This window comes from Mycolicibacterium neworleansense (assembly GCF_001245615.1).
Taxonomy (GTDB): Bacteria; Actinomycetota; Actinomycetes; order Mycobacteriales; family Mycobacteriaceae; genus Mycobacterium; species Mycobacterium neworleansense.
Window position 1 is genome coordinate 1771163 of record NZ_CWKH01000002.1, and the last position, 54750, is coordinate 1825912.

Annotated in this window: 53 protein-coding genes, 1 tRNA gene and 4 pseudogenes (1 of these 58 running past the window's edge); 40 read left to right on the plus strand and 18 right to left on the minus strand. The window is 65.5% G+C overall.

The genetic code is table 11. From position 1 onward, the window contains the following. The 3 genes from BN2156_RS24160 to BN2156_RS24170 form a co-directional block, all read left to right on the plus strand. Positions 1-1208, plus strand: the 3' portion of a protein-coding gene (locus BN2156_RS24160) for a sensor histidine kinase (protein WP_090517355.1). 313 nt of this gene lie to the left of the window's left edge; the window shows 1208 of its 1521 coding nt (coding positions 314-1521); its start codon lies beyond the left edge, outside the window; it ends in the stop codon at positions 1206-1208. A 119-nt stretch (positions 1209-1327) separates the two neighbouring features. Beyond that, on the plus strand, positions 1328-1639 hold the full coding sequence (locus BN2156_RS24165; protein WP_090517356.1) for a hypothetical protein: 312 nt from the start codon (positions 1328-1330) through the stop codon (positions 1637-1639). A 52-nt stretch (positions 1640-1691) separates the two neighbouring features. Next, entirely contained in the window at positions 1692-2207 is a 516-nt protein-coding gene (locus BN2156_RS24170; protein ID WP_090517357.1) for a hypothetical protein, read from the plus strand. A gap of 2 nt (positions 2208-2209) precedes the next feature. Here BN2156_RS24170 and BN2156_RS24175 read toward each other — a convergent pair whose 3' ends face one another. Then, complete coding sequence (locus BN2156_RS24175) at positions 2210-3649, minus strand: APC family permease (RefSeq protein ID WP_090517358.1); 1440 nt, start codon at positions 3647-3649, stop codon at positions 2210-2212. 31 nt (positions 3650-3680) lie between these two features. Continuing rightward, on the minus strand, positions 3681-4838 hold the full coding sequence (locus tag BN2156_RS24180) for a zinc-binding dehydrogenase (RefSeq protein WP_210436699.1): 1158 nt from the start codon (positions 4836-4838) through the stop codon (positions 3681-3683). Positions 4839-4922: 84 nt separating this feature from the next. On the opposite strand from BN2156_RS24180, the gene BN2156_RS24185 reads away from it, so the two are divergent. Continuing rightward, positions 4923-5558 carry a helix-turn-helix domain-containing protein gene (locus BN2156_RS24185; RefSeq protein WP_235625461.1) on the plus strand — a complete coding sequence of 212 codons (636 nt, stop codon included), beginning with the start codon at positions 4923-4925 and terminating at the stop codon, positions 5556-5558. Positions 5559-5638: 80 nt separating this feature from the next. On the opposite strand, the gene BN2156_RS24190 is transcribed toward BN2156_RS24185, so the two are convergent. After that, positions 5639-6664, minus strand: a complete 1026-nt coding sequence (locus tag BN2156_RS24190; RefSeq protein ID WP_090517359.1) for an NAD(P)H-dependent glycerol-3-phosphate dehydrogenase — start codon at positions 6662-6664, stop codon at positions 5639-5641. A 54-nt stretch (positions 6665-6718) separates the two neighbouring features. Next, entirely contained in the window at positions 6719-7930 is a 1212-nt protein-coding gene (locus BN2156_RS24195) for an MFS transporter (RefSeq protein ID WP_090517360.1), read from the minus strand. A gap of 101 nt (positions 7931-8031) precedes the next feature. Here BN2156_RS24195 and BN2156_RS24200 point away from each other — a divergent pair, with 101 nt between their 5' ends. The 15 genes and pseudogenes from BN2156_RS24200 to BN2156_RS24270 all read left to right on the plus strand — a co-directional run bounded on the left by BN2156_RS24200 (position 8032) and on the right by BN2156_RS24270 (position 23617). Continuing rightward, complete coding sequence (locus tag BN2156_RS24200) at positions 8032-8358, plus strand: ArsR/SmtB family transcription factor (RefSeq protein WP_090517361.1); 327 nt, start codon at positions 8032-8034, stop codon at positions 8356-8358. Between the two features lie 559 nt (positions 8359-8917). Then, complete coding sequence (locus BN2156_RS24205; protein WP_090517362.1) at positions 8918-9787, plus strand: MlaE family ABC transporter permease; 870 nt, start codon at positions 8918-8920, stop codon at positions 9785-9787. Position 9788: 1 nt separating this feature from the next. Further along, positions 9789-10646: an MlaE family ABC transporter permease gene (locus BN2156_RS24210; RefSeq protein ID WP_090517363.1), complete on the plus strand. Its 858-nt coding sequence runs from the start codon at positions 9789-9791 to the stop codon at positions 10644-10646. Next, positions 10647-12175 (plus strand): annotated as a pseudogene (locus BN2156_RS31405) (MlaD family protein). Further along, positions 12172-13227, plus strand: a complete 1056-nt coding sequence (locus BN2156_RS24220) for an MlaD family protein (RefSeq protein ID WP_090517364.1) — start codon at positions 12172-12174, stop codon at positions 13225-13227. Before BN2156_RS31405 ends, BN2156_RS24220 begins: the two are co-directional and overlap by 4 nt. Further along, positions 13220-14293, plus strand: a complete 1074-nt coding sequence (locus tag BN2156_RS24225) for an MlaD family protein (protein ID WP_090517365.1) — start codon at positions 13220-13222, stop codon at positions 14291-14293. Before BN2156_RS24220 ends, BN2156_RS24225 begins: the two co-directional genes overlap by 8 nt. Continuing rightward, a complete protein-coding gene (locus tag BN2156_RS24230; protein ID WP_090517366.1) occupies positions 14290-15408 on the plus strand; it encodes an MCE family protein in 1119 nt (372 codons plus the stop codon). Before BN2156_RS24225 ends, BN2156_RS24230 begins: the two co-directional genes overlap by 4 nt. Further along, positions 15405-16676, plus strand: coding sequence for an MlaD family protein (locus BN2156_RS24235; RefSeq protein WP_090517367.1), 1272 nt, complete (start codon positions 15405-15407; stop codon positions 16674-16676). The genes BN2156_RS24230 and BN2156_RS24235 overlap by 4 nt, the downstream gene beginning before the upstream one ends. After that, entirely contained in the window at positions 16673-17923 is a 1251-nt protein-coding gene (locus BN2156_RS24240; RefSeq protein WP_090517368.1) for an MlaD family protein, read from the plus strand. Before BN2156_RS24235 ends, BN2156_RS24240 begins: the two co-directional genes overlap by 4 nt. Before the next feature lie 24 nt (positions 17924-17947). After that, the gene (locus BN2156_RS24245) at positions 17948-18631 is read left to right on the plus strand and encodes an Rv1363c family protein (protein ID WP_090517369.1); all 684 of its coding nucleotides are present in this window, start codon (positions 17948-17950) and stop codon (positions 18629-18631) included. A 9-nt stretch (positions 18632-18640) separates the two neighbouring features. Continuing rightward, complete coding sequence (locus BN2156_RS24250; protein WP_090517370.1) at positions 18641-19447, plus strand: RsiV family protein; 807 nt, start codon at positions 18641-18643, stop codon at positions 19445-19447. Positions 19448-19585: 138 nt separating this feature from the next. Then, a complete protein-coding gene (locus tag BN2156_RS24255; protein WP_407661747.1) occupies positions 19586-20617 on the plus strand; it encodes an ABC transporter substrate-binding protein in 1032 nt (343 codons plus the stop codon). Beyond that, positions 20614-21417 (plus strand): ABC transporter ATP-binding protein, encoded by an 804-nt coding sequence (locus tag BN2156_RS24260; protein ID WP_090517371.1) that lies wholly within the window; start codon positions 20614-20616, stop codon positions 21415-21417. Before BN2156_RS24255 ends, BN2156_RS24260 begins: the two co-directional genes overlap by 4 nt. Next, on the plus strand, positions 21410-22267 hold the full coding sequence (locus tag BN2156_RS24265) for an ABC transporter permease (protein ID WP_162490921.1): 858 nt from the start codon (positions 21410-21412) through the stop codon (positions 22265-22267). The genes BN2156_RS24260 and BN2156_RS24265 overlap by 8 nt, the downstream gene beginning before the upstream one ends. A gap of 12 nt (positions 22268-22279) precedes the next feature. Further along, complete coding sequence (locus BN2156_RS24270; protein WP_264035480.1) at positions 22280-23617, plus strand: LLM class flavin-dependent oxidoreductase; 1338 nt, start codon at positions 22280-22282, stop codon at positions 23615-23617. Positions 23618-23711: 94 nt separating this feature from the next. Here the strand turns inward: BN2156_RS24270 and BN2156_RS24275 are convergent, their stop codons facing one another. Beyond that, positions 23712-24203, minus strand: coding sequence for a YajQ family cyclic di-GMP-binding protein (locus tag BN2156_RS24275; RefSeq protein ID WP_090517373.1), 492 nt, complete (start codon positions 24201-24203; stop codon positions 23712-23714). Between the two features lie 100 nt (positions 24204-24303). Beyond that, positions 24304-25260 carry a hypothetical protein gene (locus tag BN2156_RS24280; protein WP_131725200.1) on the minus strand — a complete coding sequence of 319 codons (957 nt, stop codon included), beginning with the start codon at positions 25258-25260 and terminating at the stop codon, positions 24304-24306. 225 nt (positions 25261-25485) lie between these two features. On the opposite strand from BN2156_RS24280, the gene BN2156_RS24285 reads away from it, so the two are divergent. Continuing rightward, a tRNA-Tyr gene (locus tag BN2156_RS24285) sits at positions 25486-25568 on the plus strand. Positions 25569-25587: 19 nt separating this feature from the next. Here the strand turns inward: BN2156_RS24285 and BN2156_RS24290 are convergent. Then, the gene (locus tag BN2156_RS24290; RefSeq protein ID WP_090517375.1) at positions 25588-26886 is read right to left on the minus strand and encodes a tyrosine-type recombinase/integrase; all 1299 of its coding nucleotides are present in this window, start codon (positions 26884-26886) and stop codon (positions 25588-25590) included. Between the two features lie 132 nt (positions 26887-27018). On the opposite strand from BN2156_RS24290, the gene BN2156_RS24295 reads away from it, so the two are divergent. Beyond that, positions 27019-27219: a helix-turn-helix transcriptional regulator gene (locus BN2156_RS24295; RefSeq protein ID WP_090517376.1), complete on the plus strand. Its 201-nt coding sequence runs from the start codon at positions 27019-27021 to the stop codon at positions 27217-27219. 444 nt (positions 27220-27663) lie between these two features. On the opposite strand, the gene BN2156_RS30610 is transcribed toward BN2156_RS24295, so the two are convergent. Continuing rightward, complete coding sequence (locus BN2156_RS30610; RefSeq protein WP_131725201.1) at positions 27664-27942, minus strand: hypothetical protein; 279 nt, start codon at positions 27940-27942, stop codon at positions 27664-27666. On the opposite strand from BN2156_RS30610, the gene BN2156_RS24300 reads away from it, so the two are divergent. From BN2156_RS24300 to BN2156_RS30615, 12 genes are all read left to right on the plus strand, one after another. Then, positions 27941-28198 (plus strand): hypothetical protein, encoded by a 258-nt coding sequence (locus BN2156_RS24300; protein WP_090517377.1) that lies wholly within the window; start codon positions 27941-27943, stop codon positions 28196-28198. The genes BN2156_RS30610 and BN2156_RS24300 overlap by 2 nt on opposite strands. 100 nt (positions 28199-28298) lie before the next feature. Continuing rightward, positions 28299-28532 carry a hypothetical protein gene (locus tag BN2156_RS24305; protein WP_090517378.1) on the plus strand — a complete coding sequence of 78 codons (234 nt, stop codon included), beginning with the start codon at positions 28299-28301 and terminating at the stop codon, positions 28530-28532. 40 nt (positions 28533-28572) lie between these two features. After that, positions 28573-29031 (plus strand): hypothetical protein, encoded by a 459-nt coding sequence (locus tag BN2156_RS24310; RefSeq protein ID WP_090517379.1) that lies wholly within the window; start codon positions 28573-28575, stop codon positions 29029-29031. A gap of 33 nt (positions 29032-29064) precedes the next feature. Next, positions 29065-29370, plus strand: a complete 306-nt coding sequence (locus BN2156_RS24315) for a hypothetical protein (RefSeq protein ID WP_090517380.1) — start codon at positions 29065-29067, stop codon at positions 29368-29370. Between the two features lie 708 nt (positions 29371-30078). Next, on the plus strand, positions 30079-31461 hold the full coding sequence (locus BN2156_RS24320; protein WP_131725202.1) for a terminase large subunit domain-containing protein: 1383 nt from the start codon (positions 30079-30081) through the stop codon (positions 31459-31461). Continuing rightward, positions 31458-32771: a phage portal protein gene (locus tag BN2156_RS24325; RefSeq protein WP_090517382.1), complete on the plus strand. Its 1314-nt coding sequence runs from the start codon at positions 31458-31460 to the stop codon at positions 32769-32771. The genes BN2156_RS24320 and BN2156_RS24325 overlap by 4 nt, the downstream gene beginning before the upstream one ends. After that, on the plus strand, positions 32764-33342 hold the full coding sequence (locus tag BN2156_RS24330; RefSeq protein ID WP_090517383.1) for a hypothetical protein: 579 nt from the start codon (positions 32764-32766) through the stop codon (positions 33340-33342). The genes BN2156_RS24325 and BN2156_RS24330 overlap by 8 nt, the downstream gene beginning before the upstream one ends. Further along, positions 33339-33737, plus strand: a complete 399-nt coding sequence (locus BN2156_RS24335) for a hypothetical protein (RefSeq protein WP_090517384.1) — start codon at positions 33339-33341, stop codon at positions 33735-33737. Before BN2156_RS24330 ends, BN2156_RS24335 begins: the two co-directional genes overlap by 4 nt. 109 nt (positions 33738-33846) lie before the next feature. Beyond that, positions 33847-34677, plus strand: a complete 831-nt coding sequence (locus BN2156_RS24340; protein WP_090517385.1) for a phage major capsid protein — start codon at positions 33847-33849, stop codon at positions 34675-34677. Continuing rightward, entirely contained in the window at positions 34677-34988 is a 312-nt protein-coding gene (locus BN2156_RS24345) for a hypothetical protein (RefSeq protein ID WP_090517386.1), read from the plus strand. The genes BN2156_RS24340 and BN2156_RS24345 overlap by 1 nt, the downstream gene beginning before the upstream one ends. Positions 34989-35210: 222 nt before the next feature. After that, positions 35211-35378, plus strand: a complete 168-nt coding sequence (locus BN2156_RS30760) for a hypothetical protein (RefSeq protein ID WP_159402867.1) — start codon at positions 35211-35213, stop codon at positions 35376-35378. 232 nt (positions 35379-35610) lie between these two features. Further along, a complete protein-coding gene (locus BN2156_RS30615) occupies positions 35611-36600 on the plus strand; it encodes a hypothetical protein (protein ID WP_131725203.1) in 990 nt (329 codons plus the stop codon). Between the two features lie 352 nt (positions 36601-36952). On the opposite strand, the gene BN2156_RS24350 is transcribed toward BN2156_RS30615, so the two are convergent. Both BN2156_RS24350 and BN2156_RS31280 read right to left on the minus strand, forming a co-directional pair. Continuing rightward, on the minus strand, positions 36953-37177 hold the full coding sequence (locus BN2156_RS24350) for a hypothetical protein (protein WP_090517387.1): 225 nt from the start codon (positions 37175-37177) through the stop codon (positions 36953-36955). Between the two features lie 185 nt (positions 37178-37362). Further along, entirely contained in the window at positions 37363-37605 is a 243-nt protein-coding gene (locus tag BN2156_RS31280; protein WP_235625492.1) for a hypothetical protein, read from the minus strand. Here BN2156_RS31280 and BN2156_RS24355 point away from each other — a divergent pair. From BN2156_RS24355 to BN2156_RS24360, 3 pseudogenes are all read left to right on the plus strand, one after another. Next, positions 37501-38283, plus strand: a pseudogene (locus BN2156_RS24355) (RtcB family protein); the annotation flags it as partial. The gene BN2156_RS31280 and the pseudogene BN2156_RS24355 overlap by 105 nt on opposite strands. A 411-nt stretch (positions 38284-38694) precedes the next feature. Next, positions 38695-38940, plus strand: a pseudogene (locus BN2156_RS31545) (LAGLIDADG family homing endonuclease); the annotation flags it as partial. A 204-nt stretch (positions 38941-39144) separates the two neighbouring features. Then, a pseudogene (locus BN2156_RS24360) lies at positions 39145-39621 on the plus strand (RtcB family protein); the annotation flags it as partial. A 1-nt stretch (position 39622) separates the two neighbouring features. Here BN2156_RS24360 and BN2156_RS24365 read toward each other — a convergent pair. Continuing rightward, complete coding sequence (locus BN2156_RS24365; protein WP_090517388.1) at positions 39623-39847, minus strand: hypothetical protein; 225 nt, start codon at positions 39845-39847, stop codon at positions 39623-39625. A gap of 124 nt (positions 39848-39971) precedes the next feature. Between BN2156_RS24365 and BN2156_RS24370 the strand changes: the two genes are divergently transcribed. Next, a complete protein-coding gene (locus tag BN2156_RS24370; RefSeq protein WP_090517389.1) occupies positions 39972-42692 on the plus strand; it encodes a cation-translocating P-type ATPase in 2721 nt (906 codons plus the stop codon). A gap of 31 nt (positions 42693-42723) precedes the next feature. On the opposite strand, the gene BN2156_RS24375 is transcribed toward BN2156_RS24370, so the two are convergent. Next, positions 42724-44556 (minus strand): DUF7159 family protein, encoded by a 1833-nt coding sequence (locus BN2156_RS24375; protein ID WP_162490922.1) that lies wholly within the window; start codon positions 44554-44556, stop codon positions 42724-42726. Between the two features lie 183 nt (positions 44557-44739). Between BN2156_RS24375 and BN2156_RS24380 the strand changes: the two genes are divergently transcribed. Continuing rightward, on the plus strand, positions 44740-46398 hold the full coding sequence (locus BN2156_RS24380; RefSeq protein WP_090517391.1) for a DUF7937 domain-containing protein: 1659 nt from the start codon (positions 44740-44742) through the stop codon (positions 46396-46398). On the opposite strand, the gene BN2156_RS24385 is transcribed toward BN2156_RS24380, so the two are convergent. From BN2156_RS24385 to BN2156_RS24395, 3 genes are all read right to left on the minus strand, one after another. Continuing rightward, positions 46395-48026 carry a PE-PPE domain-containing protein gene (locus BN2156_RS24385; protein ID WP_235625463.1) on the minus strand — a complete coding sequence of 544 codons (1632 nt, stop codon included), beginning with the start codon at positions 48024-48026 and terminating at the stop codon, positions 46395-46397. The genes BN2156_RS24380 and BN2156_RS24385 overlap by 4 nt on opposite strands. 199 nt (positions 48027-48225) lie before the next feature. Beyond that, positions 48226-48939, minus strand: coding sequence for a TetR/AcrR family transcriptional regulator (locus BN2156_RS24390; protein ID WP_090517393.1), 714 nt, complete (start codon positions 48937-48939; stop codon positions 48226-48228). A 59-nt stretch (positions 48940-48998) separates the two neighbouring features. Continuing rightward, the gene (locus tag BN2156_RS24395) at positions 48999-50429 is read right to left on the minus strand and encodes a PE-PPE domain-containing protein (protein WP_090517394.1); all 1431 of its coding nucleotides are present in this window, start codon (positions 50427-50429) and stop codon (positions 48999-49001) included. A gap of 464 nt (positions 50430-50893) precedes the next feature. Between BN2156_RS24395 and BN2156_RS24400 the strand changes: the two genes are divergently transcribed. Beyond that, complete coding sequence (locus BN2156_RS24400; protein WP_090517395.1) at positions 50894-51751, plus strand: cutinase family protein; 858 nt, start codon at positions 50894-50896, stop codon at positions 51749-51751. A gap of 14 nt (positions 51752-51765) precedes the next feature. On the opposite strand, the gene BN2156_RS24405 is transcribed toward BN2156_RS24400, so the two are convergent. The 3 genes from BN2156_RS24405 to BN2156_RS24415 form a co-directional block, all read right to left on the minus strand. Beyond that, positions 51766-52050 (minus strand): hypothetical protein, encoded by a 285-nt coding sequence (locus BN2156_RS24405; protein ID WP_090517396.1) that lies wholly within the window; start codon positions 52048-52050, stop codon positions 51766-51768. 15 nt (positions 52051-52065) lie between these two features. Further along, complete coding sequence (locus tag BN2156_RS24410) at positions 52066-53205, minus strand: inorganic phosphate transporter (protein WP_090517397.1); 1140 nt, start codon at positions 53203-53205, stop codon at positions 52066-52068. A 66-nt stretch (positions 53206-53271) separates the two neighbouring features. Next, positions 53272-53724 carry a hypothetical protein gene (locus BN2156_RS24415; RefSeq protein ID WP_090517398.1) on the minus strand — a complete coding sequence of 151 codons (453 nt, stop codon included), beginning with the start codon at positions 53722-53724 and terminating at the stop codon, positions 53272-53274. A 145-nt stretch (positions 53725-53869) separates the two neighbouring features. On the opposite strand from BN2156_RS24415, the gene BN2156_RS24420 reads away from it, so the two are divergent. Further along, positions 53870-54750 (plus strand): DUF7159 family protein (locus tag BN2156_RS24420; RefSeq protein WP_090517399.1); only part of this gene is annotated, 881 nt, incomplete at its 3' end.

Genomic DNA, 54750 nt, shown 5'->3' on the forward strand with positions numbered 1-54750 from the left:
CGGCGGTGTTCTCCGACGGCGAGCCGCGCACGGCGCCGGTCGCGGTGACCCGCGCGCTCGACCAGTACAGCTGGACCGAGGACCATCCGCGCACGGTGAAGCTGCCGGTGCTGGGCTCGTACCGGCTGGCCAGCCAGCCCGCGGGCAACGGCGATGTGCTGGTGTCCGGGGTGTCGCTGGACAGCGCGAACCTGGTGATCGCCCGCAAGACGGTGACCGTGGCGGTGATGATCGTCGTCGCATTGATCGCCACCGCGTTGAGCACGGTCGCCGTGGTGGGCATTGCCCTGCGTCCGTTGCGCCGGGTGGCGGCGACGGCCGCCAAGGTCGCGACGTTGCGGTTGGACGGTGACGATCATCGGATCACCGCGCGGGTGCGGGACAAGGACACCGATCCGGACAACGAGGTCGGCATCGTGGGGGAGACGCTCAACCAGCTGCTGGCCAACGTCGACAGTGCGCTGGCCGAACTGGCCGCGTCGGATCGGCGCACCCGGCAGTTCCTCACCGACGCCAGTCATGAGCTGCGTACCCCGCTGGCCGCGATCCAGGGTTACGCCGAGCTGACCCGGCAGGACAGTGCGAATCTGCCGCCGACCACCGAATACGCACTGGCCCGCATCGAGGCCGAGGCGCGGCGGATGACCGGGCTGGTCAGTGACCTGCTGTTGCTGTCCCGGTTGAGTGAGGGCCAGGACCTGGAGACCGACGACATCGACCTGAGCGATCTGGTGGTCGACGCGGTCAACGATGTGGCGGTGGGTGCTCCGGAACATCACTGGGTGGCCGAGCTTCCCGATGATCCACTGTGGGTCCGGGGGGATCTGGCCCGGCTGCACCAGGTTGTCAGCAATTTGTTGACGAATGCCCGGGTGCATACACCGCCCGGTGTGACGGTCACCATTGCATTGACCCAAGGTGATGAATTCGCGGAATTGACGGTGACCGATGACGGCCCGGGAATCGATGCGGAATTGTTGCCGAATCTTTTTGGCAGATTTGTCAGGGCCGATAAATCGCGGTCGCGGGAATTGGGCAGCACCGGGTTGGGCCTGGCTATCGTGGCGTCGATCATCGAGGCCCACAAGGGCACGGTGGCGGTCGCCTCGAAGCCTGGTGAAACGGTGTTTACCGTGCGTATCCCGCTGGCAGGCGAGTCCGCGCAGGACGCTACCGCCGGGCACCCCAAAAATATGAGTTCCGCCTGAATATTCAAGGCCCGGTAGTTCATATTCGCCGATTCGTATGCGTTCAATATGAGTTGTTGGACCTGGCCGAATTCCCTGCATAGGCTGAAACTAATTCAGCAAGAAAGGCAGGTAGTTCAATGAGGAACACCGCGAAAAATGTAATTGCCGCCACCATCGGGACCGGCCTGGCTGTGGGAGCGCTGGCGCTGGCCGGCCCGGCCGCCGCGGCACCGAGCGGCACGGGATCGGCTCAGCAGACCATCAAGCAGTTGCAGGACGAGGGTTACCGCGTCATCCAGACTCGCGTCGGCACCGGCTCGATCGACAACTGCAGCGTCAAGGCGGTGCGCCCCGGCCGCGACATCACCGAACTCAAGGCCGCGCCGCGCGGCAACACCGAGGAGCGGGTCCGCTACACCACGGTGTACGTCGACCTCGCCTGCGGTTAGCCCGATCCCCGGAGCGGTGGACCCCACTACCGCCCCGGGTTAGGGTGACGGCGTGCTGAGCAGAGTGGTGATTGGCCTGGTGAGCGCCGCGGGGGCGGCAGTGATGATCGTGCCGCCGGTGGCGTCCGCGGAGCCCGAGCCGGCGCCGGCCCTGCCCAACGTCAACGCGTATCCGCCGGTCAAGACCTCGGAATACGCCGTGATGGACAACAACTGGTACGCCTTCGCCATCCCCGAGGGCATCACCTGTGTCCTGCAGCGCAGCGGCAGCTACGGCTGCAGCGGGCCGATCCCGGCCGCTCCCAATGGGGCCAATCTGGTCAGCGGCGGACCCGGGGTTCCCGGGTTCGCCAGTTCGCCTGCCCCGGTGTTCGGTGTCGTCGAGAATCCCAAGCCGTTGCCGGCGAACTCGCGGATCAGCTATCAGACGATCAGCTGCGGCACCGACGGTGTTTCGACGTCCTGCATCGACGGGCGCAACCAGGCCGGGTTCGTGATCAGCCCGGCGGGCAGCTTCGTCATCGGTGAGCAGGAGTCGGACTTCAAGCCGACCTTCAAGATCGGCTGACGTCAGCCGATCCCTTCGAGCGTCTCCACCTCGCTGGTGCCGATGCCCGCGATCACCGCTGGTGCGCGACGGCTCAGGACCCAGTACCAGACCAGCGCGGCGGCAACCGTCAGCAGGAACAGCCACGGGATCACGTTGAGCGGGTAGGCGGGGACCGGATACACGTTGGCGTAGAACACATATGCCATCGAGGCCACCGCGATCACGGCTGCCGGCCAGACCAGCGGAACCCGGGCGTTGATACCGCGCAGGAACACCACGGAGGCGATCGCTGCGGCTGCGTAGGCAACCATGTATCCGTACGTGCCGTAGGTATCCACCCATGTGACGACGTCCATCGCGTCGACGCCGAGCAGGTACAGCACCACGGGCACCGCGATCACCAGCGGGCTGACCGAGATCAGTGCGCGGTGCGGGGTCAGGTGTGTCGGGTGGGTCCGCCCGATCGCCGACGGGACCACACCCTCTTTGCCCATGACGTAGAGGATGCGCCCGATCACGTTCATCGGGGCGACGACAACGGCGAAGAACGAGGCCGCGATCCCGAAGTTCAGGATGGGGTTGAACCACGTCGGCATGCCGACCATGGTGGCGATGTCGTCGAGCGGCTGCGCGGATTCACCGAGTTGCGGTCCGAGAGCGGCGACTTGGGTGTAGGCGGCGAAGATGTAGAGCACGCCGACGCCTGCCGCGCTCCACATGATCGCGCGGGGCACCGCCCGGTAGGGATTCTTGGCCTCGCGGGCCAACGCGTCGGCACTGGAGAACCCGACGAACCCCAGGATGGCCAGCACCATGCCGACCACGATCCCCGACGGGGTGGCCGCACTGAGTTCGAACTGATCGGCATCGAACGCGTCGGACCCCAGATGTACGAGCGTGATGACCAGCAGCAGGATGATGATGGACACCGAAATCAGTTCCAGCACAAGAGAAACCCGTGCCGAAAGCCGGATCCCGCGAATGGTGAACAGGGTGGCCAGACTGCCGAGCGCGATGGCCAGCACGATCTGGGCGCCGACACCGTGCACCGGTATGCCGAGTTGGTTGAGCAGGGTGGCGGAGTAGGCCACGGACCCGCTCAGCGATCCGGCGGCGATACCGAAGCAGCCGATCAGCAGGCTGATGCCGGTCAGGTAGGCGCCGAACGGCCCGAGTGCCGTTGCGGCGTAGCTGTACAGCGATCCGGCCGACGAGCGCCGTTTGGCGAACTGCGAGATGCAGTAACCCACGGACAGGATCACGACCGTGGCCAGGGCGAAGGACACCCAGGTGCCGCTGGCCGCCGTGGTGTAGATGGCCGCCGCGGTGAACGCGATGACCGCGCTCGGTGCGATGTTGGCGATCGCCTGGGCGGCGAGTTCGCCACCTCCCATCACGCCGCGCCGCAACCCGGCGTCACCGGTCGCGAGGTCGCGGCCAGTCTGAATGTCTTCGGACACTGGGGTTCTCGTTTCTTGTCAGGGTGTCGAGTCAGGCGGAGGGGATGAGTAGCTGCCGCAGGGCGTGCCCGGCGGCGAGATCGTCGAGTGCGGCCGCGGCTTCCGCGAGTGGCCTGCGGCCGGAGATCATCGAGGCCAGATCGAGATTGCCGGCCATGACCTCGTCCACGAGGGTGGGGATGTCGCGCTCGGGCACGGCGGATCCGTAGTTGGATCCCAGGATTCGCTGATCGGCCTCGGCCAGAGCCAGCGGCTCGAAGGTCGCGCGCTCGCCCTGTGGCGGCAGGCCCACGATCACCGCGGCGCCGCCGAGTCCGAGGGCGGCGACGGCCTGTTCGGTGGTGGCGATCTTGCCGATGGCGTCGAACACGTAGTCATATCCGGTGTCGTCCCCGTCGGCGAGGATCTCACGCAAAGCCGCGACGACGTCGTCGGTCTTCGACGCGTCGACCACATCGGTGGCCCCCAGTTGCCGTGCCAGGTAGAGCTTTTCGGCCACGACATCCACCGCCACGATGCGGGATGCACCGGCCAGCCGCGCGCCCTGCACGCAGGCCAGGCCCACCCCGCCACAGCCGATCACCGCGACGGTCGAATCGGGTTGCACATCTGCGGTATTGCGCACCGCGCCCACTCCGGTGGCAATCGCGCAGCCCACGATCGCGATGTCCTCCAGTGGAGCGTCCTTGCGGACCTTGATCGCGCCGCTGCGCGGTACCACGACCTCTTCGGCATACGACGAGACACCGAGATAGTGGTGAATGGTTCCGCGCTCGTTGGACAGCCGGGTGGTCCCGTCGTACAGCGTTCCGCCCGGTGCGACGACGGAGGCGACGACCGAGCACTGCGCCGGGCGGCCGGCGCGGCACGCGCGGCACTCCCCGCAGCCCGGCACCCAGCTCAGCACGACGTGGTCGCCGGGTTCGAGGTCGTCGACGCCCGGGCCCACCGCGCTCACCACTCCGGAGCCCTCGTGGCCGAGCACCACCGGGGCAGGTACATCCCATGCTCCGGTGGTGACGTGCAGATCCGAGTGGCACACGCCCGCGGCGGCGATCTTCACCCGGACCTCGCCCGGCCCAGGGGCGGCGAGGTCGACCTGCTCGATGCTGATGGTGCCGGTGCCGTCGAAGACGGCGGCCCGAATGCGCGTGGGCTTGGTGTCGGGCTCGGTTGCAGGTGCGGACACTGCGTGCCTTTCTGTCTTCGGGGGCATCGCCACCTGTAGTGTTCAATGCCATAAAACGATGGACGTGTTTTACACCACTAAACGATGAGGCGTCAACAGATGGGGGAGGCTCCGGTGGCGGATGGCCGGCAGACCGGCACGGAAACCGGCATGGTGCGGGCGGGAGCACGGCTGCGTGAGTTCCGCGGTCAGCGCGGATTGAGCCTGACGGAGGTGGCCGCGCGGGCCGAGGTGACCAAGGGGTTCCTCAGCCTGGCCGAGCGGGGGATGACCAATGTCTCCGTTCCGGTGCTGATCCGAATCTGCGACGCGCTGGGGATCGGTGTCGGTGACCTGTTCGAGTACCCGTCGGCACCGGTGGTCCGCAGCGGGGCAGGTGCGCCGCTGGAGATGGGCGGACACGGGGTCCGAGAGGAACTGCTGACCCCGAAGTCCGAACATCATGTGCAGGTGATGCACACCGTCATGCGGCCCGGCGGTGGCTCCGGCGGGGCCTACCGGCTAGACGCCACAACGATTTTCGTCTATGTGCTCAAGGGTGGGCTCAGCATCACCGTCGAGGGGCAGACCACGCTGCTGGACACCGGCGACAGCATGACCTTCGGTGCGACCCAATTGCACGACTGGCACAACCCCACCGAAGGTGAGGCCGAGGTGCTCTGGACCATCGCCCCGCCGGTCGGGGCCGAGGATTTCCGCGCCGCGGTGCGCGGCGCCTGACACGGGGTTCCTCGAAAGTGACGTAAAGGTCGTCGTCAGCGAGGCGTCACGACCACAGCGTCAGTCTCGGCGCAGAAAATTCAGAACCCTGAGCCGTGCACCTCGTGGCCGGGCTTCTCGATCATCAACCCGTAGTAGGCGTCTTCCACCTTCGCGCCATGGTTGATCACACTGTCCACCTCGCGGGCGATGGGCATGTTCAGCCCGTAGTTGTCGGCGAACTCCATGATCACGCTGGCGGCTTTCACACCCTCGGCGACCTGGTTCATCGACGCGATGATCTCGTCGACTGTCTTGCCGGCGCCCAGCTGCTCACCGACGTGACGGTTGCGGCTGCGCTGGCTGGTGCAGGTGACGATGAGGTCGCCCATGCCGGCCAGGCCGGCGAAGGTGTCGCGCTGGCCGCCCATGGCCTCGCCCAGTTTGGCCATCTCCCGCACCGCGCGGGCCATCACCATCGCGCGGGTGTTCTCGCCGATGCCCAGTGAATAGCCCATGCCGACAGCGATGGCGTAGACGTTCTTGAGTGCCCCGGCCATCTCCACGCCCACCACGTCGTCGGTGGTGTAGGTGCGAAAACGCTTGGTGCGGAACAGCTCCGCGAGCTTGGCGGCCAGATGCTGGTCGGGCATGGCCAGCACGGCAGCGGCGGCGTAGCCCTCGGCCACCTCGCGGGCGATGTTCGGCCCGGCCAGGATGCCGGCCGGATGCCCGGGCAGCACCTCGTCGACGATCTCACTCATCCGCCGGTTGGTGCCTTGCTCCAGGCCCTTCACCAACGAGACCACCGGGACCCATGGCCGCAGTTCGCGGGCCAGCTCGGTCAGTACCCCACGGAAGCCGTGTGACGGCACGCCCATCACGATCACATCGGCGCAGTTGGCCGCTTCGCTGAAATCGTTTGTGGCTTTGAGGCTTTCGGGTAGTGCGACCTCGTCGCCCAGGTAGCGCGAGTTGCGGTGGTTGTCGTTGATGTCCTTGGCGGTCTCCTCCGAGCGCACCCACTGCAAGGTCGGCCCGCGCCGAGCGCAGATGGAGGCGACGGTGGTGCCCCAGGATCCGCCGCCGAGGACGACGACGTTGGGTTCGCGTTGCGCTGGTGCCATGGCGATCAGAGTATTGCCGCGACGCCGTTGCTGAGCCCAAGTTGCCGAACTGGATCAGGCGGTGACGGTGGCCCGCCGGCTCAGCGCGCCGATGCCCGCGGCCGCGAGGCAGGCCGTCGCCACCGCGGCGGCGAACCAGGGGAACACCGTGGCCAGGTCCCAGCGGGTGGCGGCCCAGCCGGCGAGCAGCGTCGGGACGGCCATCGCGGTGTAGGCCAGCAGGTAGAACGCGGACATGGTCTCGCCGCGCTGATCGGCCGGGACGACGTGCGACAGGTGCCGCAGCGACCCGCCGAAGCCGAGTCCGAACGTCGCGCCCAGCATCGCCGCCGCGACGAACACCAGCGGCCAGGAGTGGGTGAGCAACACCGGGACGGTCAGGCCCAGGGCGATTGCCATGCCCACGTCGCCGATGATCGCCGAGCGGTGCGCCGGGATGCGGGTGGCGGCCAGCTGCGCCATCGCCGCGGAGAACGCGGTGATGGCCACGACCCCGCCGCCGAACACCAGGTTCTCGATGTGGGTCTGGTGGGCGGCCAGCGACGGATACAGCGACAGCAGCACGCCCAGCACTGACCAGGACGCCATCGCACCGAGCGCGGCGAACCAGAAGTCGGAACGGATCTCCTTGGCCACAGCAGGTTTCGAGATCCGGATGGGCCCGGGGGAGCGGGTGGTGTGAGTTTCGCGCAGCGCGAGGACGCCGACGCCGACGAGCACGCAGATCACCGCCACCACGGCGTAGGGGGTGCGCAGCGGATGTGGTGCGTACTGCGCGAGGACAGCGGAGCCGATGATCGCTACGGTCATGCCGATGTTGAACGCGACGCCGCTGAGTTGTCCCGAGCGCACGCCCCGATGCGGTCGCAGGTCCAGCAGCGCGGCGGCGGCCACGACCACGATCGAGCCGACGGAGGCACCGTGGATGGTGCGGGCCAGCAGGAGCAGGGCCATGTTGTCGGCCACGAGGAAGACGCCGAGCCCGACGATCATCGCGATCAGGGCCCCCACGAGCACGGGCTTGCGGCCGATCACATCGGAGATGCGCCCGGACACGAGCACGGCGGCCAGTGCGGCCAGGGCGTAGACGGCGAAGACGATGGTGGTGGCCAGCGGGGTGAGGTGCCAGGCGGTTTCGTAGATCCCGTACAGCGGTGCCGGCAGGCCCGAGACTCCCAGTGCCACCCCGCTCAGGATCAGGAGCAGTGGATACGCCCAACGCTGGTTTTCCAGGCTCAGGGCGCCGTCCGCCGAAATCCGCGTCATCGTCACGCCCCGTCCGGTAGGTTTGACGTTTGTCGAACCCGACCGAGCTTACGCCGGGTTTGACGTTCATCAAACTTATTTACCGGTGGTGGAGGACGCGCATGGCAGAGGCTCCGGCGGTCGAGGTGCAGTGCCCCGTAGGGACGCTGCCTCAGCTGCTGGCTGCGCTGCACGACCCGATCCGGCTCGAGATGGTGCGCCGTCTGCACGAGGTGGGTGAGCCGGTGAAATGTGCGGCGCTCTACGACGGCATCAACAAATCGACCGCCAGCCACCACTTCAACATCCTGCGCGACGCCGGACTCATCGAGCGGGTGGTCAGCGAGGGCCACATCTATCAGCGGTTGCGTGCGCGTGACGTGGACGCCGCGATGCCGGGTCTGCTGGACGCCATCGTCGAACAGGCGAACCGGGAATCCGGTCGCTGACGATCGGCGCGCGACAGCGCACGCCGTGTCGCGTCCGCACGATGTTGGCGGAAACCCGACTGACATCGCCCGTAGTCACCTAGACTTCGGCGCAACGGCGCCCCAGGTTCCGCAGCGCGACCGGTCGGCAAAATCTGGCAATCGTTTCCGGCGGCCCGGCGCGATCGGCAAAGTTAACGCCGATACCGGCCACTGATTTCGTGGCGACTAGGCCCGCAACGCGCGAATCCCTGATCGATCCGCTACGAACTTACGGCAACGTCAAAAGCGAATGGCTGTCACAGTGGCCTGAATGCACTGCATTTACACGTGATACGAGAAGTGACACGTGGTCGGCCGCGCGACAGAGCGGACGCTGCGGTGGGCCGCAGGCGGCGACGGATTTGCCGGGAATTGGTGAGCCAAGCTCGTTAAGTGAATGATAATTCGGCAAAACGTTGACGAGCGATGAGCTCCGACGTTACGGTGCCAACCACTGCGAGTTATCCGGCCGGTGGTGGCCGGACCTCGGCTTCGGGAGGGATTCAACGTTGCTTGTTCTGCTGCTTAATGAGAGAGGATGACGGCGCCGCCCGAGAGCGTGGCCGATGGTGTCGAGTCGGAACGGGGAATCGACGCCATCGAGAACTGGGCCACCGGCTATGCCAGGCGTCATCCGATGGCGTCCCTCACCACGGTCGGGGACCAGTTCGTGCTCGGAGTTCGGACCATCCAGATCCTCTTCCTGGACCTGGTGACCGGTCGCTTCCAATGGCAGGAGTTCGTCCGCCAGGGCGCCTTCATGGCCGGTACGGCCGTGCTCCCGACCGTGCTGGTCGCCCTGCCGATCGGCGTCACCCTGTCGATCCAGTTCGCGTTGTTGGCCGGGCAGGTCGGCGCGACGTCGCTGGCCGGTGCCGCCAGCGGCCTGGCCGTGATCCGGCAGGCCGCGTCGCTCGTCGCGGCCGTCCTCATGGCCGCCGCCGTCGGGTCGGCGATCACCGCCGATCTGGGTTCGCGGACCATGCGTGAGGAAACCGACGCCATGGAGGTCATGGGCGTCTCGGTGATTCAGCGGTTGGTCGTGCCGCGCTTCGTTGCTGCGATCATGATCGGCGTCGCGCTCACCGGGGTGGTGTGCTTCGTCGGCTTCCTGGCCAGCTTCCTGTTCAACGTCTACTTCCAGAACGGCGCCCCCGGCAGCTTCGTGGCAACGTTCGCGTCGTTCGCCACGACCGGCGACATGATCGTGGCGCTGGTGAAGGCGGTGATCTTCGGCGCGATCGTTGCCGTGGTGTCGTGTCAGAAGGGACTGTCCACGAAAGGCGGCCCGACCGGCGTCGCGAATTCCGTGAACGCGGCGGTGGTCGAATCGATCCTGTTGCTGATGGTGGTCAACGTGGCGATCAGCCAGCTCTACATCATGTTGTTCCCACGGGTCGGGCTGTGACGTGACGGCCTCGACTTTCGTCCCACCCCTACTGGCGCCGTGGGTCCGGCTGTATCACCGGATCTCCAAGCCGGTGATGCGCCTGGGGCACATGATGGTGTTCTTCGTCCGGGCACTCACCGCCGTGCCCATCGCATTGCGCCATTACCGCAGTGAATTCGTCCGGCTGCTCTCCGATATCGCCTGGGGTAACGGCTCACTCGTGGTCGGCGGCGGAACCGTCGGTGTGGCGGTGGTGCTGGGCATCACCGTCGGCGCGCTCGTCGGTATCGAGGGATACAACTTCCTCGATCTGCTCGGGCTCGGCCCGGCTACCGGCATCATCTCGTCCCTGGTGAACACCCGTGAGCTGGCGCCGATCGCCGCCTCGCTGGCCTTCGCGACGCAGGCCGGCTGCCGGTTCACCGCACAGCTGGGGTCGATGCGGATCGCCGAGGAGATCGACGCGCTCGATTCCATTGCCATCCGCCCGATCCCGTACCTGGTCACCACCCGGCTGATGGCCGCGGTGGTCGCGGTGATCCCGCTCTACGCCCTCTGCCTGGCGGTGAGTTACCTGACCACCCAGGTGGTCGTGTACCTGATCAGCGGCGGCTCCAGTGGGTCGTACCTGCACTACTTCAGCCTCATGTTGTCCGGCCAGGACATCCTGTACTCGGTACTGAAGGCGGTCATCTTCGTGTGGATCGCCTCCACCGTTCAGTGCTACTACGGGTTCTACGCCTCGGGCGGGCCGGTGGGTGTCGGCGTGGCCGCCGGCCATGCCATGCGGGCCAGCATCACCGTGGTGATCATCGTGAACATGCTGCTCACCATGGCCTTGTGGACGGTCGATTCAGGAGCGAGGTTCGGCGGCTAGATGGGTAACTCGCTGGAAACCGACGGACGGGGCCCGTCCGATCGTCAGCTACTCGCCTGTGGTGCCGCCGTACTCGTTGTGGCAGCACTGGTTTCGACGTTCCTGCTGGTGAAGGCGACCGGGCGGCTCGACGCCAGGGTGCCCGTGGTGGCCGCGCTGGTCAACGTCGGCGACGGGCTGCCGCAACGGTCCGACGTGAAGTACCACGGGGTGCTCGTCGGGATGGTCGACGACGTCGTGCCGGCCGCCAACGGCAATCCCAACTTCGTGCACATCGACCTGAAACCCGAATACGCGGCCTCCATCCCGAACACGGTGACCGCACGTGTGGTGCCCAGCAACGTGTTCGCGGTGTCGTCGGTGCAACTCGTCGACCGTGCCGGCGGGAATGGTGCGAGCCCGGGCCAGGCCATCGCGGCGGGCGCCCAGATTCCCGAGGACACCGAACTGCCGACCGTGTTGTTCCAGACCACGATCAGCAAGCTGCGCGACGTGCTGGCCGCGACGGGGCGCGGTCGTGAGGACAAGACGGTGGGCATCCTGGCCGCGGTGAACGCCGCGACGGAGAACCGCCGCAACGAATTGCTCACCAGCGGAGCACAATTGAACCGGCTGATCGATCAGCTCGATGCCGTGGTGGCCACCGAGCCCGGCCCGACCACGGTGTCCGCACTGGTCGATGCGACCCGCGGGCTGCAGCAGACCGCGCCCGATCTGCTCGATGCCCTGCACAAGGCCGTCGAGCCGATGCGTACCCTGGCCGAGCAGCGGTCACAGCTGAACACGATGATCAACGGCGGGATCAACACCGTCGGTACGACGCACACCGCGCTCAACAACCACACCGACCAGCTGGTGAAGACCACGTCGAACCTCACCCCGGTGCTGGGCCAGCTCGCCGATACCTCCAACAACTGGGTGCCTGCCTTCGTCAAGCTGAATCAGCTGTCGGGCAAGTTCTTCGAGCACGTCTGGATACCTGAGCATGACTTCGGCAACATGCGCGTGAACCTGTCGTTGACGCCGAGCTACGCCTACACCCGTGCCGACTGCCCGCAGTACGCCGGGCTCAAGGGGCCGAGCTGCTTCACCGCCCCCCTGGTGCCGACCCGGCCGTCGCTGCCGGATGTGTTGTTGCCGGAGAACTTCCAGCCACCGCCAGATCTGGCGCCGCCTCCGGGAACGGTCTTGGGCGCCAACGGGAATCTGGTGGCGGTCGGCCCGCCGTTGGTCAATACGAACCCCAACCTGGCCGATCCGAACCCGCCACTGCCGGCGTGGATGCCGCCGTCCGGACCGGTGCCGGGCACGGCGAATCCCGCCTGGCGCCGACGCCCCCTCCGCCGGTGCCGCTGTCGCCGGTCGCGCCGGTGGCACCACGGCCGCAAGGCGCGCCTCCGGCGGCGTCGGTCCCGGGGTCGGCTCCGCCCCCGGGTGGCGCACCCGCGCCGGTCCCGGCGGGTCCGTTGTTGCCCGCTGAGGCCGCGCCCGCTGCCGCACAATCTGTTTCGGGAGAGCGAGGCCAATGAAATACCGCGGTGCGGCGATCGGCCTTTCCTTGTTCATGGTGGTCGCGATGGTGCTGACCTGGCTGGTCTATGTCACGCTGCGTCGTGATGTGGCCGGCAAGACGGTGCCGTATGCGGCGCTGTTCTCCGATGTGTTCGGCCTGCGCGAGGGCGACGACGTCCGGATGGCCGGGGTTCGGGTCGGCCGGGTGGAGAAGATCGAACTCGAGGGCGCACTGGCCAAGGTGTCGTTCGTGGTGCAGGACAACCAGCCGATGTACGGCCGGACCGTCGCCTCGGTCACCTACCAGAACATCGTCGGCCAGCGCTATCTGGGACTGTCGCTGGGGAATATCGGCGATCCGGGCCCGCTCCCGGCCGGCAGCGTCATCCCGGTAGAGCAGACCGACCCCTCGTTCGACGTCGGGACGCTGCTCAACGGATATGAGCCGCTGTTCAGCGTGCTCAACCCGCGCGACGCCGACAACCTCACCAAAGGGGTGATCGCCTCGCTGCAAGGCGACAACGCGTCCATCGTCGCACTCGTCGATCAGACCGCGCAGCTGACCGATTCCTTCGCCGGCCGGGATCAGGAACTCGGCGAGGTGATCAACAATCTGAACGCGGTGGCCAAGAACCTGGCCCAGCACAACGACAGCCTCGACGAGGTGATCACCCAAACCCGTGGCATGGTCTCCACATTCGACGCCCGTCGGCCCGAGATGGTGGAGTCACTGGGGTCGATCTCCAAGGTGGTGCAGCAGCTGTCGACCATCAGCGACCAGGTGTACCCGTCGCTGAACGAGCTCGTGACACGGCAGCCCGGCTTCGTCTCGCACATGGTGGGCATCGAACCGCAGCTCGCCTTCACCGGCGCGAACCTGCCGTTGCTGCTCAAGGGATTCGCCCGTATGACCAACGAGGGCGCCTACGCCACCACCTATGCGTGCGACCTGAACGCGACGGGCTTCTTCCCGGGTCTCAACGATGTCGCACCGATCATTGTCGACGCGGCCACCCCGGGGAACAAGGCACAGTACACCCCCAAGTGCAGGAACATGGCCAATGGTTGAGCAACTGACAAAACCCGAGACACCGCCGGTGCCGAAGGCACCCAGGAAACTGCGCCGTCCGCTGGAGAGCTACAACCGGACGTGGCTGGGGATCATCGCGATCGCCGTGGTGACCGTGCTGATCGGGGCGATGCTGATCGTCAAGGTCGCCGACGTCGGCTACCGGCAGTACACCGCGCGGTTCCAGCAGGCTGCCGCGCTCAAGGCGGGTAACCCGATCACCGTCGCGGGCATGCCGGTGGGCGAGGTCAAGAGCATGAAGCTGGCCGGCGACCACGTCGAGGCCAAACTCAAGGTGCGCGACGATGTTCCGCTCGGAAAGGACTCCCGCGCCGTCATCAAGATCACCACCATCCTCGGCTCGCGCTATCTGGCGCTGCAGCCTGCGGGCTCGGGTTCCCTGCCCGACAACACGTTTGACATCACCCACACCGAGGTGCCGTATGACCTGCAGGAGGCGCTCGCCGACGTCACCACCACCTTCGAGCAGGTCGACTCCGACAAGTTCGCCGAGACACTGAGCATCCTCGGCAAGCAGATGGAAGGTCTGCCGGCGGTGGTGCCCCGGGCACTGCAGAACACCCATACCCTGGCGACCATCATCGCCGACCGGCGCGACCAGCTGGGATCGCTGCTGGAGACCACCGACGTGATCGGCAACACCTTGCGCCGCCAGCAGTCCACCATCGGCAGCCTGGTCAACCAGGGCAACGACCTGCTCGGCGAATTCGTGATGCGCCGCGCGTCATTTCAGGCCATGCTGGCGGGCCTGACCAATCTGGTGCAGACCCTGACCGGCATCGTGATCGACGACCGGCCGCAGCTGGAGAAGTTGCTGACGGATCTTCGCGACCTGTCCAACATGCTGGGCCAGCACGACGACCTGCTGCGCAGCGTCCTGCAGTCGGGCCCGGTGGCCCTGCGCGGGCTCGCCAATGCCACCGGCAACGGCAACGCGGGGGAGATGCACGTCGGCAACGGGCTGCTGATCGACTCCTGGATGTGTGCGATCAGCGGTCGTGCCAAGCAGTTCAGCATGATCCAGTACTACAAGGACTGCCAATGAGTGGGTTCCGTAACAAGCTGCTGGCCCTGTGCGTCGCCGGCGCGGTGCTGATCGCCGCGGTGCTCGGTGCCGGGTGGTGGTTCTTCAAGGACCGGACCAACACCATCACGGTGACCGCCCAGTTCGACAGTGCCGCAGGTCTTTACGAGGGCAATACGGTGGCCGTGCTGGGGATGCAGGTGGGGCGGGTCACCAAGATCACGCCCAAGGGAGCGTACGTCGAGGTCGAGTTCACGGTGGACAAGGACGTGTCGGTGCCGGCTGACGTGCAGGCCGTCACCATCTCCAATTCGATTCTCACCGACCGCCAGATCGAGCTGACCCCGGCCTACCGGGACGGGCCGACCCTGCAGAACCACGACACGATCGGGCTGAACCGGACCAAGACACCGGTCGAGTTCGCCCGGGTGCTGGATGTGCTGGACAAGTTGTCGTCCTCGTTGAAGGGCGACGGCAAGGGCAACGGGCCCATCGCCGATGTCGTCAACGCCAGCGCGGCGATCGCCGACGGCAACGGTCAGCAGATGAAGGACGCGCTCGGCGAGCTGTCGGATGCGTTGCGGCTCAGTTCGGATCGTGGCGCGGTGACCCGTGACCAGCTGACCACGATCGTGCGCAACCTGAGTTCACTGTTCGAGGCCGCTTCCCGCAATGACGCCACGTTGCGGGAATTCGGTTCGGCGGTCCGCCAGCTCAGCCAGATCCTGGCCGACGAGAACTTCGGCAGCGGCACCACCGGCAACAAGATCAACCAGGTGATCACCCAGGTGGGTGAGGTGCTGGAGACTCACCGCGACGAGGTGAAACAGATTGTCCTCAACGGCAACACCGCGCTGACCACATCGGTGGACCAGCGGCGCGATCTGGCCGAGTTTCTCGACCTGGCCCCGTTGACGCTGGACAACATCTACAACATCGTCGATCAGAAGAACGGTTCGGCGCGGGCGCACGTCCTGGTGGACAAGGTGCTGTTCGATTCGCAAACCGTCAAAGAGGTCTGCAACATGATGGGTCTGCGGCAGTTGGGATGCAGCACCGGCACGGTGCAGGACTTCGGTCCGGACTTCGGGCTGTCCTACATGCTCGACGGCATGGCGGCGATGGGACAGCGATGATCAGACCGGTGCGCAAATATGTCCTGCCCGTGGTGATGACGGCCTGCCTGACCGTTTCGGCATGTGCCTCCGAAGGCCTGGCCAGCCTGCCGCTGCCGGCTCCCGGGGTCGGCTCGGGCGGCTACAAGCTGACCGCGATCTTCGCCAACGCCCTGAACCTGCCGGCCAACGCCAAGGTGAAGTTGGCCGGTGCCGATGTAGGCGAACTCGAGTCGATGGTGGCCAGCAACTACACCGCGGTGACCACGCTGCGCATCATGGACGGTGTCCGGTTGCCCCGTGGCACCACCGCCGAATTGCGTTCGGCGACACCGCTGGGCGACGTGTTCGTCTCGGTCAGGCCGCCGAGCCCGCTGGACCCGAACGCCCCCTTGCTCAAGGACGGCGACACCATCGGGCTGGATTCGACCCGGGCCGCCGCCACCGTGGAATCGCTGCTGGGCTCGGCGGCGATCCTGGTCAACGGCGGTGCGGTGCGCAACTTCACCAACATCATCAACGGCCTGGGCAAGGCCACCGGCGACCAGGGACAGGCCTTCGGCACTCTGATCAGCAAGACCAACCACACCCTGGGCACCCTCAACGCACGCTCCGACGAGCTGTCCACCGCGATGACGGAGACCTCGCGGCTGCTGGAGCAGATCGAGGCGAAGAACCAGACGGTCAGCGAGTTGATGGACGCGGCCGGCCCGGCCACCGACACCCTGGCCGAGCACACCACGCAGATCGCGGATCTGATCGCCCAGATCGGTGACACCTCGGACCAATTGCGCAAGTTCCCGTCGATCGCCGGCACCGACTCCAGCGGCCGCAGCGTGATCGCCGATGCCAACAAGGTGGCGGGCGCGTGGAACGATGTGGCGCTGGCCCCGGATGCCTCCCTGTATGCGCTCAACCGGCTGATGCCGCCACTGGTGAAAGCGACCTCCGGCAGCGGTCTTTCGGTGCGCGCCAGCATCGACCGGCTGATTCTCGGGTCCATTCCCGACATCGGCTTCGCCGGCGACCCGGGATTACACGGCCCCAAGCGCTACAACTGGCATCAACTGGTGGGCTCGCTGCAGTACACGTTGTTGCGGCTGCAGGAGCGCGTCGTCGGCCGGGGCCCCGCGGTGCCGCAGATGCCGGTGATCCCCAGCCCCACCGAGCCCGGCGAGATCATTCCGGCGCCCCAAGCTCCGCCGGAGGCGCCCGGTGCGGCACCGCCTCCTGAGGCACCGCCGGCCGAGGCTCCTGTCGGGGTGCCTGCCGCTGAGGTGCCGCGATGATCAACGCGTTCGCGGATTTCGTCGTCGGGGTGATCCGGGCCGGATACCGGCGCCGTTCCTGGCTTTCGGCCGGCGCGCTGGTGATGACGCTCGTGGTGGCCGGTGCCTATCTGATGGTCGGGGCCCTGCGGGTCAAGCCGTTCGACTCCAGTTACCGCATCACGATCGAGTTGCCCGAATCGGCCGGCCTGCTGCCCAACCAGGACGTCACACTGCGCGGTGTGCCGGTCGGGCGGGTGGAGCGGCTCGACATCACACCCGCCGGGGTCAAGGCCGTGGTGAACGTCAGCTCGGCCGTTCCGATCCCGAAATCCAGTGACGTGCGGGTGTCCGGGCTGTCCCCGGCAGGTGAGCAGTACATCGACTTCGCCGCCGATACGACCGACGGGCCGTTCCTCACCGACGGCAGTGTGATCGGACTGGGCAAGGCCACGGTGCCGGTCAGCCTGGCCCAGTTGCTCGCCGACGCCGATGGTGCGCTGGCCCAGGTCGACGTCGACAAACTCGAGGTGATCCGCAAGGAACTGAGCATGTCGCAGGCCGGCCCCGGCAAGCTGCGCGACGTCATCGACGGCGGCACGTTCCTGCTGTCGACCCTGGATTCGGTGCTGCCCGAGACGGTCAGCGTGCTGCGCAACAGCCGCGTGGTGTTCAACCTGATGTCGGAGAAGAATGCCGGCATCGCGGTGGCGTCGGACAATCTCGACTCGACGTTCGACGGGGTGAACAAGATGCGTGACGGCTTCCGCCGGCTGACAGAGCAGACCCCCGGGGCGCTGAACTCCGTCGACAACCTGTTCACCGACAACTCCGACACCATGGTGCAACTGCTCGGAAGTCTCGCCAGCACTTCACAACTGCTGTATCTGCGGGTGCCGGCGCTGAACGCGCTGTTCCCGACCTACCGCACCTCGGTGCTCGACGCGCTGGGTAGCGTCATGCACGACAACGGGTTGTGGGCCACCGCGGACATCTACCCGCGCTATACCTGTGACTACGGAACACCGCGCCGGCCGCCGGCGTCGGCGGACTACCCCGAGCCCTACATGTACACCTACTGCCGCGACGACCATCCCGGCGTACTGGTTCGAGGCGCCAAGAATGCGCCCCGGCCGGCAGATGACGACACTGCGGGTCCGCCGCCCGGCGCCGATCTCGGGCGCACCACGGATCCGACACCGAGGGGGCGCTACACCATTCCCACGCCCTACGGTGGTCCGACCCTGCCGATCGAACCGCCCCGCTAATCCACCCAACCTCACCCAAAGGAGATGACGGTGACCGTGACAGCTGACAAGCAGACCGAGGACGAGCAGGCCGAAACCGTCGACGACGCAATCGGTATCGAAGAGACGGCCGATGATGTGGTCGAGCCTGCGGCCGACGACGAGACCGAGGTGGAAGCTGAGGTCCAGACGAAGTCCGACGACGAGACCGAGGTAGAAGCTGAGCCCGAGGCGCAGGGCGCGACGCGCAACTGGCGCCGCCGGGTGCTCGTCGGCGCATTGGCAACGGTGTTCGTTGCCTCGTTGGCACTTTCGGGTTTTCTGGGCTGGAAGGTATGGCAGAACCAGCAGGTGGCGAAGGCCGGTCAGCAGGCCCAGGAAGCCGCGGTGGCCTACGCCCAGGTGTTGACGAGCATAGATTCCAACAAGGTCGACGAGAACTTCAACCAGGTGCTGGCCGGTGCGACCGGTGAGTTCAAGGACATGTATTCGCAGTCCAGCATGCAGCTGCGCCAGTTGCTCATCGACAACAAGGCCTCGGCGCATGGTGTGGTGGTGCAGTCGGCGGTGCAGTCGGCCGACAAGAACAAGGTCGTGGTGCTGCTGTTCGTCGACCAGTCGGTGACCAACAGCACGGTGCCCGATCCGCGGATCGACCGCAGCCGCATCAAGATGACGATGGAGAAGGTCGACGGACAATGGCGGGCAAGCAAAGTGGAACTCGCCTGAGGTTCTGACATGTTGCGCAACCTGATCGGTGCGGCGGCCCTGGTGGCCGGCTCTCTGGTGGCCGTCACGACCGCCCCGCCGGCCGCGGCCTCGGCGGCGACGTTCTGCGACGAACTGGCCGGGCAGTGGGATGGGCAGTCCTGCAACACGTCGGTGGTCTCGGACCGGAAGGCGGTGCGCAACATCAAGATGGCACTGCCCGGCGATCTGGTGGAGAACCCCGTCATCCGCGAGTATCTGACCAACCTGATGAACAACTGGCGCAACGCCGCCCAGAAGATGGCCGCCGACAGCTTCGGCGAGGAGCAGTTCGAGATCTTTCAGCATGGCGGCGCCATGACGGCCGTCTTCCACGAGATGTATTCGGGCACGGTCGGTACCGACGCCCTCTCACACCCGAACGCCCCCATCGTCAGCGACGCCTACCGCACCTTCACGTTCGCCGGCGGGCGGCAGTTGCAGCTGGCCGACCTGTTCAAACCGGGCGTCGATCACCGGGCCGAGATCCCGCGCCTGGGTGATCCGTTCATCGTGGCCGCACTCGATGCCGCGCCGCCGCCACACCAGCCCGGTACCTATCCCTTCACCCCGGACCGCTGGACCCCGGACAAGGTGTACTCGGGTGGGTACAAGGCGTGGGCGCTGACGCCCGACGAGCTGATCCTCTACATGCCGGACTACCCGGTCGGACGCGACAGCCCGATCGATTTCGCCCCGGGCAGGATGCAGTGGTCGATGGATGGCGGCACCGTGCAGGCGCACATTCCGCTCTCGGCGCTGGCCCCGGTGCTGCAGCCGCAGTTCGGCGGGGCCTGACCGCCGGGCCTGGCCCTTTCGATTCTTCGCGAGGCTAAAGGGTTACCGGGCCGCAGTTTGTTGCCACCATGAGCCGCATCAATCAGTGCGACTCCATGGGGGATGACGGCCATGCGCCTATTCAGTTCGGTACTCGCGATGCTCAGTGCACTCGTGGTGGTACTGACCGCGTGTGGCTCGTCCGCCGACTCGGCGCGCACCGAAGACGGCAAGACCGTGCTGCGCTACCAGGGGTGGACGGGCGAGGTCGAATTCCACGAGCTGGCCGAGGAACTCGGCTACTTCAAGAACGTCAAACTCGATTGGGTGGGCGACACCACCAGTGGTCCGCAGGATATCCAGTCGGTGGCCACCGGTGACATCGATTTCGGTTCGGCGTTCAACGGTGCCGTGGTCAAGCTCAACGCCGCGGGCGCGCCGATCACCTCGGTGCTCAGTTCCTATGGCGCCGACGAGGAGGAGTACACCGGCTACTACGTGCTGGAGAACAGCCCGATCCGCTCGGCGCGGGATCTGATCGGCAAGAAGGTCGGGATGAACACCCTCGGCGCCCACCATGAGTTCCTGACCCGCGAGTGGCTGGCCAAGGAGGGGTTGACCCAGGACGAGATCAAGACCGTGACGCTCACGGTGGTGCCGCCGGTCAACACCGAGCAGGCATTGCGGGAGGGGCAGATCGACGTCGCGGCGCTCAACGAGATCTACCGGGAGTCCGCGCTGGAGCGTGGCGGCATCCGGCCGCTGTTCACCGACAAGTCGTTGTTCGGTGCGTTCAGCTACGGCACCTATGTGGTTCGTGACGATTTCCTGGCCAAGAATCGGGATGCGGTGGCCGATTTCGTCCAGGGCACCGCGCGGGCCGTCCGCTGGACGCAGGTGACGCCGCGGGACGAGGTGGTGGCGAAGTTCCGCGAGATCATCAACAAGCGCCATCGCAATGAGGACACCAAGGCCATCGAATACTGGCGCAGCTCAGGGGTTCCGGTGCCCGGTGCGGTGATCGCCGACCGTGAACTGCAGACCTGGATCGACTGGCTCGTGCGCAACGGTGAACTCAAAGAAGGGCAGTTGAAGGCCAAGGACCTCTACACCAACGATCTCAATCCGTATGCCAACGGAACCTATCCCGACGGCAGCGGCCCTGACGGGAAAGCGCTGGCGCAGAAATGAGCGCGCAACCGAAGCTGCGCTTGCGCAATGTGACCAAGCAGTTCGCGATCCGCGGTGAGAAGACCAGTTTCACGGCACTTCAGGACATCAGCATCGACCTGGCGGCAGGGGAGTTCCTGGTACTGGTCGGCCCGAGTGGCTGCGGCAAGTCGACGCTGCTGGACCTGCTCGGCGGGCTGACCCAGCCGACATCGGGGGAGATCCTGCTCGACCGCAAGCCGGTCACCGGGCCCGGGCTGGATCGAGGAATCGTCTTTCAGCAGTACGCGTTGCTGCCCTGGCGCACCGCCCGCAAGAACATCGAATTCGGTCTGGAGGCAAAAGGTCTGCCCTCGGCCGAGCGGCGCCGGCTGGCCGGGGAGTACCTGGAACTGGTGGGGCTGCAGGGCTTCGCCGATCGCTATCCGCACGAATTGTCCGGTGGGATGAAGCAGCGCGTCGCGATCGCCCGCAGCCTCGCGTTCGATCCCGAGGTGTTGCTCATGGACGAGCCGTTCGCCGCGCTGGATGCCCAGACGCGCGAATCCCTGCAGGACGAGCTGCTGAGGATCTGGCAGGCCACCGGCAAGACCATCCTGTTCATCACCCACGGCATCGACGAAGCGCTGTATCTCGGTCAGCGGGTCGCGGTGCTGACGTCGCGGCCGGGCCGGATCAAGAAGATCGTCGACGTCGACATCGACCGCAGCACCGACGACATCCGCTCCAGTGAGGGATTCCGGGAGCAACGCCACCACATCTGGTCGCTGTTGCACGACGAGGTGGAACGCGCCCGGTCCGAGGAGGTCCAACATGTCTAGCGCCACCGTGGTCGCCCGCGTCGAGTCTCCCGTGGAAATTCCGGCCGAGGCTGCGGCCGCGTCCCAGCCCGAACACCGCGGCCGACGGCTGCACACCATCGCGTGGCGTCTGCTGCGTCCGACGGTGGTCGTCGCCGCGTTCCTGGCGCTGTGGGAGGTGGCACCGCGGGTCGGGCTGGTGGACAAGGTCTTCCTGCCCCCGTTCTCCGAGGTCGTCGACGCCTGGTTCACGCTGCTGGGCAACGGTCAACTGGCCGAGCATGTTTCGGCCAGCCTGTCACGGGCCCTGACCGGTTTGGCCGTGGCGATCGTGGTCAGCATCCCGCTGGGCGTGGCGATCGCCTGGTACCGGCCGGTCGCGGAGTTCCTCAACCCCATCCTGGAGCTGTTCCGCAACACCGCGGCGCTCGCGTTGCTGCCGGTGTTCATCCTGGTCCTGGGGATCGGGGAGACCTCCAAGGTGGCGCTGGTGATCTATGCCGCGTCGTTCCCGATCCTGCTCAACACGATCTCGGGCGTCCGGACGGTGGACGCTCTGCTGATCAAATCGGCGCGCTCTCTGGGTCTTTCGCCGGTGCGGTTGTTCCAGAAGGTGATCTTGCCCGCGGCGGTGCCCACCATCTTCACGGGCCTGCGGATGGCGGCGGCCTCCTCCATCCTCGTGTTGATCGCCGCCGAGATGGTCGGTGCCAAAGCCGGTCTGGGTTACCTGATCACCGCATCCCAACTCAACTTCCAGATCCCCAACATGTACGCCGGCATCGTCACCATCGCCCTGGTGGGCGTCATCTTCAACGGCATCGTGGTGGCCATCGAGGGGCGCTTGTCGGGCTGGCGCGCCACCACCTAGGAAAGGGAACCATTGCCACGCCAACTGCATCTCAACGCATTCTTGATGGGTGTCGGCCACCACGAAGCAGCGTGGCGGCATGAGCGCACCGATGTGCGAAACCTGACCGATGTCAAGCACTTCCAGCGTCTGGCCCAGCTTGCCGAGCGCGGCAGGCTCGATTCGGTATTCTTCGCCGACGGGCTGGCGGTGGGGCCGCGGGTGAAGCACAATACGCAGGCGATCTTCGAACCGATCACCCTGTTGACCGCGATGGCCGTGGTCACCGAACACGTCGGCCTGATCGCCACCGCCACCACCGGCTACATCGAGCCCTACACCCTGGCCCGCAGCTTCGCCTCACTGGATCACATCAGCGGTGGCCGGGCCGGGTGGAACATCGTCACCTCGGCGGGCGAGGACGAGGCAGCCAACTTCGGCGTCGACGGGATTCCCGACCACGCCGGGCGGTACCGGCGCGCCGCCGAATTCGTCAACGTGGCAATGGCCTTGTGGGACAGCTGGGAAGACGATGCCCTGGTGCTGGATGAGTCCACCGGCATCTTCGCCGACCCGGACCGCGTGCATCGCGTCGACCACGCCGGCGAGCACTTCACGGTCCGCGGCCCGCTGAACACCCCGCGCTCGGTGCAGGGCCGTCCGCTGCTCGTGCAGGCCGGGTCCTCGGAGTCCGGCAAGGATTTCGCCGCGCGCTACGCCGAGGCCATCTTCACCGCCCAGCGCTCGGTGGCCGACGGCAAGGCCTTCTACCGCGACGTGAAATCCCGGGCGGTCAAGTTCGGCCGCAGCGCCGACGAGGTGAAGATCCTGCCCGGCATCGTGCCGTTCATCGGCCCCACCGAGGAAGCGGCGCTCGAGCTGGAAAAGCAGTTCACCGACCTGATCTCACCCGAGTACTCGCTGCGTCAGCTGTCGCAGATGCTCGGGGTGGATCTGACCGCGCACGCGCTCGACGCACCGTTGCCTGCCTTGCCGCCCATCGAGCAGATCCAGGGCAACAAGAGCCGCTACCAACTCGTGAAGGATCTGGCCAGCAGCGAGTCGCTGAGCGTGCGCCAGCTCATCGCCAAACTCGGTGGCGGTCGCGGGCACCGGACCTTCGCCGGTACCGCCGAGCAGGTCGCCGACAACCTTGAGCTGTGGTTCACCGAGGGCGCGGCCGACGGCTTCAACATCATGCCGCCCTATCTGCCCGGCGGCCTGGAAGACTTCGTCGAGCAGGTGGTGCCGATCCTGCAGCGGCGCGGACTGTTCCGGACTGACTACACCGCGACGACGCTGCGCGGGCACTACGGGCTGGCTCACCGGCCCAGCCGTTACACGGTGACGGCGGCCGAAACCAGCGCGTGAGCGAGGGCGTCCCGCTCCCTGTGCACCGCGAGCGTGCGTGTTTGTTGCCCGGCACGCCGCTCACGGCCGACATTTCACGCACGCTCGGCACGGCTCAGCGGTAGTTGACGAACTGCAACGCCACGTCCAGGTCGGAGCCCTTCAGCAAGGAGATGACGGCCTGCAGGTCGTCACGCTTCTTGGAGCTCACCCGGATCTCGTCGCCCTGGATCTGCGCCTTGACACCCTTGGGGCCCTCGTCGCGGATGATCTTGGTGATCTTCTTCGCCTGCTCGCTGGTGATGCCCTGTTTGATGTCGCCGGTCACCCGATAGGTCTTGCCGCTGGGCTGCGGGTCTCCGGCGTCGAAGGCCTTCATCGAGATGTCGCGGCGGACCAATTTCTCCTTGAACACGTCGACCGCGGCCTTGACCCGCTCCTCGGTGGAGCTGACCAGCTCGATGGACTCCTCGCCCTTCCAGGCGATCGTGGTGTCGGTGCCGCGGAAGTCGAAGCGGGTGGACAGTTCCTTGGCGGCCTGGTTGAGCGCGTTGTCGACCTCCTGACGGTCGACCTTGCTGACGACGTCGAAGCTGGAATCCGCCATTGGACGCCCCTCCTCTTCCCTCGGTGAATGCTGCCGGCTTGTAGCTTAGGTACATCCTCGTCGTACCCGGCTGACCACACCACACCCCGGGTTGTCGCGGCTAGGCGGAATCCTCTGCCGACTTCAGTCCCTTCATGCGGTGCGCCGCCCGAACACGGGCCGGGCCTGACGTGCCGTCCAACCGCTTCGACAGCTGTTTCTTGACCAGGGACCGCAGTGTGGACGAGGTCCGCTGCGGCCTGGAAGCCAGGTTCGACGCTCGGGCGGGCTTCGTTGACTTCGGCTCCACCGGCCTCGGATCGTCGGTGACGGCCTGCCTCAGCAAAGCGGTGGCACCCTTGACGATGTTGATCCCCGGGCCGGTCTGGCTCACCGTGACACCGTCCTGATCGACAGTACCGGCGATCGCGAACGGACCGCCTTGAGTCTTGATGGTATTGGTGCCCGAGGTGTTGAACGCCACGGAGGCGAAGCTGTCGACGTCGAAGCCGGCGACGACGCGTCCGTCACCGCCGAGGTTGACCGCGAGGTTGCCGACTCCGAAGGCCTGGGCCCAGTTGTAGTCGGCATGGTCGCCGCGATTGATGGCGACGTTGGCGACTCCACTGGTCACGGAATGCCCCTGGGCGCCGTCGGTCACCGCCAGCGACGTCAGCCCGGCGGAACGGGCGTACGCCTGGTAGCCGTTCGCGTAGGCGAACGTGAGGATGCCGCGCGCCGTCGAGGTCGCACCTTCACCGACGGCCAGCGCCCCGCTGAGGGAGTTGAGGCTCAGTAACTCGGCGGGGACCAGGGCCGAGGCACCATCGCCGATCGCGAACGCCCCGGTGAACCACCCGTACGCCGACGCGGTGGCACCGTCACCGATGGCGATCGCGACGTCGGTCAGCCCGCTGGAGCAGTCCGCGCTGCTGCTGAGCCCGAACGCGGATATGCAGGAGGCATTCGCCGACGGGCCCGAATACGCCAGGCCGGCGAGCAGTGCACCTGAGGTCAACGCCGCAGCGAGCGGCATACTCGTGCGCCTGCCGTCGAATCGGGCGGTGGTCTGTCGCATGTCGGGCCTCGTTCCCTGAAGATGACTCTGGCCGGCACAAAATAACGCCTGCGCAACATCCGGATATAGGTATTTCCCTACTGCATTTGCGCCCGCGCAACCGCCCGCCCGCGACACCGGCAGGGTGTGGCCCTCATCGCAGATGTCCTGCCGGTTTGTAACTTGGGTATGTCCTCGTTGTACCCTGCTAGTCGCACCAAACCGGAAACGGGGCGGGGCGAACCAGGCAGATTGCCCGAGCGGCCAATGGGAGCGGACTGTAAATCCGTCGGCTTACGCCTACGCAGGTTCGAATCCTGCATCTGCCACCCTAGTCAGGGCCAGTTTCTAACTGGCCCTGACTTTTTTCATGCCCCCGATGTACCGCAGTGGTACCGCAGTAGTGGCCTGTATGGCCTCCCCAAGGGCGTTCGCCGCGCTGGTCAGATCAGCGTCATACAGGTGCCCGTAGCGCTCCAGGGTCATCGCCGCTGTGGCGTGGCCGAGCTGCCGTTGAATCACCTTGACGTTGGCCCCGGTGGAGATCAGCAGGGACGCGCACGTATGCCTGAGATCGTGTGGTGTGCACGTTGGGAACTCTGGGGTGGTCGCGGTGCCCGTCTCCGCAATCTCTCGCGCACGGGCCGCTGTGGCCTCCGCCTGCATTGCCTGCACGGCCTTGTCGAAATAGTGCCGGTACCCGTGGTTGGTCAGGTACCCGTCGTGTTCTTTTGACGCCCGCCCCTCACTGGGGAACACCAGCGCCCACGGTTGGGCGGGTAGGGCAGGCTCCAGCTCTTTCCACACCGGGGGAGGTACGACCACCTCGCGGGTCTTGCCGGTCTTGGTTTTGGTAACCACGACACCCTGGCCGGTCACCCGGGTACCCGACTCCGCCACGATCAGCTTTCCGCCTTTGACGTTCTCTCGGCGGAGTGCGACCGCCTCCCCGAACCGGATGCCGGTGTACCCGAGCACCAGGGTTAGGAGTGCGTACTTTTCCATGTGGGAGACCAGCCCGAGGAGCTGGGAATGGGTAAGGGCGTGCTGTTGCCGTTCCCCCTCGGTCGGCATGTCGTACTTTCGTTCAATCTCTGCCGCAACGTTTTTCGCCACCATGCCCGACCGCTGGGCGTACTTGAGTACGGCGTGCATGAGCTGGTGGGCCTGCCGTATCCGGCTGGCTGATAGTGGCTTGTCATCCTGGGATCCGTCCACCGACAGGCTGCCAATCCACTTCAATAACGATTGGGGGTCAATGTTTTTCAGCGGCACCTGTCCCCACCGGGGGAGTATCAGGGTGTCCAATAGACCCCGGTAGCCCGCGAGAGTCTTCGGCTTCCGGTGTGCTTTCGTGGTGAACCAATCCTCTGCCACAGACCCGAATGTTTCCCCCGCCTTCTTGGGGTCCACATACTCACCCCGCACTACCTGTGCGGTCAGGGTGTTCAGGAACGCCTGGGCGTCGGGCTTGCGTTCGTAGACCTTGGTGTGTTCCTGGCCGGTGGAGTCCACCCACCTGACCCGCCAGCGCTTGCCGCGACCATGTAGGGCTGACTTCTCGGTGCGCATGACTCCGTCGTCACCCTTGACGCGCTTGGTCCAGCGGTCGTCAATCCCAGCTCGGGCGTTCCGTTTGACACTCATACCGCAGTACTGTACCGCCAAAAAACCGTTGGGCACGGACTGGCCACGTCAGAGTGTCCCAACGTTCACACGCTGCACCCAACGGAATCCGCCAAAACAGGGGGGACGCTTAAAGAAAAGGAGGATTCCACGTTGGAAAAACCACTGACCACTGAAGAGGTCTCAGCCCTGTTGGGCATCCCTGCCGCAACGCTGCGGTACTGGCGGCACCTGTCTCCGCCCGAGGGCCCCCGGTGCTATCGGCTGGGCCGCAAGCGCATTGTGTATGACCCTGCCGATGTTCAGAGCTGGCGCGAGTCTCGCAAGGCGGAGACGGCCAGGGGCGGACAGTGACCGTCCCACACCGGAATCCGGTCTATTGGATCGGTGACAAGCCCATCGACTATTACACGCCGGTACCTCACGGGCTGGCCCGCGACGGGGACCTGAGTTCGGGTGCCCGGTCGGTAGCCCTATACGTGTGGTCCCACGTGGGCGGGTGGGAACTGTCTGCGGTATCTATCGCGGAGGCCCTGGGGATGGACCGAAAGTCAGTCGGGCGTGCACTGGCGGAGCTAGACCGAAAGCGATGGATTGCGATTCGGTCCACGGGTAAGACAACCCGCGAGTACTACGCACACCCGGCGCGGAAACTCACCGAAGATGAGCACTCCGACCTTGTCCCAATAGTGGACAAGTCATGCCCCGAAAGCGGACAAGGGGTTGTACTAAAAACGGACATGGGGTTGTACCAAAATGGGGCAGCTGATATGTCCCAAAATGGGGCAACAAAGAAAACTATCCAAGAAGAACAACAAGAAAAACAACAAGAATGGGACGCGAGAAGAGAAACAGATGAGTTCTGTCATCTTCACGCGGGACCACCACAACCAAAAGTGTTCTGCCAGTGCCATGAACGGAAACGGGTGGAGGCTGCACCCTTGGACCTCGAAGAGGCTGAGTATCCATTTTGATGCCGCCGAGGAAAAACGCAATCAGCGCATATAATGGTGTGTAGAAGAGTTTCAAGACCATCTCTCTTCTTCGCGTCAAAATCTTTATTGCGAGGAATTTCATGCAGATTCAATACGATGTGGACGCCACCGAGGTCCTGGCGACCAGGCTGGTACTCGCCCATCTCGCGGAGACGGAAGACGAGACAGCGTTCCTGTCCTGGATGATCCAGGCGGACGCCCGAGTCGGTGCCGAGGCATTCCTACTCGCGTCCCACAGCGCCCGTATCGCGGCTCAGTGGTGGAAACGGGCAGGGCTGGCGGATCAGGCACGAGACATGCTCGTGCGCAGGCTCACCGGGCTCACGACGGCAGCATGAACACCCGTCTGATGTCCTGCCCGTTGTCGCTGGCGTGCACCGAGTGTGGCCGGTATGCCGGTGGGCAACCGTTGTGCGATGCCTGCCGGGAGGCTGACGAATGACCAGGCTTGAGAATTACGCGAACGGTGAACCGCTCGGTGTCGGCTACCGCTTTGAGAACGTGGTGGACAGCGCCACCGAGTCAGCACCGGGTGAGCCGGTGTTTTTTGCCATTGAGGACGACCGTTTCGGCATCCTCCGCTTTCGGCTGACACCGGACCAGGCTCGGGCCGCTGCGCTCGGGCTACTGGTAGGTGCAGACACTTCCGGCAGCAGGACACAGAGGGACTGAAACCGCCTTGCCTAGGCAATCACCCACGGACGCCGAAAAAGTGGCTGAGATTCAGCCGGTTCCAGGCGGAATCGGCTATCGGTACTGGGAGCTGCACGACGACGGCACGCTTTCCTCCCCGATTGCCGGTGACATCCTGGCCCCTGATGGCCAGCTGGTGGCGACATGCGACCGGGACCACCAGCCACCGTCACCCCCGTGCCTGTGCGGCATCGCGTACTACCGCAGCGCCGACGATCTGCACCGAGCACTGGTCGCACTGGACCGGGACCCGTTCGACTACGTGACTACCACCGGCACCCTGACAGGACCCGTGACGCCCGACCACAAAGCACAGCACTATTACGTCGGAGGCTGGCCGGTGATCTGTCCTGATGCAATGCGGTGCCGTGCCTACCAGGTGGACACCATCATCACAGCGGACTACTTCGCGGCCAACCGTATCCGGCTGGCATACCCAAGCATCCGTGTGAACCACCTGCCCCTGACGAAAGCGTGACCGTTGCGCATTACCGGAGGCCACACCGTTACGGTGTACCGCGCCGCGAGAGACAGACACGGCGATGCCGAGTCGGAGACGCTGGTCGGCACCATCGACCACTGCATTCTTCAGCCCACCAGGACCACACCGACCAGTAGTAGCTGGGCCGAGACGACCGAGCTGGTCACCATTGTCTGGGCACCGCGAGACGCTGCGATCAAGCTGGATGACCGTGACCGAATCACAGTGAATGGCAACACCTATCGCGTAGTTGGTGAGCGGATGCACGACATAGAGCACCCGGCCACCGGCCACAGCTTCGGCTACTACGCAGTGCAGATCGAGGCCGTGGTTTGACCGCTGGTGTACCCCGTCCGTGCATCAACTGCGGTGAGTCCACGATGGACACCCGGTGCTCCGAGTGTGTTGCCCCCAAGTGTCCAAGCTATGGAACGTATCGCAGGCCCAAGGGTGACAGAACGTACGGCCCACAATGGCGACGGCTGCGCTGCCAAGCATTGCGTATCCAAAAGCATTGCAGTTTCGCACATCTCGGTGGATGCCAAGGTGGTCTAGAGCTGGATCACAGCCCGCGTGCCCACGACCGCATGAGATCGGGACTCGTTGTGCGACTTGAGGATTGCATGGTGGTCTGCCATGCCCACAACATGCAGCTCGGACCAGCACGTGGTGCAGATGTCACCCGACCGTATGCACCCGACTACCAGCAGCTCGGATAGGTGTTTGCTGGGATAGCAGTGCTTGATGGCATGGTCTTGTGAGCCGACGTGAGTCGAGCTAGCGCCGGTCGTCAAGCTATGGCGGGATACGCGAAACATCATGCAGTACAACGTATTTGGGGTGGGGATGCTAGGCCCCCATCCCGGCCCCCACAAGCGCAGCGAATGCGCAGAGCCGAATTATCTGCCGACTCAGGCCTCAGCATAAGTAGCTGAACTAGTTAGCTGCGGCTAGAACGTCAAAGGAAACTTACCGACGAAACGCGGACCGAAACAGCCGAGAGTGCTTGAGCCACTAGCGTTTAACGCAAGTGGTCGACCAAGCGTGCATTTCAACGAATTTGCCTGCAAATACTTGAGATTCGGCGATGGCACTCCGATGGATCCACGCGACTGGCAGCTAGACATTGTGTCCCAGGTGTTCGACCCGCTGCCGCGTCCCCGGTTGGCCGGGGTGGCAATGCCTCGCGGAAACGGAAAGTCAAGCCTTGCAGCGGCATTGGCTGTTTGGGTGTTAATGACTGGTCGCGGGGTGACCGTGGATGTTATCGCAGTGGACGAACGGCAGGCCGGAATTATTTTCAGCATGGCGGCCAAGTTCATCGCCCGCAATCCCGAACTTGAGTGCCGGGTAACCGCCTATAAGGACCACCTGGTGGTGCCTGGGACTGAGTCGGAGATGACTTGCCTACCCGGGACACCGGCAGCTCTTGAGGGTCGGGACCCGACGCTGTGCATTGTGGACGAGGGTGGCCGCGTCCTGCCCGAGGCCTATGAGGTGGTAGCCCTGGCCAGCGGAAAGCAAAGGGAATCAACAGTTCTGGTACTGGGAACGCCAGGGCCGCGACCAGACAACGTGCTGGCACAGTTCCGTGACCACGCTCTCAACCGCCCTGACGACATATCCCAGGTGTACGTGGAGATCAGCGCAGCCGGGTTTGAATCCCACGCGACCGACTGCGAGCACTGTTGGAAGCTGGCCAACCCGGCACTTGATGACTTCCTGTATCGGGACGCCCTGGCCGCGCTACAGCCGCCCAAGATGAGTGAAAGCCACTTTCGCCGGGTGCGTCTGGTCCAATGGGTGACCGATAACGAAAACCCGTTCGTCACCGCTGACACCTGGGACGCGATTGCCACCGGTGAACAGGTCCCCGATGGCGCAAACGTGGTGATCGGCCTGGACGGCAGCCACAGCCGCGACTGCACCGCCCTGGTCGTGGCGACCGTAGACGCCACCCCGCACGTAGCCACCTACCGCCTGTTCAAGCCAGAAGACGGTCCAGACAACAGGATTGATGTGCTGGAGGTCGAACAGGCCATTCGGGACGCCCGCCAACGGTGGAACGTCCTGGAGGTAGCCGCCGACCCGCACCGCTGGACCCGCACCCTGCAAGTGCTGGCAGCCGAGGGAATCCCGGTAATGGAGATCCCACAGAGTGCCAGCCGACTCACAGCGATGACCACCGATCTGCATTCGGCCATTGTCAATCAGCGCATGACGCACAGCGGGGGCGCGGACCTCCGAGAGCACGTTCTAGCCGCGACTGTCGTGGACACACCGAACGGCGGTCTGAAGCTGGGCAAGGCCAGCCGCAGCCGCAACGCCCCCCGCATTGATCTAGCCGCAGCCCTGGTGATGGCCGTTAGCCGCGCCACTTGGCTTGCTGGCAAGCAAAAGAAACGGTTTCGAGTACTCACCCGATGACATCAGAACTATTGCACGATCTGCTCGCAGACCTGGACTCTCACCTAGGCCACCGTGGCGTCCTGAGACGCTACGCCACCGGTGCCCAACCCTTGGCATTCCTGTCGGCAGAGTCCTGTAAAGCCCTGGACAACCGGCTGTGCCGGATGTCTATCAACGTCCCCGCCCTGGCCGTGTCCAGCCTGACCGAACGCCTACGGGTGACCGGTTTCAGCGACACCCGAGCCTGGGATACGTTCGTGGCCAACGATCTAGACCAACTAGCCTCCCAGGTCCACGCCGATGCCCTGACCTACCGCCAGAGTTTCGTGCTGGTGTGGTCCAAGGATGGCAAGCCAACGGCCACCGTGGAATCCCCGTTCGAGTGCGGGGTAATTCGTGACCCGGCGGACCGTTCCGTGGTCGCGGGCGTCAAACGGTTCTCCACCAAGCACACCACCGAGGCATATGTGTATCTGCCTGACCGGGTGGAGCATTGGCGGGCCGACACACCTAACTCTGCTATCGGTGGATACCACCTGATCGAGGTTATCGAGCACACCCTAGGCGTTGTCCCGCTGGTCCCGTTCGACAACGGACGCAGCGAAATTGACGATCTGCGAGACCTCACCGACGCATTGGTGAAGGTCACCCTAGACATGGTAATTGCGTCCCATGCTGCCGGTTTCGGTCGGCGCTGGGTCACTGGTGTGGAGCTGATCGAGAAACCTGTAGTAGATCAGGCCGGTAACCCGGTGCTTGAGGACGGCCAACCGGTCATAGACACGGTGTCCCCGTTCGATGAGTCCGCTACCGCCTGGGCCATCGCAGAGAATCCCGAAACCAAGTTCGGCAGTTTCACCGAGAGCCAGCTAGCCGGGTTTGAAACCGCCGTACGGGTCCTGGTGTCACAGATCCAGGCCGTCTCCGCCCTGCCGTCGCACTACCTGGGCGTGCTGACCTCACAGCCCACCAGCGCCGACGCCTTGCGGGCCAGTGAGGCATCCCTGACGGCAAGGGCCGAGTCCAAGCAATTGGTTTTCGGGCGTGCCTGGGAGCAGGTAGCCCGGCTACTGCTCGCGGTATCCACCGCAGCCGACACAACCAACCTGCCAATGAGAGTGCAGTGGGCCGACGCGGCAACCCGTTCGGTGGCACAGGAATCCGACGCGGTGGTGAAGCTGGTCCGGGCCGGCATTTTGCCGGTGTCCTACGCCCTGGCCAAGCTCGGTTACTCCGATGATGAGATCCAGCAGATTCGGGCCGCACGTCGTGCCGACACCTTGGACGGCATCGGTATCGGGGTAGACACCGGGGACGAGATTGCCTGACCTCGCGGACACCTACCAAGCGCAGCTAGAGAAACTGGCAGACGGCACCGCACGGGCCGCCAGGCGGGCCGCTAACCGGCGCAACGTCACCAGGGCCACCCGTGCCGCCAACCTGGCCGCCATCGTGCAGCGGGGCAATGCACAAGCGCTGGCCCTGGCCGAGGCATTCACCCAACGCCAACTAGAGCATGTGAGCGGTCGGGCTGTACCGGCCAAGGGATTGCTACCCACCGATGACAGCGACCGCCTGATGAAAGCGGCCAGAACCATCCTGGCCGATCCTGACCCGCTGGCCCGAGCCGAACGGCTGGCCGTGGCCGAGGTGCTGCACACCGCCCAGGGGGGAGTGCAGGAATCCCTGACCGGCAAGAAACGGGGTAGGGGCGGATACCTGGGGTGGACCCGACAGATTGAGTCCGACGCCTGCCGGATCTGTCGACGCTGGGAACGGGGTGGCCGCGTCTGGCCCCCACAGCACCGAATGCCAAGACATTTCAACTGTCGCTGTGTGCAACGCCTGGTCGTCTCCGACACCCAACCCAAACCCGTACGAACGCGAAAGAAGACATGACCGAGAACACCGTAGACACCGTTGAAAGCACCGAACAGGACGACGTAGAGACACCGGAAGACGTTGCCGAGGTGGACGACACCGGGGAGACGTTTTCACGCGAGTATGTCGAGTCCCTACGGCAGGAATCGGCCAAGTACCGCGACCGGGCCAAGGGTGCCGACGACCTGCGCCACCGGCTGCACGATGCCCTGGTGAACCTGGACGGTCGGCTGGCCGATCCAACAGACCTCACCTATGCCGATGAACATCTTGACGGGGACGCCCTGGCCGATGCCATCACGGCACTCATCGAGTCCAAGCCTCACCTTGCCCGCAGGCCATCGGGTGACGTAGGGCAGGGCGTTCGGTCTGAAAGTGCAGTACCGAAAGACTTTTCGGGTCTGTTCAGCTAGACGGGTGGTAAAATTAGGGTAGCTAATAGACGTCCCGGTGGCGTGGCTGCTCCGCCCTGATGGCGTCGAGCGTCCCTGATACACGCTCACTTGCAAGGCATTTCAACCGATGGCAATTCTAGGAAGCGGTCTATCGACCGCTTGGACTCCTGACGGCTACGGCCAACTGATCGACACCGTAATCGCCGAAAAATCAATCGCTTTCCAGGCTGGCACTCTCGTGACCACCACCAATGAGAGCATCCGTTTCCCGATGATGACCGCCGACCCGGCGGTCGGGTGGTATGCGGAAAACACTCAGATCAGTCTCACCGACCCGACCACCACCGAGCTGGTTGTCACCCCCAAGGCGGTAAAGGGTCTCACTCAAATCTCCACCGAGGCAGCAGAAGACAGCAACCCGGCTGTTGCCGATCAGGTGGGCCGTGGCCTGGCCCGGTCGATTGCAAAGAAGATCGACGCGGCATTCTTCGGCAACACCGTGACCAACGGCCCGAGCGGACTGCTTTCCCTCGCGGGTGTGAACGTCGTAGACACCGGCACCATTGCGCTGGACTCACTGGACCCGTTCCACCAGGCCAAGGCGGACGCCCTGGCCGATGGCGCAACCCTCACCCATTTCATCCTGGCCCCCGATGTAGCTCTGACCCTGGCCAAGGCCAAGCAGGGCGACACCCTGAACGTCGGCCTGTTCGACGCCGTGGGTGACGGGACCACCCTGGCCGGTGTGAACGTTCTGGTGTCCACCGACGTGGCAGCCGGTAACGCCTGGGGCGTGGACGCCAGTCAGATCCTCATCGTGCAGCGAACCGGCACCACCGTGACCCGTTCGTTCGATGCCGCTTTCGACTATGACGCGGTGCAGGTCCGTGCAACGGCCCGAATCAGCTTCGGATTCCCCAATCCGGCTGGTGTGGTCCGTCTCTATGACGCGGCCTAATGCCGATCACCGCTGAAACCCTCTCCGCCCTGTCGGGTCTGACGTTCACCGCCGACCAGGCCAATGCCGCCGTATCGGTGGTGACCTCCCGGGCCAAGAGCTACACCCGGGGTATCGGCTTCACTGACGACGGCATTGCCGACGACATCGAATCTGTCATTCAGACAGCGGTGTTGCGGCTACTGGTCAACCCGACCAACGTCGAACGGGACGCGATGGGATCGCTATCGGTCCAGTACGGCAACAACTTCCAGGGCTGGACGCTCAGCGAAACCCAGGTGCTCAACCGATACCGCGAGAGAGCACGGTAAAGACTCTCCCCACATGCAAGCTGTGGGGTAGATACGGGTAGCCGTTGTTATCCTTGCGGTAGACCCGGCAACAATTGCAGCAATGCCCCCGGTTTCTGACCGGGGGCATTGTCATGTAATAGGACACCAACATGTTTCGGTAATAGCGCACACACAGATATGTTGCGGCCCTTAGTGATTACTTAGCCCTGCTCCAGCAGGAACGGGGGTAGCGTCCGAAACATGGATGCCGTCACCGCACTCTTGTATGTGACTCTGGGCGCGCTGGCCGACCATGAACCAGTGGACGTCGGCATGGTCCTGGAGTTCGCCAAATCAGGCATGACACCCGAGTTGGTAGAGGCCGGGGTGGACCTGTACGAATCACTGTTCGACATCGGGGAGCTGTGATGTTTCGCGTTTGTCTCAGCATTGCGGTTTACGTGTCTCCGACACCTCGTAAGGTGTCGGCATGGTCGAGCCAGGACAGTCCCATGCTGAGGCGGAGTCGGAACCCCTATTGTGGCGCGCTGACCCCACTTGGGGAGCGGATTGGGAGAAGGTCCACGGGGTTCTGTTGTACACGCGAAACGTTTTGAATCGCATTAATGGAGAAACGCCGGAAGCTGAGCTATCCGACCACATGCGGCAGCTGGCAAAAGTTTATGATGAGCGTACAGCCAGGGCGCTCGCTGATCTGTACGAATTGCTTACGGATGTTTTATTTGTCGACTCGGCAAAGATATTTACTGGCAAAGATAGCGAACCACGCTACTTGGTTCAATACATTGACCCCGCGAAGATTAGGGAATTGGGGTCCGCCACGGAAAATATTAGTAGAGGAATTCTTGAGGGGGATATCCCCACTGCAGATGTTCCTGTCGATTTCATTAAGCAATGGTTCGACGCGATCGACGGGGATATTACGTGGGGCGTAAGTCTAAATTCTTGGATGCCATCAGGGTTCGTGACGGAATCAGCCTCCGAGAAATCGGCTCTGAACCGGTGGCGTAAACGTATCAAGGGAATAGAACTCGGGCTTAGGACGGCGCTAGAAGCTGGCGCGGCAGCTGAAGTAGCTAGGGAAGCGGCGGCCGAGACGATCAGCTTGCTGGACGAAACCAAAAGCCTACGGGACATGGCCAGAAGTGCTACCGGTGAGGCTGGTGCAAGTGGGCTCGGTCGCTACTTCTCGTCTGTCGCTAAAGACGAGCAACAGTCTGCGATGTGGTGGACGGTTGCAGCTATTGGATCTATCGCCGGTGTTTTGGCGCTGGGAATTATTGTGTTTATCAGGGGTGACGAGGCGGACTGGGTTCCGACGCTATTCCATTTGGCTTTGGCTCTTCCGCTGATCGGTGCTGCATCATATGTGGCACGTATCGCGGGCCACCATCGCGCTTTGGCGAGGTGGGCAAAGGCAGCTGCTGTGCAGGTGAACACGATTCCAGCGTTTTCTCAACAGTTGTCCAGCGCTGAGGCGCGTCAACAGCTAATTCTTGAGCTAGGAAAGAATGTGTTTGCCACGCCCAATTTTGATGGTGCTACAGACGGTGACCGCATTTCGGCTGTGCCCCCTGAGTTACTTGAGACGTTAAAAGAATTGGTCCAGAAGTTGCCCAAGGCCCCTTAATGATTGCTCCCGGGCTTCCAGGCCCTCATCCACCAGGGCAACAGTCCGGTGTCCGTCGGGATCGGTAACCCTTGGGGCATCTGCACTACTTGGTTCGGTACCGCAGTGTGTACCGCAGTGCTGCCGAACCGTGCCGACGGAGCCAAACGGAACCAGTCCAGAAAAGGGCATGTAGTAGGGCATATATCAGCGCCCAGCCGCTGCGGCCAACGCTGGCAAACGCCCATATCGACAGACTGTAAATCCGTCGGCTTACGCCTACGCAGGTTCGAATCCTGCATCTGCCACCCAAGTCAGGCCCCCTTTCGAGGGGGCCTGTTTGGTTTCCGGGTGAATCCGGGTGTCGGCGCGGCTAGTGGCCGTCGTCGGATCCGCGGCATCCGCTCGCTGGGTCGGCTGCCTTCCGCTGGCCGGCAGCGTCGGCCGACCACCAGTTGAACCGGTGGACCTCGAGCTGCTGATCCGGTTCGGCGTGCTCGTCGGCCCACCGCAGCGCGCTCCGTTTGCGCCAGAAACCGGCAACCGGCATCACGCCACCGTCAGGGCGGTGCAGGAACACATACCAACCAAGTTTCATCGGACCCCCCGGGTTCCGACCTTGCCTACGCGATCGAATTCTATTTTGGCGCGCCAGTACCGTTTCCCGTCAAATCCGGCGCGCGCATTGCGCCATGCAACGCTCCGAAATATCCTGGTGAATCCGTCATTGCGCAGGTCAAATCCGCCAACCCGCCGGCATGTGATTCCCGGCGGTCGGCCGGGCTAAACCCACCGATCGAGGGTGGCGGCCCGCACGACTTCATGGCGCTGATGATCGTGGGCGACAGGATGAACAAACGCCTCGACAGCGTCGGGAGAATCGATGTCATGACCACGCACCGCGTCGGCGACCCCAAGCTGGTGAACTTCGCCAGCCATGTCGACGACAACACCATCGAGCAGGCGAAGCAGACCGCCTCGATGCCGTTCGTGCACCCGCATGTCGCGCTGATGCCAGATGCGCACAGCGGCAAGGGGTCTGCCGTCGGCACCGTGATTCCCACGATCGACGCGGTGATCCCGGCCGCGGTGGGCGTCGATATCGGCTGCGGCATGATCGCTGCCCGCACGGAGTTCACCGCTGCAGACATCCAGGGCCGTGATCTGGCCGCGCTTCGGACGGCGATCGAGTCGACGATCCCGCTGTCGCCGGGCAACTACAACACCACGCTCGGCCGGTTCCCGTTCACCGAGGGCCGCATCACCGACCTCGAACACCTGGCCCAGGATGGCGGAACCGACTTGTCCCACTCGCCCAAGTGGCGCGAGCAGCTCGGTTCGCTCGGCGGGGGCAACCACTTCATCGAGCTGTGCCTCGACCAGGCCGACCGGGTGTGGCTGTTCCTGCATTCGGGTTCTCGCGGTGTCGGGAACAAGATCGCCCAGAAGCACATCCGGGTGGCGCAGAAGCTCATGAAGCGATGGTGGATCGACCTGCCGAACCCCGACCTCGCCTACCTGCCCCAGGGCACCCCGGAGTTCACCGAATATCTGCGCGAGCTCAACTGGGCGCAGCGGTTCGCGTTCGAGAACCGCGCCGAGATGATGGACCGCTTCATGTCGGTGTTCGCCGCGTGGATGGGCTATGCCGAATTGGACCGGCCGCACACGGCGGGTGACTTCGAAGTCGAGCGGGTGAACTGCTTCGCGGGTGAAACTCAGGTAATTACCCGCATGGGCACGAGGCCGATTGAGGCTCTGGCTGGAGGACAACATGAGCTGCTGACCGATGGCGGCGAGTGGGTTAAGGCCCCCATCATGCACTTCGGTCGTCAGGAGGTAACTGAGGTCACACTGATCCGATCCGGTGTCTTAAAGACGATCCGGGCCACCGCCGAGCACCGATGGCTCCTGCTTACCCGACGTGGCCGCAAGTACGAGGCGACCACAGCCAAGCTGAATCCGGGCGACAAAATGCAGCCGGTGTTCGCCAAGCAACCAGCTGGCCGGACGACCGTTGACCAGCTCTCGGCAGCGCGTGGCTTCGTGTACGGCGACGGAGCAATGAAGGGGCGTAGGTCCTGCGCGAACTTCTGCGGCACCAAAGACGAAGCGATGATTCCCTACTTCAACGGCGTCGGGAACCCACTGCGGACATATGGCGAAGTTAAACGAATAACGGGTCTGCCGGGCGAATGGAAATCGGACCGCCCTGCGCTCGACTCGGACCCGTCGGTCCTCTACGGCTGGCTCGCAGGCTACTTCGCGGCTGATGGCGATGTCGGCAAAACCGGCCGCCCCACCCTTTCGTCGGCATCGATCGAAAACCTGGAGTACGTCAGGACGGCGTGTCAGGTCGTCGGAATCGGAACATTTGGAATAAGGGCCCGCATCGGGAAAACGGGCTACAGCAACGGAAGGCTTGTTACCCAGTATCTCGTCGGCTTGATGCGGGGAGACCTCGACGGGGAGTTCTTTCTAATCCCCGAGCATCGGCGGAGATTCGAGGCGGGCCGCGGCGCAGCCGAACGTCGCCACTGGCGGGGTGTTTTGGTGCGCCCTACTGGCGAGTGGACAGACGTCTACTGCGCGACAGTGGACGGGACCCACTCGTTTGCTCTGGCCGACAACATCCTTACCGGGAACTGCCACCACAACTACACCCGCAAGGAGCGTCATGGTGGCCGCGATGTGTGGTTGACGCGTAAGGGCGCGATCGACGCGCACACCGGCGTCGTGGGGCTGATCCCCGGCAGCATGGGGACGCGTTCCTATGTGGTGCGCGGCAAGGGCAATGCCGCTGGTCTGTGCTCAGCCCCGCACGGAGCCGGTCGCCGGTTCTCGCGGAACGAGGCACGCCGCCGGTTCACCGCCGACGACCTCGCACAGCGGATGCAGGGGATCGAGTATCGCCACGGCGAGGAGTGGATCGACGAGATCCCCGATGCGTACAAGGACATCGACGTCGTGATGGCCGACGCCGCCGGCCTCGTCGACATCGAGCATGAGCTCCGTCAGGTGCTCAACGTGAAGGGCACGTAGGTCAGGACTTGCGTCCGGCCACCAGATAGATCACGGGCATGACGCCCGAAGTGCTCAGCAGTCCGAGGGCGCTGCCCCACAACCATTTCGGGCCGTTGACCTGGCCGGCCTCGCGGCCGGCCAGGTCACGCAGCGCCCAGGCCCGAAGCCCGGCGTCCACTGCGGCCACCGCGATCACGGCCGTCTTGGTCTTGGGGGACAGGTCCTTCCAGCGCTTCTTGGCCACTGCGGCGTTTCCTTTCGGGCAACGGTCGGTCACCTCCAAGGTATCCGCTGTCGGAGGTGCCCGATCGCCGCGGCGTGGCGCACTACCGATTGCGTGGCGCCGCCGCGCCGGGCACTATCCGAATATGGCGGAAATCACCGCCCCGGCAGAGGATGCGTTGGTCAGCGCGCTCGCGCATTCCCGCAGCGCGATCGAAGTGCTTGAGGTCCTGGGCAGTTCGGGCGACGGGCTGGATGGTGACAGTGCGCGGGAGCGGCTGGCCGCCCACGGGCCGAACAAGCTCCCCGAGAAGCGTCCTCGGCCTGCGATTCTGCGATTCTTCACGCACTTCAACAATGTTTTGATCTACATCCTGATCGCTGCGGGTGTACTCAAGGCCATCCTCAATGAGTGGGTGGACTGCGCCGTCATCATTTCGGTCGCGGTGATCAATGCCGCTGTCGGCTTCATTCAGGAAGGCCGGGCCCAGCGGGCGCTCGACAGCATCCGGGGCATGTTGTCGGTGACCGCACAGGTACGTCGTGACGGTCACTGGCAGCAGGTGGACGCGCAGACCCTGGTGCCCGGCGACATCGTGCGGATTGCTTCCGGGGACCGTATTCCGGCCGACATGCGGCTGCTGGCCGTGGCGAACCTGCGGGTGGAGGAGTCGGCGCTGACCGGTGAGTCGCTGCCGGCCAAGAAGGATGTGACAGAGGTTGGCCCCGACGCCGGACTGGGCGATCGGATGTCGATGGTGTACTCGGGCACGATTGTCGCGGCGGGTTCGGGTACCGGCGTGGTGACCGCCACCGGAACGAGCACCGAGATCGGCCGGATCCAAGCGCTGATCGCCGATGTGGAAACCATCGAAACACCGCTGACGCGCAAATTGGCTCGGTTCGGCCGTCAGCTGTCGGTAGGCATCCTGGGTGCGGCAGCGGTGATGCTGGTGATCGGCAAACTGGTGCATCAATTCACGGTGGGTGAATTGATCACGGCGGCAATAGGTTTTGCTGTCGCCGCGATACCCGAGGGATTGCCCGCCGTCGTCACCATCACCCTCGCGCTCGGGGTGCAGCAGATGGCCCGCCGACGAGCGATCACCCGCAAGCTCCCCGCCGTCGAGGCGCTGGGCGCGGTCAATGTCATCTGCTCGGACAAGACCGGCACGCTCACCCAGAACGAGATGACCGCCCGCACCGTCGCCACCGCGCGTCACCTGTTCGACGTCACCGGCACCGGCTATCGACCCGAGGGTGGCCTCGAACTCGACGGCACCTCGATCACGCCGGCCGACTATCCCGACCTGGCAGCGTTGTTGACGACAATGGCCGTCTGCAACGACGCCCGCCTGGATGAGGCCGACGGTCAGTGGCGGGTGGTGGGCGAGCCGACCGAGGGCGCGCTGCGCACGCTGACGCTCAAGGCGCAGATCGACGATGCGGACTGGCCACGTCTGGGTGTGGTGCCGTTCGAGTCGGCCAACAAGTTCATGGTGACCCTCAACGACGCTCCCGTCGGTGAGCGCTACCTGTACGTGAAGGGGGCACCGGACCGGCTGCTCGACCGGTCGGCCACCCAGGCCGGCGGCGCATCCCCAGAGCCGCTCGACCGCACCACGTGGGAGGCCCGCATCGACGAACTGAGCGGACAGGGCCTGCGGGTGCTGGCCGCGGCCCGGCGGCCGGCGGCCGGTTCGGACACCGTCGACATCGGCGACGTCGAAGGCGGACTGGAGTTTCTCGGCGTCGTCGGCATTGTCGACCCACCCCGCCCCGAAGCCATCGCGGCGATCGAGACCTGCCATGCCGCCGGGATCCAGGTCACCATGATCACCGGTGATCATGCCGGAACGGCGCAGGCCATCGCGCGCGAGATGGGCATCATCAAAGCCGGCGACGTACCACGGGTCGTCACCGGAGCCGAGTTGGAACAGATGAGCCAGACCCGGCTGCGGCAGGTGGCCGACGAAGTCCACGTCTATGCGCGCACCAGCCCGGAACACAAGCTGCGCATCGTCAGCGCACTGCAGGGCCAGGGCAAGGTGGTCGCCATGACCGGCGACGGCGTCAACGACGCACCGGCACTGACCCGCGCCGACATCGGGGTCGCGATGGGGATCAAGGGAACCGAGGCGACCAAGGAAGCCGCCGGAATCGTCCTGGCCGACGACAACTTCGCGACCATCGAGCGGGCGGTCGAAGAGGGACGGCGGATCTACGACAACATCCGCAAGTCAGTGCTGTTCATGCTGCCCACCAACGGCGCCCAATCGCTGATCATTCTCGTCGCGATCCTGGCCGGGTTCGCGCTGCCGTTGCAGCCGGTGCAGATCCTGTGGGTGAACATGGTCACGTCGGTCACGCTGTCGCTCGCGCTGGTGTTCGAGAAGGCTGAGGACGGCCTCATGCGTCGTCCGCCACGCACCCCGAGCCAGGCGCTGGTGAACCGGGCCGACGTCGCAATGATCTCCTTGGTGTCGATCCTGGTCGCCGGCGCCACCCTGGCTGAGTTCTTCGTGGCCCGGGCCGGTGGGTACCCGCTGGCCGTGGCCCAGACCGCCGCGGTGAACATGTTGGCTCTGGGCCAGCTGGCCTATCTGCTGAACTGCCGCTTCGTCACCTCATCGAGCCTGCGGCCCCAGGTGTTCCGGGGGAATCCGTGGGTGTGGCGGATGGCCGGCGCCATGATCGTCCTGCAGCTGGTCTTCACCGACGCGCCGTTCATGCACACCTGGTTCCATTCGGCCCCCATCACGTACCGCGGGTGGGCGGTCGCGATCGCGTTGTCGATCGTGATCTTCCTGGCCATCGAAACGGCCAAGTGGGTGGGGCGCAGATTCCTGCCCACGCTGGCGACATGACAACCGTGCGCACCGTGCTGACTGCCGCGGGTCAGGGGCTGACCGGCATCGTCGTCACCGCGCCACCGGAGCCGCTACCGCCACCGAAGAGGCCGCCACTGGAGGACCCACCGTCGCTGGACGACGAGCCGCCCGAGGATGACCCGCCACTCGACGGGTACTGCGGCGCAACCGTTGTCACCGGCGCCTGAGTCACCGGGGCCTGCGTTGCGGGCTGCTCGATCGGGGGTGTGTAGGCCGGCGCGGTGTGGGCCGGCGCCTCGATCGTCGGCACCGACGCCTCCGTCGACGTGTGCGTCGGAACCGTTGTGGTCGGCGGCGCCACGGTCGTGGTGGGCGGCGCCGTCGTGGTGGTGGGTGGCGCGGTGGTCGTCGTCGGCGGTGCCGTTGTCGTGGTCGGCGGCGCGGTGGTCGTCGTCGGCGGTTTCGTCGTCGTGGTGGGCGGCGCCGTCGTGGTGGTCGGCGGGGTCGTCGGCACCCACGGTGACGGCAGCGTCGGCCACACGACCGGCGGAATCGGGACCGGAACGGGAAGAGGCACCGGGACCGGGACCGGAACCGGGCCCGGTGAAATCTCGACAGGCGGGGGAGCAGGCACTGCCGGGGGCGCGGCAGGCGGTGCCACCTGAGGAGCCTGGTTGACCTGCTGGTTACCCGTGCCCGAGCGCACCTTGGGCGCCGCTGGGGCCGCGGGTGGCGGGGTCAGCACCGAGACCGGCAGGGCCACCGGATCCGGCTCGTGTGGCACCGGTGGCAGGTAGTTGCCGGGCACGGTGTCCGCCTGCTGGGCGGGTGCGGGCTGCGCGCGCACATCGGCGGTGGGCCGGACGTTGATCGCGACCGCGGTGGCCAGCGTGGCGAAGCTGACCACGACGAACGCCAGGGCGCTGCCCATCAGCAGCATGCGGGGCGGTGGCGGCGCGATGACGGTCGTGTAGTCGGGGTCGTCCTCCTGCTCGGGGACGAACTCGTTGACCGCGTCCATCGGCATCTCGTCGGCCCAGGGATCGTCCTCGGCCTCCTGCGAGTAGGCCAGGTCGGGACCGACCGCGGCGGAGTCGGCGGGTGCCGGGGCCATCTGGGTGGCGTCGGCGGCCGGAGCCATCTGGGTGGCATCGGCTGCGGCGGGTGCCATTTGGGTGGCATCGGCTGCGGCGGGAGCCATCTGGGTCGGATCCTGTGGCATCCCGACGCCGGGCGCCATCTGCGTGGAGGCACTGGCCGGCGCGAAATCGTCGACCAGCTGCGCCGCACCCCGGGCGATCGCGTAGCCCGCGTCAGGTGCCACCTCGACCGGTGCCGTCGAACGCAGCTCTGCGGCAACGGAATCAAGATCGAGGCGTTGTCCCACCAGCAACACGCGGCCCGGGGCTTCATCGGCGGGCACGCGCTGCAACACGGCTGCGCATGCCGCGGCAATGCCCGCGGTGCCGATCGGCATGGTGGCCAACGTCGATGTCGGCAACCCGGAGTCTTCCCCGACCGTCGTCAGCGACACGGTGTCGTCGTCGGCGAGCAGCAACGCGGCGTCGGCGCCCACGCTGCGGGCCAGAGCCGCGGCGGCCTCGGCCTCCGTCACCAACTCGACGTTCGGTACTCCGGCGTCGAGCACGGTCTGGCGCAACGTGTCGGCGGCCGCATCGTCGGGCACACACAGCCGCGTCGCGGCGACCTGATTGCCCGACTCGGTGACCGCGCGGTAGGTGCCGATGATGGTCTCGGCCAGCTCCGACATCTCGGCCACCAGGTCGTCGGGCAGGTCGAGCGCGTACTGGTCCAGAACCTGGCCGCCACTCGCGGGCGAACCGATCATGGCCAAGCGCGCCACACGCCCGGTGACCGCCACCCCGAGGACTACGTCCACGGCTCCACTCCTTGCTTTATGGATGTTTTCTCGCGCCCCGACGGACTTTCCAAGCTACCGCACAGCTGCGACGGACCTTGGTGGTCAAACGATGCGGCTGCCAGCGCTGCTTGTGCGCCGGAGCAAAAGTGAGCACGCTGGTTGAGTCCCGCTGCGTTGTCACTCATAGAGAGGAATCGGTACGTGAGCGACGAGCGTTACGACGCGTCCGCCACCGTCGGGGTGGCGACGGTGGCTGCGTCGGTCGTGGAGCGTCCCCCACGGGTCGGCTACGTACCCACCCGGACCAACCGGGTGCGTGACGGTCTTGCCGTGGCGTTGCTCATCGTCGCGATGCTGCTGCCGTGGAACCTCGAATTCGGCCTCGGCGTCCCCGGTAGTGCCGGGTCGACGTTCGTCCTGTTGGCCGCCGTGACGTTGTTGGCGATCGGCTCCGCGCTGGCCCCCCACGTGGGGCCGTTCCGGTTGGCCGCGCCCAAGGCCGACGTCCGGCGCACCAGCCGGGTTCGGCTCGGGCTGAGCGCCGCCTACCTCGTCGTGGTGATCTGTTTCGTCGGCTACCACCTCGTGCAGACAGTGAGCAGTGGCGGGACCGGGGCCGTCCCGCCGGGTGTCGGTCCGGGCATGCTGCTCGGCGTCGCGGGCGCGCTGCTGGCCGGGCAGCCGCCCATCACGTCGACCACGATCGAGGACAACAAGTTTCGGCGTTGGTACACCGTCGCCCGGGTGATCGGGTTCGTCTCGATCGCGCTGGCGACGCTGTCGGTCGCGTTCAACCTCTACTGGCGGCTGCGGTACCTGTTCGTCACCCAGGTCGAATTCGGCGGCCATGACATCGCCGTCATCGTCACCACCTTGCTCTACGGCGCGGAGGCGATGATCGCGTTGGTCATCGCGTCTCGATGGCTGACCGAGCGCACCGGGGCGGCGCGGCTGGCCACGACGGCCATCGGTGTTTCGGGTGCGATCGCGGCCACGCTGGTGTGGCTGGCCGGTATCGGCCGCGACATCGACGCCTTTCACGGCATCGCCCAGAACACCTCGACGGCGGCCGTGGGTTACGAGGGCTACCTCGCCTGGGCCGCTGCTGCCGCGATCGTGGCGCCGACGACGCTGTACGCGGTCTTCCTGATCAAGCCGCCGACCATCGGCGCCTACCGCGGCGCCGCGCAGAAGTGCCTGACCCTCATCGCGTTCTGGGCGTTCGCGGCGGCCGCACTGCGGGTCGTCGATTTCCTGATCGCATGGTCGCTCGATCTGCCCCGCGCGCTGTATGACACCGTCGCGATGACAGTGTTCAACCTCATCACCGCGCTGGTGGCGCGGTGGCTGCACCGCCAGCTCGACCAGGGCATCACGTCGACGACGGTGGCCGCCGCCTTCAGCGCGGTGTTGTTCGTCTTCACGGTGGCGAATGTGGCCATCGGGGTGGCCCTGGCGCCGCGCTACGCCGGGGGTGCGCCCGCGGCGATCTACGGCAACAACCTGGCCCAGCAGATCACCAGCACCTTCGACGTCACGGTGTCTGTGCTGAGCCTGCTCGTGCTCGCGGTGATGGTGTTCACCGGTCCGTTTGCCGGGTATCTGGTGCGGCGCGAAACCCGTGCCGCCAAGCCGGTGCCGGAACCGGCGACGGAGGTGGTGCCGGCCAAGCCGGCCGCCCACGACTTCGCGCCGCCGACCATCGTGCGGCAACCGCGAGCGGCAGCTGTCCCGAAAATTGTTCGCCTGAAGGAGGATTCGACGGCGGTGTTGGCCGCCCCGCCGACCACCGATCTTCAGGTTCCGACGCAGGCGCTGCGGATCCAACGTCGCCCGCAGCGCCCGCCGTCGGAGGGTTAACCGGCCTGCGCGCTCTCGCGCTTGGCGGGCCGGTCGTGGTCGGCACCCGCTGACTTCGCGGCCTGCTTCGCCGCACGCTTGGCGGCACGAACGGTCTTTCGGTCCTGTTGGCCCGACTCCTTGTCCGCCACGGCTTTCGGCGCAGCGGCATCCCGGACCACCCGCAGCCGCGGTGCGGAGTCGGTGCGCGGGGCATCCGGCCGGGGGCTCGGGTGACGGCTGGACGGAGAGGACTTCGACTCGTCGTCGGTCTCGGCTTCGGCGCCGAGCTTGCTGTCCGCCGTGATGTCCGCCGGAGCGGGGCGGGCGGGGCTGTCGGCCGGGTCGACCGTCTTCTGCGGCGCCGTGGCACCACCGATGGCCTGCAGCACCTTGGCCAGTGGCCGGGTGGCGTCCGACAACGTTCCCGCCACGTGCTCCACGGTCTGCCGCACGCCCTGCTCGAACGGCGAGGTGCCTACCGGATCGATCGCGTGCTCGGTCACCGGAGTTTCGGGTTGGGTGTCGGAGACGATGGGCTGGGGCAGGGTGGGGGTGTAGGTCTGGCCGCCGAGGATCGCCAGGGACTGCTCGAATGCCCCGGGTAGCGCGTCGAGAGCTTCGTGGATCTTCTCCGGCGGAGTGACCCAGCTGAATTCCTTGACCTGGCTGGGATCTGCGGTGCGGTCGTATCCCATCTCGACGAACACCCGCAGCACGGGATCCATGGCGTCGACGAAACGTTCGGCGCCGATCAGGGACGCGGGCAGACGTAGCGGTGCCAGCAGCGGCAGGTACTGCGGCAGCATCACGTAGGTGGTGTTGCCGACCTGGGTGGTGACGGCGTTGGGGGCGTCGGGATGCTCCAGCACGTACCCGGGAAAGACATGCTGGAACAGGATCCCGGCGACCGCGTTCGCGACCGACAGCACGTTGAAATACGCTGGGAAATCAGCAAATCCGTCGTACTGGTTCTGGTAATAGGTGGTCTTGAACGGGCTGTCGGACGGTCCCGGACGGCCGAACGGGAATAGGTCACCGAGCACGGGCATGTCGCTCCACGACGTGAAGCGGGTCAGGATGCCGCCGTTGGGCTGGTACGGGTCGCCGATGAAGATGAACTCGTAATTGTCCGCGTTGGCAACATAATCCGGGTCCTTGGCCATCTCGGCGCGCACGATCTCGGCGACCTCGGTGCCCTGCGACATGCCGATGATGGTGACCTTGTCGTCGGCCGGTGTGTTGGCGATGTCCTGCGCCAGGTAGCCCGCGCCGATCTGCTCGGATCGTTTGAGCGAGTGCGGCCAGTACGGAACGTCGGACAGCCCGGGCAGATCGGAGATGATCGGAATTTCGAGGGCGATCTGCGCCGGGTAGGGGACGGTGTGGAACGAGTCACCTTCGGGCACCGTGCTGCCGTAGAAGAACAGCGGCACGCTCAACCCCAAGCCGTCGAACGACGGTCCCACGCCGATCGTCGTGCCGATCAGCCGGACCGCCGCGCTGTATGTGGCTGTGGGAGTGCTGACGGTGACTCCCGCCGATACCGCGACGACGACGCCGCCGGTCAGCAGCATCGACCCCCAGCGGCGTGCACCACGCTGTCGTCGCGTACCGCGCGCCGATTCCCCCCGACCCCAACCCTTCATGCTGTTCCTTCCCCCATGGTGGCGAGCGGCCCGTCCGGATGGTGCGGCCGCTCGTATGTGCCTGCGACCAGCGCGGTTACAGCCCAAATGTGACCGCCGCCACGTCGCATGCTGCCGGAAAGTTACCAGTGGGTAGCGATGTATGACAAGAGTTACTTTTTGCAACAAGGACTCTTGTTGCAAACCTTGGTTCGCAGATTCAGCGCGTGGATGCCGCGATCCCGGCGCGCACCACCGCGACGAAGCTCGCCAGATTGCTGATCAGCGTGTCGATGGTGGGCGGTGAATCGGTGTCGGTCTCCCGCTGGTGCAGCCAGTCGGCCACGCTTTCGAACAGCCCGCCCACGGTCGACACCGCCAGGGCGTGATAGTCGACCGCGCCGGTGTCCGGCAGGCAGGGGAATTCGCGTTGCCGCCAAAGGTTTTCGAGGAATGCCGCGGTCCAGCGGCGGTTCTCGCGGCGCAGCCGCTCGACGCGGGGCGAGATGCCGGCGCATTCCCCGAAGGCCACCACGGCCACCCGGGGATCGTCGACGAGCGCGTGCGCGAACGCCGACAGCAGCCGGTGAACGGTCTCGTCGGGATCGTCGGGCGCATCGGCCAGGGCCTCGACCGCCTGCTTCTCGATCTGCCCGGCGATCTGGGCGAGCAGCGCCAGATAGCAGTCTTCTTTGCTGTCGAACACCTCGTAGAACGCTTTGTTGCCGACATAGGCCGTCTGGCAGATCTGCTCGATCGAGGTGTTCGCGTACCCGTCCCGCGCGATCAGCTCGAACGCCGCCGTCAACAACTGCTCACGGCGATGGGCGCGACGCTGCTCGGCGTCGAGCCCGCGGATCGTGCGCTGTCCGCGGGCCTTTGCTGCCGTCTCCGGCGTTGCGCGTGCGCCGGGCGCCGCCGGCGGTCTGGCCATGGCCCGGAGTGTAGTGCGGCCGGTGTACTTCCGGCCGCACTCGGGCGATGCTCACCTGGTCAGCTTGCCCGGTCCTTCCGGTGGTCCGAGGGACGATGGCGCTGCGCGGGTGCCGACTTCGCGGCCTTCTTGGCGGCCCGGACAGTCTTCCGCTGCCCCGCATCACTGCGCGAGGAGTCCGGTCGCACCTTCACCGGTCGCAGGTGACGCTTGGTCGGCGCGGACTTCTCGGTGGCCGTAGCGTCGACTGACACAGACTCAACAGTGTTCGGCGGCACCGCTTTGCCGCCGATGGACTGGAACACCTTGGCCAGCGGCCGGGTGGCGTTCGACAATGTGGCCGCCACGTCCTTCATCGCTTGACGCAGTCCCTTCTCGAACGGCGAGGTGCCCACCGGTTCGGCCGGATGCTCCGGCAGCGGGGTGTCCGGTTCGGCGTCGGAGACGATGGGCTGGGGCAGGGTGGGGGTGTAGGTCTGGCCGCCGAGGATCGCCAAGGACTGCTCGAACGCGCCGGGCAGTTGGTTGAGTGCCTCGGTCACCTTCTCGTCCGGGGTGACCCAGCTGAATTCCTTGACCCGGCTGGGGTCTGCGGTGCGGTCGTATCCCATCTCGACGAACACTCGCAGCACCGGGTCGATGGCGTCGACGAATCGTTCGGCGCCGATCAGCGAGGCAGGTATGCGCAGCGGCGCCAGGATCGGAAGGTATTGGGGCAGTGTCACGTAGGTGGTGTTGCCGACCTGGGTGGTGACGGCGTTGGGCGCGTCGGCGTGCTCCAGTACGTAGCCGGGGAAGGCGTGCCCGAAGGCCTGTCCGGCAATGGAGTTGACGATGGAAAGCGGGTTGAAATAGGCCGGGAAATCGGCGATGCCGTCGTATTGATTTTGGTAGAAGGTGGTCTTGAACGGGCTGTCGGTGGGGCCGGGACGGCCGAACGGGAAGATGTCACCGAGGACCGGAACGTCACTCCAGGAGGCGAGCCGGGCAAGGATGCCGCCGTTGGGCTGGTACGGGTCGCCGATGAGGATGAACTCGTAATTGTCCGCATTGGCAATATATTTCGGGAGTTTCGCCATCTCGGTTCGCGCGATTTCGGCAACCTGTGTGCCCTGCGATACGCCGATGATCCTGACCCGCTCACCGGCCGGTATCTCGGCGATGTCCTGCAGCAGGTAGCCGGCGCCGATCGCCTCGGATCGTTTCAGGGACTGCGTCCAGTACGGGAGGTCGGACAGTCCCGGCAGGTCCGAGATGATCGGGATGCTGATGCTGATCTGCGCGGGATAAGGCATCGTCTGGTACGAGTCGCCTTCGGGAATGACGCTTCCGTAGAAGAAAACCGGGATGCTCAAGCCGAATGCGTCGTATGACGCACCCACGCCGATCGTCGTGCCGGTCAGTTGAACCGCGGCGCTGTAGGTGGCTGTCGGGGTGCTGACCGTGACCCCCGCAGATACCGCGACGACGACGCCGCCGGCCAATAACATTGGCCCCCATCGAGATGAACCGCATTGCCGGCGCGCACTGCGCAACGACTCCCTCTGCTGCCCCCGACCCTTCATTGCCGCGCCTTCTTTCTCCACCTTGGTGGGTTCGGACATCGTGGTGATTCGGCGCGGCCGCAACGTCTGTGGCCTACGGCCGACGTGAACCGAGGAGGTGTGACGTGCGCCACCTCCGCAGTTCACAGGGCCCGAAAGTTACCAGCGGGACGGGTGGTTCGAGGTGGGATCGCCTGACATTGAGCGAACATCGCCAGGATCCGCGGCGAGAGGGGCCGAGAGAGCTTGGAGCAAACAATGATTCGCGGAGGGCGAGACGTGCCCGCTTCCTGAGAATTCTCTTTGGATCTTGAGGGAACTCTATGCCTGTGCTTGCTCGGAGCGCGCTCAATGCTGCGCTGTGCCACAGTAATTTGGTGGGGAAACTCGGAAGTGCCGGTTTAGCCGTCATGGCGGGGGCGGCTTCCGTGATGAGCAATGTGGCGATGCCGTCCGCCAATGCGGCACCGTGTCCCGATGCTGAGGTGATATTCGCCCGCGGCACGATGGAAGCGCCCGGAGTCGGTGACACCGGACAGGCGTTCGTGGATTCGTTGCGGGCCAACGTCGGCCCCAGATCGGTGGAGGTGTATCCGGTCAATTACCCGGCCACCACCGACTTCCCAACCGCTGTGCAAGGAATCGCCGATGCGCGGGCGCGCATCATGACCACGGCCGCGAACTGCCCCGACACCAAGATGGTGCTCGGCGGGTTCTCTCAGGGCGCGGCGGTCATCGGCTTCGTAACTGCGAGCGTTGTGCCCGATGGGATTTCACCGGACAACGTGCCCGCGCCGATGCCGCCGGACATTGCTGATCATGTTGCGGCCGTCGCGTTGTTCGGGAAGCCGTCGTCGCGATTCATGAAGGTGATCAACAATCCCTCGGTCGTGGTAGGGCCGGGCTACACGGCCAAGGCCATCGATCTGTGTGTCGACAACGACCTGGTGTGCGACCCGCAGGGCAGAAGCTTCGGCATCCACACCCAGTACGCCGAAGAAGGTCTGGTGAATCAGGGCGCCGCGTTCGCGGCGAGCAAGCTCCAGGACGACTGGGCGCAGCAGGAAGCCCGGCCGGCTCCGCCGGCGACGCTGGTGGGCACCGGCCCGTCGCAGCCGTCGCGGGTCCAGCCCGCCCAGCCCGTGCAGGCCGCCCAGCCTGCCCAGCACATGGGCCCGGCACCGCAGTCCCTTCCCGGTCCGGCGCCGGCGCAGAGTCCTCCGGCGCCCACCCCGGCGGCACCGGCACCCGTCGCGCCGCTGGCCTGAGGGGCGCCGACGCCCTAGCGCGCCTTACTGCCGAACAGGTGAATGCCGGTGTGGTGACCGATGAAGTCCTTGGCGATGAACAGCACGCCGGTGACAACCACGACCAACACCAGCGCGAAGATCACCCAGCTCAGCGCGATGAGCAGACGGCGACGGGCGGCGTCTGACGGGCCGTCCGCGATGGCGCCGGCGATGTGCAGCCGGACGCCGAGTGCGAACAGGGTCGGCACGGAAGCGCCCACCACCAGGCCGAAGAGCAGGATCTTGCCGACCGCCACGAGATTGATCCAGTTGTTCATGTCAGTGCCCCGTCCCTACTTGTCCTCGACCGCGGTGAGGCTGCCCTGCCACGCGTCGTTGACGTTCTTGTGGTCGATCGGCGGCTTGCGCGACTTGAGCCAGATGGGCACGGTCGAGGCGATCAGCGCCACGAACCCGATCAGCGGTCCGGCGAAACCGCCGATCCCGTGCACCAGGAGATAGGTGAGCGCGCCCACCAGGCCCGCCGCGGGTAGGGTGATCAGCCACGCGGTGGCCATGTTGCGGGCGACGCCCCAGCGCACTTCGGTGCGCCGGCCCAGTCCGCTGCCGAGGATGGACCCGGTGGCGACGTGGGTGGTGGACAGTGAGTAGCCGAAGTGGCTGGACAGCAAGATGGTCGCGGCCGAGGAGACTTCGGCCGCCATGCCTTGGGGTGCCTCGGTGTCGACGAGTCCCTTGCCCAGGGTGCGGATGACCCGCCAGCCGCCCGAGAGTGTGCCGAGGGCGATAGCGACGGCGCAGGCGGCGATCACCCAGAACGGCGGCATGGTGGCCGCCTCGTCGACGGCGCCGTAGGAGATCAGGGCGAGAAAGATGATGCCCATTGTCTTTTGAGCGTCATTGGTGCCGTGCGCCAGTGAGATCAGCGACGCCGAGCCGATCTGTCCGTAACGGAAGGCGGCGATCGTGCGGTCCTTGGGCAAGCCACGGATCAGCCGGTAGACCAGCCAGCTGGCGATGCCTGCCACCAGGCCGGCGATCAGGGGCGACAACACCGCGGGCACGATCACGGTGGAGACCACGCCGTGCCAGATCACGCCTTGGCCGCCGACCGCGGCGATCATCGCGCCGACGATGCCGCCGATGAGTGCGTGCGACGAGCTGGACGGGATGCCCATGAGCCAGGTCAGCAGATTCCACAGGATGCTGCCGACGAGCCCGGCGAAGACCAGTTCCAGCGTCACCAGATCGGCGTCGACGAGGCCTTTGGCGATCGTGGCCGCCACGGCGGTGGACAGAAATGCGCCGACGAGGTTCAGCAGCGCGGACAGCGCTACCGCTGTGCGAGGTTTGAGTGCTCCGCTGGCGATCGATGTCGCCATGGCATTGCCGGTGTCGTGAAAGCCGTTGGTGAAGTCGAACATCAATGCGGTGAAAACGACGATGCACAGCAGGAGGAACTGTAACGACACGGTAAACAATTGTTGAACAGGGACGCTACGGAAACCTAATTAACTGGCTGAGGTCTCGATCACGTTTCAGCGCTTGGGAATGTCGACGTTGAGGAGCTTGAGCGCGTCCTTGATGCGCAGGTGCGCCTCGTCCATGGTGTTGCCCAACTTTGTCAGCCGGGCCTCACTGTTCGCCGGTGTCAATGCCACGCATTGGTCGGCCATGCTGCGGTAGCCGTTGAAGCCTTCCTGCAGAGCGGTGTTCACCTTGATGTCGGGCCCGGGCAGCACCTTGTTCTGGACCGAGTCGATGTAGGCGCGCATGTCGGTGCACGCGCTGTGCAGTGCGCCGTAGTCGGTCATGTGGTCGGGCGTCACCATCGCGTTGGCGATCGGGCCCATCTGCGTGCCGAGGCCGGCCACCGCGTCCACGACGGCCTGCCGCCATTCGTCGGTCACCGGGGCCGCGGTGGGCTTGCCCGCGACAGCGCATCCGGAGAGCGCGGACGTGACGGCCAAGACGGCGGCGATGTACCTCATATGCAGCGAGCTTATGGTGTGCCGCCATGCGAATGCGGGTTGATACCAGGAGGAAGAGTTTGCGCGTAGATCGCCGCACCCGCCTGTAAGCGCCGTCACACCGGTAACCTTATTGACGACTGACTAGGCAGATCGGGGGATCGGTATGGATCTCGTGCTCGGCCTCGCGATGACTTCGAGAGCCGTTCGGTGGGTGCTCGTCGAAGGCACGACGGGCGAGGGGCGTCCGTTCGATCGCGGCGCCATCTCGCTCGAGGACGTCACCGGCTACGACCCCGACGGCTTGCTGCGGGGCTTGGTCGACGACACCGAGCTCGAAGGCGGACACCGCATCCACGCGATCGGCGTCACTTGGACGAATGACGCCGCGCCGCTGGCGGGCCACATCATGCAGTCCCTGGACGACCGCGGCTACGGAAATGTCTTCGCCGTCTCGGAGATCGAGGCGGCCGGCATGCTGGCCAGCGGCATCTCCGAGATCACCGAGCACGACGACATCGCCGTGTGCATCATCGAACCCGACGCCGCAGTGGTGGCGATCGTGACGCCCGACGACGTCAGCGCCGACCGCATCGAGCGCTCCGAGACCTTTGCCGCCGACCTCGCCGGGCTGCTGGCGCTCACCGGACGGCCGATCAGCGCGATGTTCATCCTGGGCTCCGATGCCCACGACCCGATCGTGACCGAGCTGGCCGAGTCCACCCCGGCGGCGGTGATCACCGCGGCCGAATCCGATCTGGCCTTCGCTCGTGGCGCGGGCCTGGCCGCGGCGCTCGCGGTGAATACCGTTGCCACCCCGGCCAAGGCCGTGCACTGGACCAAGGTGGGCGCACTGTCGTCGGTTGTCGGTGGGGCGCTGGTGACGCTGGTCGTCGCGACCTCGGCCGCGATCGGTCTGCACCTGCATCCCGGCGCGGTGTCGGAAACCGCGCATGCTGCCAGCATCGAGGAAGCGCCCGAGGCGGGTCCGGCGCCCAAGCCGGTGCAGAAGCCTGCCGAGAAGCCCGCCGCCAAGCCGGCGCCACC

Coding starts and splice junctions, on each gene's coding strand:
- BN2156_RS24165 (WP_090517356.1), top strand. CDS start 1,328: ATGAGGAACACCGCGAAAAATGTAATTGCCGCCACCATCGGGACCGGC.
- BN2156_RS24185 (WP_235625461.1), top strand. CDS start 4,923: ATGAGGCGTCAACAGATGGGGGAGGCTCCGGTGGCGGATGGCCGGCAG.
- BN2156_RS24190 (WP_090517359.1), bottom strand. CDS start 6,664: ATGGCACCAGCGCAACGCGAACCCAACGTCGTCGTCCTCGGCGGCGGA.
- BN2156_RS24195 (WP_090517360.1), bottom strand. CDS start 7,930: ATGACGCGGATTTCGGCGGACGGCGCCCTGAGCCTGGAAAACCAGCGT.
- BN2156_RS24200 (WP_090517361.1), top strand. CDS start 8,032: ATGGCAGAGGCTCCGGCGGTCGAGGTGCAGTGCCCCGTAGGGACGCTG.
- BN2156_RS24205 (WP_090517362.1), top strand. CDS start 8,918: ATGACGGCGCCGCCCGAGAGCGTGGCCGATGGTGTCGAGTCGGAACGG.
- BN2156_RS24220 (WP_090517364.1), top strand. CDS start 12,172: ATGAAATACCGCGGTGCGGCGATCGGCCTTTCCTTGTTCATGGTGGTC.
- BN2156_RS24225 (WP_090517365.1), top strand. CDS start 13,220: ATGGTTGAGCAACTGACAAAACCCGAGACACCGCCGGTGCCGAAGGCA.
- BN2156_RS24230 (WP_090517366.1), top strand. CDS start 14,290: ATGAGTGGGTTCCGTAACAAGCTGCTGGCCCTGTGCGTCGCCGGCGCG.
- BN2156_RS24235 (WP_090517367.1), top strand. CDS start 15,405: ATGATCAGACCGGTGCGCAAATATGTCCTGCCCGTGGTGATGACGGCC.
- BN2156_RS24240 (WP_090517368.1), top strand. CDS start 16,673: ATGATCAACGCGTTCGCGGATTTCGTCGTCGGGGTGATCCGGGCCGGA.
- BN2156_RS24245 (WP_090517369.1), top strand. CDS start 17,948: ATGACGGTGACCGTGACAGCTGACAAGCAGACCGAGGACGAGCAGGCC.
- BN2156_RS24250 (WP_090517370.1), top strand. CDS start 18,641: ATGTTGCGCAACCTGATCGGTGCGGCGGCCCTGGTGGCCGGCTCTCTG.
- BN2156_RS24255 (WP_407661747.1), top strand. CDS start 19,586: ATGCTCAGTGCACTCGTGGTGGTACTGACCGCGTGTGGCTCGTCCGCC.
- BN2156_RS24260 (WP_090517371.1), top strand. CDS start 20,614: ATGAGCGCGCAACCGAAGCTGCGCTTGCGCAATGTGACCAAGCAGTTC.
- BN2156_RS24265 (WP_162490921.1), top strand. CDS start 21,410: ATGTCTAGCGCCACCGTGGTCGCCCGCGTCGAGTCTCCCGTGGAAATT.
- BN2156_RS24275 (WP_090517373.1), bottom strand. CDS start 24,203: ATGGCGGATTCCAGCTTCGACGTCGTCAGCAAGGTCGACCGTCAGGAG.
- BN2156_RS24280 (WP_131725200.1), bottom strand. CDS start 25,260: ATGCGACAGACCACCGCCCGATTCGACGGCAGGCGCACGAGTATGCCG.
- BN2156_RS24290 (WP_090517375.1), bottom strand. CDS start 26,886: ATGAGTGTCAAACGGAACGCCCGAGCTGGGATTGACGACCGCTGGACC.
- BN2156_RS24300 (WP_090517377.1), top strand. CDS start 27,941: ATGCAGATTCAATACGATGTGGACGCCACCGAGGTCCTGGCGACCAGG.
- BN2156_RS30610 (WP_131725201.1), bottom strand. CDS start 27,942: ATGAAATTCCTCGCAATAAAGATTTTGACGCGAAGAAGAGAGATGGTC.
- BN2156_RS24305 (WP_090517378.1), top strand. CDS start 28,299: ATGACCAGGCTTGAGAATTACGCGAACGGTGAACCGCTCGGTGTCGGC.
- BN2156_RS24325 (WP_090517382.1), top strand. CDS start 31,458: ATGACATCAGAACTATTGCACGATCTGCTCGCAGACCTGGACTCTCAC.
- BN2156_RS24335 (WP_090517384.1), top strand. CDS start 33,339: ATGACCGAGAACACCGTAGACACCGTTGAAAGCACCGAACAGGACGAC.
- BN2156_RS24340 (WP_090517385.1), top strand. CDS start 33,847: ATGGCAATTCTAGGAAGCGGTCTATCGACCGCTTGGACTCCTGACGGC.
- BN2156_RS24345 (WP_090517386.1), top strand. CDS start 34,677: ATGCCGATCACCGCTGAAACCCTCTCCGCCCTGTCGGGTCTGACGTTC.
- BN2156_RS30760 (WP_159402867.1), top strand. CDS start 35,211: ATGGATGCCGTCACCGCACTCTTGTATGTGACTCTGGGCGCGCTGGCC.
- BN2156_RS30615 (WP_131725203.1), top strand. CDS start 35,611: ATGCGGCAGCTGGCAAAAGTTTATGATGAGCGTACAGCCAGGGCGCTC.
- BN2156_RS24350 (WP_090517387.1), bottom strand. CDS start 37,177: ATGAAACTTGGTTGGTATGTGTTCCTGCACCGCCCTGACGGTGGCGTG.
- BN2156_RS24370 (WP_090517389.1), top strand. CDS start 39,972: ATGGCGGAAATCACCGCCCCGGCAGAGGATGCGTTGGTCAGCGCGCTC.
- BN2156_RS24385 (WP_235625463.1), bottom strand. CDS start 48,026: ATGAAGGGTTGGGGTCGGGGGGAATCGGCGCGCGGTACGCGACGACAG.
- BN2156_RS24390 (WP_090517393.1), bottom strand. CDS start 48,939: ATGGCCAGACCGCCGGCGGCGCCCGGCGCACGCGCAACGCCGGAGACG.
- BN2156_RS24395 (WP_090517394.1), bottom strand. CDS start 50,429: ATGTTATTGGCCGGCGGCGTCGTCGTCGCGGTATCTGCGGGGGTCACG.
- BN2156_RS24400 (WP_090517395.1), top strand. CDS start 50,894: ATGGCGGGGGCGGCTTCCGTGATGAGCAATGTGGCGATGCCGTCCGCC.
- BN2156_RS24405 (WP_090517396.1), bottom strand. CDS start 52,050: ATGAACAACTGGATCAATCTCGTGGCGGTCGGCAAGATCCTGCTCTTC.
- BN2156_RS24415 (WP_090517398.1), bottom strand. CDS start 53,724: ATGAGGTACATCGCCGCCGTCTTGGCCGTCACGTCCGCGCTCTCCGGA.